Origin of the sequence: Streptomyces angustmyceticus (assembly GCF_019933235.1) — a bacterium.
GTDB lineage: Bacteria > Actinomycetota > Actinomycetes > Streptomycetales > Streptomycetaceae > Streptomyces > Streptomyces angustmyceticus.
Map to the genome: position 1 here is coordinate 4,377,501 of NZ_CP082945.1, position 55,791 is coordinate 4,433,291.

Below are 55,791 nucleotides of genomic sequence, written 5' to 3' on the forward strand. Positions count from 1 at the left end.
GTGGTAACTATAACCATCCTAAGGTAGCGAAATTCCTTGTCGGGTAAGTTCCGACCTGCACGAATGGCGTAACGACTTCTCGACTGTCTCAACCATAGGCCCGGTGAAATTGCATTACGAGTAAAGATGCTCGTTTCGCGCAGCAGGACGGAAAGACCCCGGGACCTTTACTATAGCTTGATATTGGTGTTCGGTTCGGCTTGTGTAGGATAGGTGGGAGACTTTGAAGCAATCACGCCAGTGGTTGTGGAGTCATTGTTGAAATACCACTCTGGTCGTGCTGGATGTCTAACCTGGGTCCGTGATCCGGATCAGGGACAGTGTCTGGTGGGTAGTTTAACTGGGGCGGTTGCCTCCTAAAGGGTAACGGAGGCGCCCAAAGGTTCCCTCAGCCTGGTTGGCAATCAGGTGTTGAGTGTAAGTGCACAAGGGAGCTTGACTGTGAGACTGACGGGTCGAGCAGGTACGAAAGTAGGGACTAGTGATCCGGCGGTGGCTTGTGGAAGCGCCGTCGCTCAACGGATAAAAGGTACCCCGGGGATAACAGGCTGATCTTCCCCAAGAGTCCATATCGACGGGATGGTTTGGCACCTCGATGTCGGCTCGTCGCATCCTGGGGCTGGAGTCGGTCCCAAGGGTTGGGCTGTTCGCCCATTAAAGCGGTACGCGAGCTGGGTTTAGAACGTCGTGAGACAGTTCGGTCCCTATCCGCTGTGCGCGTAGGAGTCTTGAGAAGGGCTGTCCCTAGTACGAGAGGACCGGGACGGACGAACCTCTGGTGTGCCAGTTGTCCTGCCAAGGGCATGGCTGGTTGGCTACGTTCGGAAAGGATAACCGCTGAAAGCATCTAAGCGGGAAGCCTGCTTCGAGATGAGGGCTCCCACCCCCTTGAGGGGTTAAGGCTCCCAGTAGACGACTGGGTTGATAGGCCAGATATGGAAGCCCGGTAACGGGTGGAGTTGACTGGTACTAATAGGCCGAGGGCTTGTCCTCAGTTGCTCGCGTCCACTGTGTAGGTTCTGAAGTAACGACCTGTGTCATGTCCGGGTTGATATCTTCATAGTGTTTCGGTGGTCATTGCGTTAGGGAAACGCCCGGTTACATTCCGAACCCGGAAGCTAAGCCTTTCAGCGCCGATGGTACTGCAGGGGGGACCCTGTGGGAGAGTAGGACGCCGCCGAACAATCATTGTGGGGAGGCCCCGCACCGTATGGTGCGGGGCCTTTCTGCGTTTACGGACCGGAATACGGACCGGAAAGCGGAAGAGCGGCCGGTCGGTACGCTCGTGACCATGCGCTATGACTTGGTCATCTTTGATAACGATGGCGTCCTGGTGGACAGCGAGCCGATTTCCAATCGGATACTTGCCGCCTACCTCACCGAGCTGGGCCATCCGACCACCTATGAGGAGTCGCTGCGCGACTACATGGGCGGTGCGATGCACCGTGTTCACGAGGCGGTGCTGGAGCGGTCCGGCGAGCGGCTGCCGGCCGGGTTCGACGAGACCTTCCACGGGCGGGTCTTCGAGGAGTTCCGCAGGCGGCTGGAGCCCGTGCCGGACGTGGTCGAGGTGCTGGAGAAGCTGGCCGCCGACGGGGTGCCGTACTGCGTCGGGTCGTCGGGGAGCCATGAGCGGATCCGGGTGGCGCTGACGAAGACCGGGCTGATCGCGCGGTTCGACGAGGAGCGCGACGGGGGCGGTACGCGGATCTTCTCCTCGCAGGACGTGGGGCGGGGGAAGCCGGCGCCGGACCTCTTTCTGCACGCGGCACGGGAGATGGGCGTGGCGCCGGAGCGGTGTGCGGTGGTCGAGGACAGCCCGCTGGGGGTGCGGGCCGCGGTCGCCGCGGGGATGGACGTCTACGGCTTCACGGCGATGACGCCGGCGGCGAAGCTGACGGAGGCCGGGGCCACCGCGCTGTTCGGCCGGATGGCCGAGCTGCCGGCCCTGCTGCAGTAGCGGCGCCGCCGGCGGACACGCCGTACGCCGGAATTGGCGGTGAGATCCATCTACCCAGCGGTAGTGGGGAGTTCTAGGCTCAGCGGCCATGACGGCCCCTCGGGTACCAGGAGCGCAGCTACGGCACGGCCGGGTCGCGCTCGCCCTCAGCTTCTTCGTCCAGGGAGCGGTCTTCGCGCTCCTCGTGACCCGAATACCGGCGATCCAGGAGCGCTACGGGATCTCGGACGGGCTGCTGCCGGTCTTCCTCGCGGCGGTGCCCGTCCTGGCGGGGGCCGGCAGCGTCGGGACCGAGCAGCTGGTGAAACGGGCGCGGGCCGGTCTGGTGCTGCGGTGTGCGCAGCCCGTGGTGTGCCTGGCGCTGCTGGCGGTGGGATCCGTCGGGTCGATGGCGCAGGCCGCCGTGGCGCTGGGGGTCTTCGGGCTGTCGGTGGGGGCCCTGGATGCCTCGATGAACATGCTCGGGGTGAGTCTGCAGCGGGCGTACGGGCGGAGCATCATGCTCGGGTTCCACGCGGCGTACAGCCTGGGCGGCATCGTGGGCGCCTCGCTGGCCTGGGCGGGTGCGCACTGGCAGCTGCCGCTCGCGCTGCTGTACGGGCCGGTGGTGGCGGTCCTGGCGCCGTCGGCGCTGATCGCGAGCCGCTGGTTCGTGGACCGGGACCGGGCGGAGCCGGGGGAGGGCGCGGCGGGGCCGGAGGCGGCCGCCGCGGCCCTGGCGATGCGGCTGCTGTTGCCGCTGTGTCTGGTGATGGCCTGTGCGTACATCGGGGACTCGACGGTCTCCAACTGGAGCGCCAAGTACCTGCAGGACGTCCTGGGGAGCTCGGAGCAGCTCGCCACCGTCCCGTACAACGTCTACATGGTGACCACGCTGCTCGGGCGGGCGGTCGGCGACCTGGGCGTGCGGCGGTTCGGAGCGGTCGCGGTGGTGCGGACCGGGACGGTGGTCGCGGCGGGCGGGTTCGCCGTGGTGGCGGCGGCCCCGGGCGCCTGGGCGGGCATGGCGGGCTTCACGCTGCTGGGGCTCGGGCTGTGTGTGATCGTGCCGCAGACGTTCGCGGCGGCGGGGCGGTTCGCCTACGAGCGGCACGGACCCGGGGCCTCGGACCTGGCCGTCGCCCGGCTGAACATCTTCAACTATGTGGGCTTCCTGATCGGCTCCCCGCTGGTCGGCGCGCTCGGCGATGCCTGGAGCTATCGGGGTGCGATGCTCGTACCGATGGGCCTGGTGCTGGTGACGTTGGTGTACGCCCGATCGTTCGGGGCGCCGAAGGCCCGATACGGTGACGGACATGAGCGGCCGCGCACAGCTGATGTGGGATGAGGCAGTAACGGGCTACGACTTCGGGTCCGGGCACCCGATGGACCCGGTCCGGCTCGCGCTGACCATGCGTTTGGTGGAGGCGTACGAGCTGGACCGCGGGCCGCTGGAGGTGGTCGCGGCCAAGCCGGCCGGGGACTCCACCCTGCGGCTGGTGCACCGCGAGGACTACATCGGCGCGGTCCGCAGGGCCTCGGCGGACCCCGCCGCCGCGGACCTCTCGTACGGGCTGGGGACGGCGGACGACCCGGCGTTCGCGGGGATGCACGAGGCGTCCGCGCTGATCGCCGGGCAGTCGGTGGGCGCGGCGGAGGCCGTCTGGCGCGGCGACGCGGCGCATGCGGTGAACTTCGCCGGCGGGCTGCACCACGCGATGCCGGGCGGGGCGGCCGGGTTCTGCATCTACAACGACGCGGCGCTGGCCGTCGCCCGGCTGCTGGAGCTGGGGGCCGAGCGGGTCGCGTACGTGGATGTGGACGTGCACCACGGCGACGGGGTGCAGGTGGCGTTCTGGGACGACCCGCGGGTACTGACGATCTCGCTGCACGAGCATCCGCGGACGCTCTTCCCGCAGACCGGCTGGCCGGAGGAGACCGGCGGCGAGGGCGCGGAGGGCAGCGCGGTGAACGTGGCGCTGCCGGCCGGGACCGGGGACGAGGGGTGGCTGCGGGCCTTCCACGCGGTGGTCCCGGAGCTGCTGGGCGCCTTCGGGCCGCAGGTGATCGTGACGCAGCACGGCGCGGACACCCACTTCGAGGACCCGCTGGCGCACCTCGCGGTGAGCCTCGACGCGCAGCGCGCGGTGGCGGCAGCCTGCCACGACCTGGCGCACCGGTACGCCGACGGGCGCTGGGTCGCCCTCGGCGGTGGCGGCTACGCGGTGGTGGACGTGGTCCCGCGCAGCTGGACGCATCTGGCCGCGATCGCGGCGGACCGGCCCATCGATCCGGCCTCCATGGTGCCGGAGTCCTGGCGGCACGAAGTGTTCCGCCGGACGCGGCAGTTGGCGCCGCAGCGGATGACGGACGGCCGTACGCCGCAGTGGCGGGACTTCGTCGAGGACGGCTACGACCCGGCCGACCGGCTGGACCAGGCGGTGCTGGCCACCCGCCGGGCGGTGTTCCCGGCGCACGGGCTGCTGCCGTAGGTCCGGGTGGGGCGGGGGCCGCAGCGGTGCGTGTGAGGCCCCGGACTGCCCCATGGTCCGGCACCGCGGGCCGTCTCCGGTGCCGTGCCCCGAAGGTGTGACTACCCGTCGGTCAGGGCACTCGCAGGCCGACCAACCGGACAGTATGGGACACGTGTTGGGCACCGGGGCGCTGCGGGCGCACCTGATCGAGGCGCGGCTCGCGGGGACGATCGCGACGACGCGGGAGAAGAGCCTGGCGCGCTACCGCCTCTTCGCGGCGCGTGATCCCCGGGCGCTGCTGGGGCTGGAGCCCGACGGGGACTGGCGGATCGGTGACGTACTGCGACTGATGGGGCAGGAGTGCGGCGTTTCGGCCGATCCCGCACATGTTTCCGGCCTGGATGAGATCGACCCCGACCGCACCCTCGCGGCGCTGGACCGGTTCGCCGAACGGCTCGGAGAAGCGGCGGGACGCCGGGCGCCGGTACTGCTCGGCACCGGCCATCCGCACCGGCTGGCGGCGTTCTACGCCGCGCTGGCAGACGCTCTCTCGTCGGCCGGCTGCCTCGTCCTCACCCCCGCGTATGGCGCCCGTGTCGACATAGCGACCCGGTTCGGAGTACGTCCCCGCACACTCGCCTACGTACGGGGAGTCGCGCTGATGCGAGAAACGGGCGTGCGGGGCGCGCCGGGGACGGGGGGCGTACACACCCATTCGCCGCTGCCGGTACGTACCGCTCTGGCCGCCGCGGGGGACGGTGCGGGGCCGCTGCCGGAGCTGGTGATCGGGGACCACGGATGGGTCTGCGGGGCAGGTCAGCTGGGCATCGAGGCGATCGGGCTGGCGGATACGGACGACCCGGCGCTGTTCGTCGGCCAGGCCGAGGGGCGGGTGTCGGTGGCGGTGCCGCTCGACGACGGCGTGCCGAGCGCGTCTTACCAGCCGCTGGCCCGCTATGTGCTCAATCGGGCATGTCTGTACCGATAGGAGGCTGTTCGCTGCTCCTCTTCCCCACTCGCATCACCCGCCCCTAATCTGGGGAGTGAGCGCATAGCGACGAAGAGTCACCGGAGGGGAAGCCGGTGACCGTCATATGCGGAAGGTGCAGGTGTGGCATGGCTGCAGACCAGAGGCCTCTGAACGAGGTCGTGTTCCTGACAGTGGCGGAGGTCGCCACGGTGATGCGAGTGTCGAAGATGACCGTGTACCGCCTGGTGCACAGCGGTCATCTGCCCGCGATCCGCGTGGGGAGGTCCTTCCGGGTCCCGGAGCAAGCGGTTCACGACTATCTCCGGGAGTCCTTTGTGGGGGTGGAATCAGCATGACGGGGATTCGCCGACCCTCGGATTACGCCGTTCGCCCGTCGCCGGGTAGGCTGGCCCGATGTAGGTAGTGTGGGCTCGGACGCCCCGCACCGAGTGATTCGAAGTGAGCGAGGGTAGTCGTGGGCTCTGTTATCAAGAAGCGGCGCAAGCGGATGGCGAAGAAGAAGCACCGCAAGCTGCTCAAGCGCACCCGTGTTCAGCGTCGCAACAAGAAGTAAGCGACGCTGATCGCGAATTCGCAGCCCCCCATCGCCTCGTGCGATCGGGGGCTGCGGTGCGTTGTGGGCCGTATGGACGGTGGTCGGACGGAAATGCGTCCTTGGGCATCCTGCGGTCATCACCGCGCAACACCTACCCGATAGCGTGGTCGGGACAGCTCGGCCACGGCGGTCGCGGCGGGAAGGAAGGGCTGATCTTGGGCAAGGTCGTGCTCGTCACGGGAGTCGCTCGGCAGCTGGGCGGCCGGTTCGTCCGCCGTATCCAGCGCGATCCCGACGTCGACCGGGTGATCGGGGTCGACGCGGTCGCGCCGGAACACCATCTGGGCGGCGCCGAATTCCTCAAGGCCGATATCCGGCATCCGGCGATCGCCAGGGTCCTGGCCGAGACGGGCGTCGACACCGTCGTCCACATGGACATCAACGGCACACCGCTGGGCAAGCGGGGCGGCCGCGCCGGGGTGAAGGAAACCAACGTCATCGGGACGATGCAACTGCTCGGCGCCTGCCAGAAGGCCCCGAACGTGCAGCGCCTGGTCATCAAGTCCAGCACCAGCGTCTACGGCTCCGCGCCCCGGGACCCCGCCGTCTTCACCGAGACCACCACCCCGAAGTCACTGCCCAGCGGCGGCTTCGCCAAGGACGTCGTCGAGGTCGAGGGGTACGTACGCGGCTTCGCCCGGCGCCGGCCCGATGTGGCGGTGTGCGTGCTGCGCTTCGCCAACATCCTCGGGCCGTGTGCGGACTCCCCGCTCGCCGAGTACTTCTCGCTGCCGGTGTGGCCCACCGTCCTCGGCTACGACCCGCGGCTGCAGTTCGTCCACGAGGGCGACGCCATCGAGGTGCTGCGGATCGCCGCCGCCGCGCCGCGCCGCGGCACGCTCAACAGCGGCACCTTCAACATCGCCGGGGACGGCGTCCTGCTGCTGTCGCAGACCTCCCGGCGGCTGGGACGGCCCACCGTGCCGCTCCTGCTGCCGACCGTGACCTGGGCCGGTACGGCGCTGCGGTCCATCGGCATCACGGACTTCTCGCCGGAACAGATCCGGCTGCTCACGCACGGCAGGGTCGTGGAAACGACGCAGATGCGCGAGACACTGGGGTTCCACCCGAAGTACACGACGGCGGAGACCTTCGAGGAATTCGCCCGCAGCCGCGGACCCGGGCTGCTGCCGCCCGAGTCCCTCGCCCGCACCGTCGACCGGCTCGCCGGCGTGCTGCCCGCACGCGGCGGCCCGACCCAGTGAGGAGTTCACCCACGATGGCGGACGCCAAGGTCATCCCCTTCGGCGAGGAGCCCAGGGCGCGCAGGAAGGCCAGGAGGGCCGGGCGCGCGGGGCGCGGTACGCCCCTGGCGCCCGTGCCCGAGGCCCGGACCGAGCATCCGCCGGCGGTGCCCCCGCGGGAGGGCTCCGGGCGGAGCCTGGACGAGCGGATCGCGGGCGGGCTGGCGTTCCTGCGCCGGCGGATCACCGGTGACTACGAGGTCGACGACTTCGGGTACGACGAGGAACTCACCGACCAGGTCCTGATGTCGCTGCTGCGGCCCTTCTACGAGAAGTACTTCCGGGTGGAGGTGAAGGGCGTCGAGAACATCCCCTCCGAAGGCGGGGCGCTGATCGTCGCCAACCACTCCGGGACGCTGCCGCTGGACGGCCTGATGCTGCAGGTCGGGGTGCACGACAACCACCCGGCGCAGCGTCATCTGCGGCTGCTGGCGGCCGACTTGGTGTTCGTCCTGCCGGTGATAAACGAGCTGGCGCGCAAGGCCGGGCACACCCTCGCCTGCGCGGAGGACGCCCAGCGGCTACTGGAGCGCGGTGAGATCGTCGGGGTGATGCCGGAGGGCTTCAAGGGCATCGGAAAGCCCTTCGCGGACCGCTACAAGCTCCAGCGCTTCGGGCGCGGCGGTTTCGTCTCGACGGCGCTGAAGGCCGGGGTGCCGATCGTGCCGTGCTCGATCGTGGGCGCCGAGGAGATCTACCCGATGATCGGGAACGCCAAGACGCTGGCGCGGGTGCTGGGGCTGCCGTACTTCCCCCTGACGCCGACCTTCCCGTGGCTGGGGCCGCTGGGGGCGCTGCCGCTGCCGACGAAGTGGACGATCCAGTTCGGCGAGCCGATCCCGACGGCCGGCTATCCGCCGGAGGCGGCGGACGACCCGATGCTGATGTTCAACCTGACCGACCAGGTGCGGGAAACGATTCAGCACACCCTCTACAAGCTGCTGGTACAGCGGCGCTCGGTGTTCTTCTGAGGGAAGGACCGGAAGAACACCGAGCGCCGGCGGACCGCTTCGCTACTTCGGGAGATCCTCGCCGTCGATGCCGAGACCGGGAAGCAGCCCCGGGATCAGCGGCGGGAGGGTGACGTCGGGCTGGCCGCCGGTGTCCCGGCCGCCGTGGTGGCCGCCGCGGTCGTGCGGCGACGGGCTGCCGCCCTTGGACGGCGGGTCGAGCAGGCCGCCCGTGCTGCCGCCGAGCAGGCCGTCCTCCTGGGAGGGCGAGGCCGACGGGCGCGGGGCGTGCGAACCGGGGGCGTGCTTGCCGGAGGCGGACTTGCTGCCGGACGGCGCGGGGTGCCCGGCGGACCCGGAGCCGGTGCCCGCGGAGGCGGGCGTGTGCCGGTGGTGGCCGCGGCCCTCCGGCGGGCGCGGCAGCAGCGGGCGGAGCGGACCGACCTCTTTGTCTATGGCGTCGAAGACCGAACTGACCTGGTCACGGACGTCCATGAGCTGTACCGGCAGCTTGTCGCGCAACTGCGACCAGGTACGGCGGTGGGATCTGGTGAAGGAGTTCAGCGCCTGGATGGGGTCGAGCGAGCCGTCGCGCTCGTACGCCTGGTGCAGGAGGCGGTGGCCCTCGCCCGCGTCGTGGGTGACGCCGGCGAGCGCCTTGCGGACCTCGCCGAGCGCTTCGTGGTCGAGGTCGGCGACCCGGCCGCGCTCCATCAGGCGGCGCGCCTCCATCATGCGGATGGCGGCCTGGTCGAGATAGAGCCGGCCGCGGTCGGAGTCGTCGTCGGCCATGCCGAGCCGCAGGTCCTCCATGCCGCGCTTGAGGCCGTAGAGGGAGTCGCCGGGCAGGGCGTCGGAGCTGGCCGCGGCGACGCCGGTGAACGCGCCGGCGGCGACGCCGACCGTCAGCCCGCCCGCTGCCAGCCCCTTGGTGAGGCGGGAGCGCGGGCGGAGTTTGCCGATCGATTTCGTGGCGCGGTGCGCGCCCCTGTGTTCGCGCTGCTCGGGCACCCTGGCACCGTCCGACGGAGCGCCTTCGGCGAAGGCGGCCTCCATCGCGGCGATGAGCTGGGCGCGCTGGACAGTCTTGACCTCGGCTGCCATCTCCGGCCTCGGGAGTTTCCCGAGGCCGTCGGCGACCGCCAACAGCCGTGCTTCGCCCGGCTCTTGCGCCGGATCGACCTGTTCCTCGGCCGCCGTGCCGTCGAGGACCTGCTCCTCAAGGGCCTGGGCGAAGGCGTTGGCCCGCCGGTGCACCGAGACATTCGCGATCACGGGCGGCACCTCCTCTCGTCATCCGCTCGACTCCCCGGGCTGGCTTTGACTGTCCAGACGGACCGGACGGTTGCACGCCGTCGTCCGCGACCACTCGATCGAGTGAGAGGTGGCGGGCAAGGCATGACCGTATGGAGCCTGCATCCCGCACAACGAGCGGCGCGGCACTCGGGTTACGCACTCACGATGATCTGACCGACCGGGTAGGGAAGGTCACCAGGAGTGAGCGGATGCGGCATGCGGCCGGTCATCGGAATCCGTGGACAGGGGGGTGGTCGGGTCAGCGGGCGTCTTCGGGCAGCAGCCGCGCCAGGGTGCGTACGGCGCGGTACTGGAGGGTCTTGATCGCGCCCTCGTTCTTGCCCATGACGCGGGCGGTCTCGGCGACCGAGAGGCCCTGCAGGAACCGCAGCGTGACGCACTCCTGCTGCTGGGGGTTGAGCTTGCGCACCGCCTCCAGCAGGGCGGCGTTGGAGAGGGATTCGAGGACCGAGTCCTCGGGGCTGCGCTCGACCTCGTTGGCGTCGAGCATCTCTCCGGTGGTGACTTCCAGGCGGAAGCGCGAGGACTTGAAGTGGTCGGCGACCAGGTTGCGGGCGATGGTCACGAGCCAGGCGCCGAAGTCGCGGCCCTGCCAGGTGAAGGTGCCGATGCGGCGCAGGGCGCGCAGAAAGGTCTCGCTGGTGAGGTCCTCGGCCGTGGCGCGGCCGCCCACGCGGTAGTAGATGTACCGGTAGACGGTGTCGGCGTACTGGTCGTAGAGCCGGCCGAAGGCGTCGGCCTCGCCCGCCTGGGCTCGTTCGACGAGGTCCATCATGCGACGGCTGTCGCTGTCGGCGGGGCGACGGGCGGTGGTCGTGCCGGTGCCGGAGCGGCGGGTTCTGCCGGCGGTGGCCTTGCCGACCGCAGCGCTCCCGTCGGCCAGGGCGTAGCAGGGTCCGGCGGCGGGGACGGCTGAGGCGAATGCGGGGACGGCGTACGCGGTGGGGACAAAACTGCGCAGGTGGTCGACGAGTGTCGTACGCAGCGTAGCCAGGCCCGAGGCGTCAACCCCGACGTGTGGGTACACGGGACTCCCAGAGGCAGAGCTTCCATCACGTGCAGTGCGGGACCGTTCACTCGTCGTAGGGACGTGTGGGTTCCGGATTGCGTCTGAGGAGAATAACGCTTCGTACAGGCAGCGCTACACCCAGTTGCTCAAATCATCGATTAGTTACGGTCCGTGCCGGGTTCGTGGCAGATTCAGTATCGATTACTGAGCAACTTTTGATCGGAAGGAAACGCAATCTGCCTGGTTGGAGGGCGTGTTGTGGCTGACCGGCAGCAACGGGACTGAGCGGACGGCTCAGGGGGTAGGGAGTGGGGATGGCCCGCCGTCCCGTACGGCTATCGGGCCTGGTCAGCGGCGTCGGCGCTGCAGTGCGACCGCGGCCGCGGCGCCGCCCGCGAGGGCGCCCACGCCGGCCGCCGCGGGGATGCCGATCTTGGCGGCCTTGCGGCCGGTCCGGTAGTCGCGCAGCCGCCACCCCTGCTCCCGGGCGTGCTTGCGCAGCCGGCTGTCAGGGTTGATCGCATAGGGGTGCCCGACGAGCGAGAGCATCGGGATGTCGTTGGCGGAGTCGCTGTAGGCGGCGCAGTGCGAGAGGTCCAGGCCCTCCGCGGAGGCCAGGGCGCGGACCGCCTCGGCCTTGGCCGGGCCGTGCAGCGGCTCGCCGACCAGCTTGCCCGTGTAGACCCCGCCGACGGACTCGGCGACGGTGCCCAGCGCGCCGGTCAGGCCGAGCCGGCGGGCGATGATCGTCGCCGTCTCGACCGGGGCCGCGGTCACCAGCCACACCTTCTGGCCCGCGTCGAGGTGCGCCTGGGCGAGGGCCCGGGTGCCGGGCCAGACCCGCTCGGCCATGTACTCGTCGTAGATCTCCTCGCCGATGGACATCAGCTCGGCGACGCGGTGGCCCTGGACGATGGACAGCGCGCTGTTGCGGACGTCCGCCATGTGCTCGGGGTTCTCCGAGCCGGCCAGCCGGAAGTAGATCTGCTGCCAGGCGAAGCGGGCGAGGTCGCGCTTGTGGAAGAAGTGCCGCTTGTACAGGCCGCGGCCGAAGTGGAACAGCGCGGCGCCCTGCATGACGGTGTTGTCCAGGTCGAAGAAGGCGGCGGCCGCCGTGTCCCCGACGACCGGGAAGTCCGGCTCCGCCGGGGTCTCGGTCTCCTCGGCGGGCGGTGCCTCCTGGGAGGACTTCCGGGCGGCCTCGGCCGCGGCCTCGCCGGCCAGCACGCTACGGGCCGTGGCGGGGCGTCTGCGGCGGGGGAACCAGCCCAGGGACAGCAGCGCCGCGGTGGGGCTGCGGCGGGGGCGGTGAGCGGGCGACGGGCGGGCCATGGCGCTAGCGTAGCCAGTTTGTTCGGTGCAGCCGGTTACGGGCGCGTGTCCGGACGGCCCGCGCCGGTGGACGGTCGCGTTACGGCCATCCGCGGCGGCGTGTGCCGGGGCGCCTCGCGCGGCCCGGTGGAGCGGGAAGTGTGGATCATGCGCCCAGCGCTGTGCGCAGGCGTTTCGGGTCGACGCGCCAGAAATCGTGCTGGGCGCCGTCGACGAGGATGACCGGAATCTGCTCCCAGTACTTGCGGTGCAGCTCCGCGTCCTCGGTGATGTCCTTCTTCTCCCAGGACGCGCCGGTCTCCGCGCACACCTTCTCGATCACGGCCTGGGCGTCGTCGCAGAGGTGGCAGCCCGGCTTGCCGACGAGGGTGACCATCCGGTCGGCGGGGTTCTTGCGGGGGCTGCGGCTGAACAAGGGGGCCATGGGGCCATTGTGCCGGGTCGCCGCGGCGGGCGGGCGCGGCGTACCGGCGCGGCGTACGGGCCGGATCCGGGGCCGCCGGGCGGGGCGGCGGGGCGCGTTCGCGGTCGCCAGGTTCGATTACCATCGGTGGGCGATTTGTAGGTTTCCGGGGGTATAGCGGTGAGGAGTGAGGGCCCGTGCTCCCGTGGGTGCTGCCGCGTTTCGCGGGCGGCGCGAGCGAACGGCGCGACGTGGGAGTTGGTTCCGCGGCGGCCTGTAATAGGCGCGTGACCCCCATCACTTTGGGCGGACAAACCGGACACCATCTTTGTGCACGCGTTCACAAAGACATAGCCTGCAGAAGACAGGGCGGTCGGGTTCCATGCGGTCGCCCGCAGCCCCGCTCTACCCGCAGGAGCACCGTGGCAACTGGCCGAACTCACCGACCGGCGACCCGCAGCCGAGGCATTCCCGAGGCCACCGTCGCCCGGCTTCCGCTGTATCTGCGTGCACTGACCGCGCTCTCCGAGCGCTCGGTCCCCACGGTCTCCTCCGAGGAACTCGCCGCCGCTGCCGGGGTCAATTCCGCCAAGCTGCGCAAGGACTTCTCCTACCTCGGCTCGTACGGGACCCGCGGGGTCGGCTACGACGTGGAGTATCTCGTCTACCAGATCTCGCGCGAGCTGGGGCTGACGCAGGACTGGCCGGTTGTGATCGTCGGTATCGGTAACCTCGGCGCCGCGCTCGCCAACTACGGCGGCTTCGCCTCCCGCGGCTTCCGGGTCGCCGCGCTGATCGACGCCGACCCGGCCATGGCCGGCAAGCCCGTCGCGGGCATCGGCGTCCAGCACACGGACGAGCTGGAGCACATCATCGAGAGCAACGGCGTCTCGATCGGCGTCATCGCGACGCCGGCCGGGGCCGCCCAGCAGGTCTGCGACCGCCTGGTCGCCGCCGGTGTCACCTCGATCCTCAACTTCGCGCCGACCGTGCTGACCGTCCCCGACGGGGTGGACGTGCGCAAGGTCGACCTGTCGATAGAGCTGCAGATCCTCGCCTTCCACGAGCAGCGCAAGGCGGGTGAGGAGGCCGGGCCCGACGGGAGCGCCGCGGCCACCGCAGCCCGTGCCGCCGCCGCCGTGGCCGGCGACCGCAAGGGACCTGACGGGGACATGCCCGCCGTGATGCCGGCATGACTCTCCTCGTCGTCGGACTGAGCCACCGCAGCGCGCCGGTGAGCGTGCTGGAGCGGGCCGCACTCGCCCCCGAGGCGCGCGGCAAGCTGCTGCAGGACGCGGTGTCGGCCGAGCCGGTCACCGAGTCCGCGGTGCTCTCCACCTGCAACCGCATCGAGCTCTACGCCGACGTGGACAAGTTCCACGCCGGTGTCGCCGAACTCTCCACCCTCCTGGCCCGCCACAGCGGCGCCGGCCTGGAGGAGCTCACCCCTTATCTCTACGTCCACTACGAGGACCGCGCCGTCCACCACCTCTTCTCGGTGGCCTGCGGCCTGGACTCGATGGTCGTCGGCGAGGGCCAGATCCTCGGGCAGATCAAGGACGCGCTGGCCGTCGCCCAGGAACTGCACACCGCGGGACGGCTGCTGAACGACCTGTTCCAGCAGGCGCTGCGGGTCGGCAAGCGCGCCCACAGCGAGACCGGTATCGACAAGGCCGGGCAGTCGCTCGTCACCTTCGGGCTGGAGCAGCTCGCGGGCGGCCGGGACGTCGAGGACTGGGCGCGCGGCAAGCGGGCGCTGGTCATCGGCGCCGGTTCGATGTCGTCGCTGGCCGCCACCACCCTCGTCCGGGCCGGTGTCGGCGAGCTGGCCGTCGCCAACCGCACCGTCGAGCGCGCCGAGCGGCTCGTGCGGATCCTCACCGAGCCGGGCGGCCCCGGCGCCGCGAACGGGCTCGCCGCCCGCGCGGCCGCCATGACCTCCGTCCCGGCCGAGCTGGCGCTGGCCGACATCGTCGTCTCCTGTACCGGCGCGACCGGCCTGGTCCTGGCCGGCGAGATGGTCGCGGCCGCGCGCGAGGGGACCGCGGCGCCGCTGGCGCTGCTGGACCTCGCGATGCCGCGGGACATAGACGCCGCGGTCCACCGGATCGAGGGCGCGCACCTCGTCGACATCGAATCGCTGGCCGACGCGTCCGCGGACGCGCCGATGGCGGCCGACGTGGACAAGGTGCGCGGCATCGTCTCCGACGAGGTGGCCGCGTTCGGCGCCGCCCAGCGGGCCGCGCACATCACCCCCACCGTGGTCGCCCTGCGCACCATGGCCGCCGATGTCGTCGCCGGTGAGATCGCCCGGCTCGACGGCAGGCTCCCCGACCTGGACGACAAGCAGCGCGCCGAGATCACCCAGACCGTGCGCCGCGTCGTCGACAAGCTCCTGCACGCGCCCACCGTCCGGGTCAAGCAGCTGGCCAGCGAGCCCGGCGGCGCCGGGTACGCGGACGCCCTGCGGGAACTCTTCGACCTCGACCCCCAGACGGTCGCCGCCGTCAGCCGGGCCGACACGCGCGCCGACAGGCACGATGCACGGGAGCGGGCATGACCGACAGCACGACGAGAGCACTGCGGCTGGGCACGCGGCGCAGCAAGCTCGCCATGGCCCAGTCCGGGCAGGTCGCCGAGGCGGTGCGCGCGCTGACGGGCCGCGCCGTCGAACTGGTGGAGATCACCACCTACGGCGACACCTCCCGTGAGCACCTCGCGCAGATCGGCGGCACCGGCGTCTTCGTCTCCGCGCTGCGCGACGCACTGCTCGCCGGGGAGATCGACTTCGCCGTCCACTCCCTCAAGGACCTGCCCACCACGCAGCCCGACGACCTGACGCTGGCCGCGATACCCGTACGGGAGGACCCCCGGGACGCGCTGATCGCCAGGGACGGGCTCCGGTTCGAGCAGCTGCCGGACGGCGCGCGGGTGGGGACGGGGTCCCCCCGGAGGATGGCGCAGCTCAACGCCTGGGCCAGGTCGCTGGGCCGGCGTGTGGAGACCGTGCCGATACGCGGGAACATCGACACCCGCATCGGCTTCGTCGAGAAGGGGGAACTGGACGCGGTCGTACTGGCCGCCGCCGGACTCACCCGGATCGGCCGGATCGACGAGGCGACGCAGCTGCTGTCGCCCGACGTGGTTTTGCCCGCCCCCGGCCAGGGGGCACTGGCGATCGAGTGTGCCGCGGTCAACGTGGACCTCGTCGCCCGGCTCGCCGAGCTCGACGACCCGGACACCCGGGCCGCCGTGACCGCCGAGCGTTCCCTGCTCGCCGCCCTGGAGGCCGGCTGTTCCGCACCCGTCGGGGCGCTGGCCGACCTTTCCCCCGGCTCTCGACTTCGTTCGAGCGGGGCAGGCCCCACGGCCGGCGAGCAGGTTGTCACCGAATTGCATCTGCGCGGTGTCGTCGGCACGACCGACGGCAGCACGCTGGTGCAACTGTCCACCACCGGGCACGTACCCGCCTCTCCCGACGACGTGTCGGCCCCGCTCATGCTGGGCCGTGAACTCGCCGCCGAGATGCTCGCAAAGGGTGCGGCCGGTCTTATGGGGGAGCGAGCACTTTGAACCCCACCGCCCCAAACCACTCCGCCTCCGGTCAGGTCACCTTCCTGGGTGCCGGGCCGGGAGACCCGGGTCTGCTGACGCTGCGTGCCGTGGAGGCGCTGGCCTCCGCGGACGTACTGATCGCCGACCCGCAGGTGCTGGACGTCGTGCGCGTGCATGCCCGCGCACAGGTGGACACACCACTGCAGGCGTCAGCTGACGAGGCGTCAATCCCCGTCACCCCCAATGGCGTTTCCGCCCTTCGGGACACCGCCAATCTTGTCATGGCGGCGGCCCGTGCGGGCAAGCGGGTCGTCCGTGCCGTCACCGGGGATCCCGGTCTCGACGGCTACGTCGCCGAGGAGATGCTGGCCTGCGCCGCCGAGGGCATCGTCTTCGAGGTCGTGCCGGGCATCGCCGCGGCCGTCGGCGTGCCCGCGTACGCCGGTGTCCCGCTGCGGGACGCCGAGGGCACCGACGTCCGCTTCATCGATGCCCGCACCGCCGACGCGCGCTGCTGGTCCGAGGTGGGTGCCAGTGACGCCACCGCCGTCGTCTCCACCTCCCTCGACTCGGTGGCCGCGGCCGCCGGGGAGCTGGTGTCGGCCGGCCGCAAGCCGGACACCCCGCTGACCGTCACCGTCGCCGGCACCACCACCCGCCAGCGCACCTGGACCGCCACCCTCGGGTCGGTCGCCCAGGTCCTCAAGGCCGCCAAGGTGCTGCCCTCGCCGGACGGCGGCCAGCCGGTCATAGCCGTGGTCGGTGAGCGCAGTGCCGCGGCCCAGCGCGACCGTCTGTCGTGGTTCGAGTCCAAGCCGCTCTTCGGCTGGCGGGTGCTCGTGCCGCGGACGAAGGAGCAGGCCGCGTCGCTCTCCGACCAGCTGGTGTCGTACGGCGCGGTGCCGCACGAGGTCCCGACCATCGCAGTGGAGCCGCCGCGCACCCCGCAGCAGATGGAGCGCGCGGTCAAGGGCCTGGTCACCGGGCGCTACGAGTGGATCGCCTTCACCTCGGTCAACGCCGTCAAGGCCGTCCGGGAGAAGTTCGAGGAGTACGGCCTGGACGCCCGCGCCTTCGCCGGGATCAAGGTCGCCGCGGTCGGCGAGCAGACCGCCAAGGCGCTGGTCGCCTTCGGCGTGAAGCCCGACCTGGTGCCGAGCGGCGAGCAGTCGGCCGCCGGCCTGCTGGAGGACTGGCCGCCCTACGACCCGGTCTTCGACCCGATCGACCGCGTCTTCCTGCCGCGCGCCGACATCGCCACCGAGACCCTGGTCGCCGGGCTGATCGAGCTGGGCTGGGAGGTCGACGACGTCACGGCCTACCGGACCGTGCGTGCCTCGCCGCCGCCGGCCGAGACCCGCGAGGCGATCAAGGGCGGCGGGTTCGACGCCGTGCTGTTCACCTCGTCGAGCACCGTGCGGAACCTCGTCGGCATCGCCGGCAAGCCGCACAACGTGACCGTGATCGCCTGTATCGGTCCGGCCACCGCCAAGACCGCGGAGGAGCACGGGCTGCGGGTCGATGTCATGTCGCCCGAGCCGTCGGTGCACAAGCTGGCCGAGGCGCTGGCGGACTTCGGTGCGGCGCGGCGCGACGCCGCCGTCGAGGCCGGGGACCCGGTCACCCGGCCGAGCGAGCGGCGTCCCGGGTCGCGCAGACGCGCTCGCAGCTGAGCGGAGCGGCAGCAGCGGGAACGGCTTGAAGGGCGCCCTTTTGGGGGCGCCCTTCGCGCGTGGGCGGGCGGCCGCCGCCCTCGCCGAGCGGGACTACGCCGTCACCCGCTGCCCCTCACCCGCGGCGGCCCGGAGCAGCACGTCGGCGAGCCGGTCCGGGACGGAGAGCATCGGCCAGTGCCCGGTGGCGAGTTCGAAGAAGCCCACATGGGGCTCGGCGAGCACCTGGAAGCGCGGATCCCCCGACCGCACCAGGGACTCGACCACGGCGATGTCCATCCCCGTGCCGGTGCAGAAGACGCCGGTGCTGGGCAGTTCGGCGGTGGCACCCGACAGCCGGAGCGGCTGGGTGAGCGCGCCCAGCGGCTGCGGCGAGGCCAGGCGGGCGAGCCGGGCCAGCGCGTCTGCGCTGACGCCTGCGGTGTTGTTCCAGCCCTGCACGGCGTCGAGTGAAAGCGGGGGGATCCGCCAGCCGTCCTCGGCCCCTTCGGCCCGTTGCCGCCACCCGTCGCGGACCGCGGGATCGGGCTCGAACGCGTCCACCAGGCTGTGCACCGAGAAACCGTCCATCGGCAGGGGCGCCGACACGTACACGATCCGGGACACCCGGTCCGGGCGCCGGTCGGCGGCGCCCAGCGCCGGGAAGCTGCCGTGACAGTGCGCGACGAGTACCACCTCGGGCGCGTCCACATGATCGATGAGCTGTACCAGATCCTCGATATGGGTCTCCAAGTCCGTTTCCGGGCCCGCCAGATGGCGGCGGTCGCCCAGGCCCGTGAGCGTGGCCGCGTGGGCCTCGGCGCCCCGCTCCCGCAGCCGCTCCACCACGTCCCGCCACAGCCAGCCGCCCATATGACCGCCCGCCACCAGCACATACGCCGTCATCAACGCCTCCTCGTACAGCTCGGCCGCGCGGCCGGACCCCCGTTGACCCGGCCGCGCATGCCGTTACGGTAGGAACTCCCCCTGAGGGAGGTTCAAGGCATGACCGGGTCCGCGTCCCCCGACGGCATGTGGAGCATCGGCGAACTCGCCGAGCAGGCAGGCGTCACCGTCAAGACCGTCCGCTTCTACTCGGACCGCGGCCTGCTGCCCGAGGCCGGCCGCAGCGCCGGGGGCCACCGCCGGTACGGCCCCGGGGCCCTGGACCGGCTCCGCCTGATCCGTTCGCTGCGCACCCTCGACCTGCCGCTGCCGGAGGTGCGGCGGATCCTTGCCCAGGAGGACGCGCCGGGCGCGGCGGACGCCCTGGAGGACGCCGTCGCGGGGCAGCTCCGGGACCTCGGCACGCAACTGGCCGCCCTGCGCTGGCGGGAGGCCGCCCTGCACCTTCTCCGCGACTGCACGCCCGAGGAACGCGCCGACCGCCTGCGCCTGATCGGTGCGGTGAGCATCCCGCCGAGCACGGACGTCCTGGCCCGCTTCTGGCGTCATGTCCTCCCCCCGCGGCTCCCGGCCCGCCTGCTCTCCACGCTGCTCGAAGCGGCCGTGCCGCAGCCCCCGGCCGACCCGACCCCGTCCCAGGTGCTGGTCTTCGCCCGGCTGCACGCCGTCGCCACCGACCGCCGTGTCGTCGACATCGACGTCCGCCGCCTCGCCCCCCGAACCCCCGACGAGTCCTGCCGCCCGGCCGTCCTCTACGAGGGGCTGGTCGAGGCGTGCGCGCTCGCCTCGGCGGACGTACGAGACCGGCGGCCCCCGTACGCGGGCGAAGCCCTCGACTGCTTCGTCGCCGCCCACGCCGGCCTGCGCGGCACGCGGGACACCCCTGCCTTCCGCCGCCAACTCAGCGCCCAGCTGGGCCGGATCGCGCATCCGCTCCTGGACCGCTACTGGCAACTCGTCGGCGAACTTCCCTCCGCTTCCCGCCAGCCGACCATCGGCGCCATGGACGACTGGCTCCGCGCCGCGCTGGACGCACAGGTCGCTTAGGGGGTGCCGGGGGCGGGCCGCCGCCGGACCCGGCCCCTCCGACGGGCCGTCGGCAAAGGCACGGGCGGAGCGGGCGTAGCGTGGGCGGTATGACGAAGTACGGAAGCTTTCCCGGTGCGCGGCCGCGGCGGCTGCGTACCACGCCCGCGATGCGGCGGATGGTGGCCGAACACCGGCTGGACCCCGCCGACCTGATCCTTCCCGCGTTCGTGCGGGAGGGCATCGGCGAGCCGGTGCCGATCTCCGCGATGCCGGGCGTCGTCCAGCACACCCGCGACACGCTGCGCAAGGCCGCCGTGGAGGCGGTCGAGGCGGGGGTCGCCGGGATCATGCTGTTCGGGGTGCCGGAGGACGCCAAGAAGGACGGCGTGGGCACGGCGGGCACCGATCCGGACGGCATCCTGCAGGTCGCCCTCCGTGACGTGCGGGACGAGGTCGGCGACGACCTCATCATCATGTCGGACCTGTGCCTGGACGAGTTCACCGACCACGGCCACTGCGGCGTCCTGGACGCCGAGGGGCGGGTCGACAACGACGCGACGCTGGAGCGCTACGCCGAGATGGCGCAGGTGCAGGCCGACGCGGGCGCCCATGTCGTGGCGCCCAGCGGGATGATGGACGGGCAGGTCGGCGTCATCCGTGACGCGCTCGACCAGACCTCCCACGAGGACGTCTCGATCCTGGCCTACACGGTGAAGTACTCCTCCGCCTTCTACGGGCCCTTCCGGGAGGCCGTCGGCTCGTCGCTCCAGGGCGACCGCAAGACCTACCAGCAGGACCCGGCCAACCTCCGCGAGTCGCTGCGCGAGCTGGCGCTCGACCTGGCGGAGGGCGCCGACATGGTCATGGTCAAGCCGGCGCTGCCGTACCTCGACGTGCTGGCGAAGGTCGCGGAGACGGCGGACGTGCCCGTCGCCGCGTACCAGATCTCCGGTGAGTACGCGATGATCGAGGCGGCCGCCGAGAAGGGCTGGATCGACCGGGACAAGGCGATCCTGGAGGCGCTGACCGGCATCAAGCGGGCCGGCGCCGACATGATCCTCACGTACTGGGCGACGGAGGTCGCGCGGGGGCTGTGAGCCGCCCCGGCCGCCGGCCGCGCCGTGACACAGGCTCCCGTCCCGGGTCCGGGGCGGGAGCTTCGTCGTGGGGAGCGGGTTTTGTCCGCCGCACGCCGGGCACGGACCGGTTGTCAAGGAAGACCCCGACCGACCGAGGAGCGGGTAACCATGACCGCCAAGCGCAAGATGCAGGCCAAGGGCGCGCAGGTGATCGGCGCCATGAAGGAAGTCGTCGGCCGGGCCACGCACAACCGCAAGCTGGAGGCCGAGGGCAAGGCCGAGAAGCACGCAGGTCAGGGGCTGGACGCGGCCGAGAAGACCAAGGACGCGGTACGCAGGCCCTGGCAGCACTGACGCGCCGGTCCCCCACCGCGCCCTGCGATTCCGGGCCCCGGCCCGCTCGGCCGCTCAGTCCGCGACGGCCCGGACGAGCACCCGCGTCACGCTCGCGATCAGCGCATCGTCGGCGTCCGCGGCCTGCTCCGGCTTGCTCGTGAGCACGGCCAGCACGATCGGGGTGCCGTCCGGCGTCCAGGCCACGCCCACGTCGTTGCCGGTGCCGTAGGAGCCGGTGCCCGTCTTGTCGGCGACGGTCCAGTCCTCGTCCAGGGCGGCGCGGAAGCGGTGCGCGCTGGTCTCGTTGCCCTTCATCCAGGCCGTCAGCCGGCCCCGGTCCGACGGTGCGAGCGCGTCGCCGACCAGCAGCCGGGCGTAGGCGGTGCCGATGGCGGCGGGGCTGGTGGTGTCCGTCGTCCGCCACGGCTCGGCCGAGTTGAGGTCCGGCTCCCAGCGGTCGAGGCGGGTGGTCCGGTCGCCCAGGGAGCGGGCGAAGGCGGTGACGGCGGCCGGGCCGCCGAGTTCGCGCAGCAGCAGGTTGGCGGCCGTGTTGTCGCTGCGCCGGAGGGCGGCGGCGCACAGGTCGGCGATGGTCAGGCCGGTGGCGACGTGCCGCTCGGTGACGGGCGAGTTGTCGACGAGGTCGGCGGCGGTGTAGCGGATGCGGCGGGCCAGGGTCTCCCCGTCGCGGTCGAGGTCGCGCAGCACCGCGGCGACGGCAAGGGTCTTGAAGACCGAGCAGAGGGGGACCCGGGCGTGGGCGCGGTAGGCGGCCGTCGCGCCGGTGACCGTGTTGTGGGCGAAGGCGCCGACCCGTGCCCGGTGCGCGTGCTCCAGCCGGCGCAGCGCCGCGTACGGCGTGCGGGCGGTACGGGGCCGCGCGGCCGCGGGCGGGGTGGCGGACGCCAGGAGGCCCGCCGCCAGGAGTCCGGCTCCGGTGCCCAGCGCGGCGCGCCGGGGCGGACCGCCGGCGGGCGTGGCCGGCCGGCCGTTCCGGTGTGCTGCTCGCTGCATCGCTGCCCCTCCCGTGAGACCTGAGCGGCCCCGTACAACACCTGTGGAGTACGGGGCCGTTGCGGCAGGAGCGTAGGCGACGGCGGGACGCGGCGGCGGCCGGACGACGCGCGCGGGTCAGAGCCGCTCGGGCGTCCGGATGCCGAGCAGCGCCATGCCCTGGTGGAGGGTGCGGGCGGTCAGCTCGCACAGGAACAGCCGGTTCGCGATCTGGTCCGCGCCGCCCTCGGCCTTCAGGACCGGGCACTGGTCGTAGAAGGTCGTGAACAGCGAGGCCAGGCCGTAGAGGTACGCGGCGAGCTTGTGCGGCTCGTAGCCCGCGGCGGCCTCGGCGACGGTCTCGCCGAACTGGTCGAGGTGCAGGCCCAGGGCCCGCTCGGCCGGGGCCAGCGGCAGCTCCGGGTGCGCCGCGGGGGCCGCGTCACCGGCCTTGCGGAAGATCGACCGGATCCGGGCGTAGGCGTACTGGAGGTACACCGACGTGTCGCCGTTCAGCGACACCATCTGGTCCAGGTCGAACTTGTAGTCCCGGCTCGGCGACGTCGACAGGTCCGCGTACTTCACCGCGCCGATGCCGACCTGCGCGCCGTTCTCGGTGATCTCCTGCTCGGTCAGGCCGACCGCCGCGCCCTTCTCGCGCACCACCGCGGTCGCCCGCTCGGCGGCCTCGTCGAGCAGGTCCTCCAGGCGTACGGTCTCGCCCGCCCGGGTCTTGAACGGCTTGCCGTCGGCGCCGAGGACCGTGCCGTAGCCCATGTTGTGCGCGGTGACGTCGTCGGTCAGCCAGCCCGCCCGGCGGGCCGTCTCGAAGACCATCCGGAAGTGCAGCGACTGGCGGACGTCGACGACGTACAGGAGCGTCGTCGCCTTCAGGCCGAAGACGCGGTCGCGGATCGCGGAGAGGTCGGAGGCCGCGTAGCCGAAGCCGCCGTCCGCCTTCTGCACGATCAGCGGCACCGGCTGGTCGTCCTTGCCGCGGATCTCGTCGAAGAAGACCACCAGCGCGCCCTCGGAGCGGACCGCGACGCCCGACTCCTCCAGCAGCCGCGCCGTCTCGGCCATCATGTCGTTGTACGCGGACTCGCCGACGATCTCGTCGTCGCGGACCTCCATGTCCAGCTTCTCGAAGACCGAGTAGAAGTAGACCTTCGACTCGTCCACGAACCGCTGCCACAGGTCGAGGGTCTCCGCGTCGCCGGACTGGAGCGCCACGACCCGCTTGCGGGCCCGCTCCTTGAAGTCGTCGTCGGAGTCGAAGACGGCCCGCGAGGCCTTGTAGACGCGGTTGAGGTTGCTCATCGCCTGCTCGCCGTCGACGTCGGCCGCCGGGGCCAGCTCGCCGGGGTTCTCGATCAGGTACTGGATGAGCATGCCGAACTGGGTGCCCCAGTCGCCGATGTGGTGCCGGCCGATGGTCCGCTCGCCGGTGAAGTCCAGGATGTGGCGCAGGGCGTCGCCGATGACCGCCGAGCGCAGGTGCCCGACGTGCATCTCCTTGGCGACGTTCGGCTGGGCGTAGTCGATGACCGTGACGCCGGGCTGCTCCTTGAGCGGTACGCCGAGCCGGTCGTCGGCGGCGCGCGCGGCCAGCGTCTCGGTGATCGCCCGGTCGGCGACGGTGATGTTGAGGAAGCCGGGGCCGGAGACCTCGATCTCCTGGAGGAGGTCGCTCTCGCCGATCTCCGCGACGACCTTGGTCGCCAGCTCCCGCGGGTTGCCCTTGAGCTTCTTGGCGAGCGCCAGCATGCCGTTGGCCTGGAAATCCGCCCGGTCGCTTCGGCGCAGCAGCGGGTCCGCGGCGCCGGCCTCCGGCAGGGCTGCCGAGAGGGCGTCCGCGACGCGCTGGTGGACCGAAGCTGCGAGAGAAGTGACCGAGGCCATGAAGATGAGCTCTCTTCCGGAGGGAGGTGTCGTCGGAGTGGAAAGGGTTTGCCAATGAGTATCCCACGGCACTACCACTGATTTTTCGTCTGGGAGAATGGGCACCGTCAGGCATTTGGGCGCCCGCGCGCAAGACGGCGCATTTCAGGAAGCACCAGGAAGAGGAAGGGCCGATCGTGGCTCAGCAGAGCACCGAGACCGACTGGGTCTCCAGGTTCGCGGACGAGGTCATTGCCGAGGCGGAGCGCCGCGCCCCGGGCAAACCAGTCGTCTGCGCCTCGGGCCTGAGCCCGTCCGGCCCGATCCACCTCGGCAACCTCCGCGAGGTCATGACCCCGCACCTGGTGGCCGACGAGATCCGCCGCCGCGGGTACGAGGTCCGCCACCTCATCTCGTGGGACGACTACGACCGCTACCGCAAGGTCCCCAACGGCGTGCCGGGCGTCGACGACTCCTGGGCCGAGCACATCGGCAAGCCGCTGACCGCGGTGCCGGCCCCGGCCGGCTCGGCGTACCCGAACTGGGCGGAGCACTTCAAGGCCGCCATGTCCGAGGCGCTGGCCGAGCTGGGCGTCGAGTACGACGGCATCAGCCAGACCGCGCAGTACACCGCCGGCGTCTACCGCGAGCAGATCCTGCACGCGATGAAGCACCGCGCGGACATCGACGCGATCCTCGGCCAGTACCGCACCAAGAAGGCGCCGGCCAAGAAGTCGCAGAAGCCGGTCGACGAGGCCGAGCTGGAGGCCGCCGAGGGCTCGGGCGCGGCCGCCGAGGACGACGGCAGCGGCGGCTCGGCCGGCTACTTCCCGTACAAGCCCTACTGCGGGCAGTGCGAGAAGGACCTGACCACGGTCACCTCCTACGACGACGAGACCACCGAGCTCGCCTACACCTGCACCGAGTGCGGCTTCGGCGAAACGGTCCGGCTGAGCGAGTTCAACCGCGGCAAGCTGGTCTGGAAGGTCGACTGGCCGATGCGGTGGGCCTACGAGGGCGTGATCTTCGAGCCGTCCGGCGTCGACCACTCCTCGCCCGGCTCGTCCTTCGTCGTCGGCGGCCAGATCGTCCGGCAGATCTTCGACGGCGCGCAGCCCATCGGGCCGATGTACGCCTTCGTCGGCATCAGCGGCATGGCCAAGATGTCGTCGTCGCGCGGCGGGGTGCCGACCCCCGGCGACGCGCTGAAGATCATGGAGGCGCCGCTGCTGCGCTGGCTGTACGCCCGCCGCAAGCCCAACCAGTCCTTCAAGATCGCCTTCGACCAGGAGATCCAGCGGCTCTACGACGAGTGGGACAAGCTGGAGGCCAAGGTCGCCGACGGCACCGCGCTGCCGGCCGACGCCGCGGCGTACTCCCGCGCGGCCCGCACCGCCGCCGGCGAGCTGCCCCGCACCCCGCGCCCGCTGCCGTACCGCACGCTCGCCTCGGTCGCCGACATCACCGCGGGCCACGACGAGCAGACGCTCCGGATCCTCGGCGAACTCGACCCGGACAACCCGGTCACCTCGCTCGACGAGACCCGGCCGCGGCTGGCCAAGGCCGAGTACTGGATCAACACCCAGGTCCCGGCCGAGCAGCGCACCATCGTCCGTGACGAGCCCGACGCGAAGCTGCTCGGCACGCTCGACGAGCAGTCCCGGGGCTCGCTGCGGCTGCTGCTCGACGGCCTCGACGAGCACTGGTCGCTGGACGGCCTGACGACCCTGGTCTACGGCGTCCCGAAGGTCCAGGCGGGTCTGGAGCCGGACGCCAAGCCGACCCCGGAGCTGAAGGTCGCCCAGCGTGCCTTCTTCGCCCTGCTCTACCAGCTGCTGGTCGGCCGGGACACCGGGCCGCGGCTGCCCACCCTGCTGCTGGCCGTCGGCGCCGGCCGGGTGCGCGAGCTGCTCGGCGGCTGACGGGCCCGCCGGAGCGCCGCCGGGGAGTCGTAGACACCCCGCGCGGCCTCCGACCGAGGGAGGAGAAGGGTTCGGCCCCCGGGACGAGGATTCCCGGGGCCGGACCCTTCACGCTGGAGCCATGAGGGGATTCTTAGGCTTCATCGTCATGATCCAGGGCGTCATGGGATTCATCGGGCAGGTCTTCTTCGACCATGCCTGGGGGCTGCTGCCCCACTGGTTCGACCTCCCGTCGGTCGCCTACGCCGGCCTCTTCGCGGCGGGCGCGGCACTGGCCGTGTGGGGCGACCTGGACAAGAAGCGCAAGGACAAGCAGCGGGGGGAGACGGGAGCGGGGGCGCTGTAGCGGGGCGGGCCGTCGTACGGCAACCGGCGGGCGCGTCAGGCGATGTGTTCGTCCATCAGCTCCGCGTTGAGGCGGTCGCTGAACCGGTCCACGTAGCGGTTCACGTCCCGCGGCTGCAGGCGGACGCCGTACTGCGCCTCCAGGTTCGCGGCGAACGCGCCCGGTGTGGGCATGCCTTCGCCCTCTATCGAGTGCCGGAAGACCTGGTACAGGTCCTCTTCGGTGGGGGCCGCGGCCGGTGCCTGCGCGGGCTGCGGTTCCGCCTCCGGGGCGCCCTTGCCGAGCGGCCGCGTCCCGCCCGCGCCGTTGGGCACCGGGACCTGCCGGCCGGACTCCGCCGCGCGCGGCGCGGGTACCGGGGCCTGCGCGCCGGCCGGCACCTGGTGTTCGTCGGGCGCGGCCCCGTGCTCCTGCCCGGGGACGAACGCCGGGTCGTAGTTCCCCCGGTACGTCACCTGCTGCGGGGCCGCGAACCACTGGCTCGGCAGCTCCTCGGCCTCGGTGCCGGCACCGGCCTCGGCTCCGGCTCCTGCGTCGGGGACCGCGGCCCCGGCCGGCTCCTGCGCCGTCGGCTCCAGGGCGGGGGTGGCGGCGGACGGCCGGGGCGCCGGCAGCAGCTGCGGTTCGATGCCCGCGGCGGCCAGGCCCGCGGGAGCGGTCTCCGCCAGCGGCACGCCGTAGCGGGCGAGCCGCAGCGGCATCAGGGACTCCACGGGAGCCTTGCGGCGCCAGGCCCGGCCGAAGCGCGAACGCAGCCGCGCCTGGTACACCAGCCGTTCCTGCTCCAGCTTGATCACCGCGTCGTAGGACCGCAGCTCCCACAGCTTCATCCGCCGCCACAGCAGGAACGTCGGGACGGGCGCCAGCAGCCAGCGCGTGATCCGCACGCCTTCCATGTGCTTGTCCGCCGTGATGTCGGCGATCCGCCCGACGGCGTGCCGGGCGGCCTCGACGGTGACGACGAACAGCACCGGAATGACGGCGTGCATGCCCATGCCCAGCGGATCGGTCGCCGCCGCGGCGTTGAACGCCACCGTCGCGACCGTCAGCAGCCACGCCGTCTGCCGCAGCAGCGGGAAGGGCATCCGGATCCAGGTCAGCAGCAGATCCAGGGCGAGCAGCACACAGATGCCCGCGTCGATGCCGATGGGGAAGAAGTAGGCGAAGGTGCCGAAGCCCTTCTTCAGGGCGAGTTCGCGCACGGCCGCGTAGGAGCCGGCGAAGCCGATGGCGGCGATGGCCACCGCGCCGGTGATCACCACGCCGATGAGTATCCGGTGCGTGCGTGTCAGCTTCAGTGGCGCGGCCACCCGAGGACCCCTCCCAGTCGGTCTGTTGCGAGCGACAGCCTGGCACATGCCCGCGGAAGGACGTGTGCCGGTACGGGCGGAGCCCGGTGAAGGCCCCTGGGAGGTGACCGGCGCCCGGGTCCGGGACCGGGCCCGGGCGCTGTGCGTCCGGTCAGCCGTTGGCCTTGGTGGCGGCGGTGACCGCCTCCTTGGCGGCGGCCTGGGTCTGCTTGAGCAGGTCGGCGCTCTTGGGGGCGTCCGCGCCGGCCAGGCCCGCGCCGTTGTAGTTGACCGTCACGACGATGTTGGCGGTCCGGGCGACGACGGTGGTGTTCTTGAAGTTGGTGCCGTCGCGCTTCACGTCGTAGGTGATCGCGGTCGCCTCGTCGCCGGTGCCGGAGGTTTGGACGGTCGAGACCTTCTTGGCGTCCTTGGTGGCCTTCGCGTCGGCTATCTGCTTGGTGGCGAAGTCCGTGGCGCGCTTGTCTCCGCTGCCGACGCCCGGGTCGGAGTCGTAGCGCTGGTAGCCGACGTCCAGCCAGCGCCACTGGGTGCCGTCGACGCCCTTCTCGTCCGAGCTGGTCCACGAGCAGGTGCCGTGGGAGGCGTTGTCGGTGGACTTGCCGCGGTCCCCGGAGGTGTCCTTCGCCTTGGGCAGCATCTTCTTGACGGTGTCCTTGGAGAACGCCTCGCACGGGTTCGGCAGCGTCTTGAACTTCGCGGGCGCGACGGTCGGCGACGGCTTGGCGCTGCCGGGGGCGGCGGAGGAGGAGGCGTCACCGGAGCTGTCGCTGTCCGAGCCGGAGCAGCCGGCGACGAGCAGCACCGGTACTGCTGCGCAGGTGAGAAGGCTGGCGAGGCGCTTGGCTGAACGGTGCATGGTTCCTTCGCTGTTCGTCGTCGTCTGGTCGGCGGGCACGGCCGGGGGTGATGGCCGTGGAGCCCGCCCCGCCTCGCGTACGGGGCAGGGCTAGACGGCACGGTACGCGGCGTGGCGAGGTGGGTGACCGATTCATGTCGATGAGCACACCGGGGAAATCGGGCGTTTCCCGCAGGTGACCGGCAAAGCGGTCAAGGCGCTGGAAACGGACTATTCGCTGAGGCTGTCGGAGAGCTCGGTGGCCAGCGAACGGGCCTTGTCCTGCAGTTCCTGGCTGTCCGGCAACATCGACTTGTCCGTGGACCACTGGTCGTAGGTGAGCTGCACGATGACGTTCGACGTGCGAAAGACCACAGTGACGTCGCGGTGCACGCCGGAGTCCGCTGTGACCAATTTGTCATTGAGGAAGGCCGCGTCGCCGAGGTCGTCCAGGACGCGCGGGGCGGTGGAGCCGCCGGGGTCCGTGCTCGGGCCGGACGCCTGCGAGGGGCTCCCGGAGGGGGCCTTGCCCACGCCGTCCGAGGAGCTCTTGCCTGTCGTGCTGTCCTTCGCGTCCTTGTCCTTCGAGCCGTTCGCGACGGCTCCTTCGCCCTTGTCCTTGCTCTTGGAGGCGGACGGGGACGGGGCGGCGGGCGTGGGGGAGCCGGCGCCGCCGGACGGTATCTGTGCGGCCAGCGCCTTCTTGTCGTAGATCCCCTGCGCCTTGTCGTCGTCGCTGACGGCGGAGTCGTAGGAGACCACGCGCTGGATGTCCAGGCTCAGGTGGCGGGTGCCCGCGGTCGTCTCGCGGGTCCAGTGGCAGCCGACGCGGCGGTCGGTGTCATAGGTGATGTCGGCCTGGCCGCCGTAGATCTTCTTGGCGTCGGCGCTCGACAGCGATTGGCCGTCGCCGGGCAGCATGCCGCGGATGATGCGGCGCGAGGGCAGCCCGCAGGCTTCCGGGAGGGTCTGGTAGCGGCCCGGCTCGGCCGCCTGGCTCGACGAGGTGGTGCTGCCGTCCTTGGCGTCGGCGGCGCCGCCGTCGGGGCCGGAGTCGTCGCTGCAGCCGGCGAGACCGGCGGCCAGCGCCACGGCCACGACCAGCGCGGCACCGGGTACGAACGGCTTCCGTGGCATCGTTCGCGGCTCCTTCCCCTGCGAAATGCGGTTGCCGCCGGTCGGCGGCCGATGGACACAATGTCTATCGCACGTCTTGCCGCAAACGCCGGTTCGCCGTCCAAGATCGGATAAATTGTCCGGCTTTTGCGTTTTTTACAAATTCGGGGGAATGAGGAACTCATGTCGTACGTCGAGGTGCCCGGCGCGCAGGTGCCGATCCGGATGTGGACGGATCCGGCCACGGTCGAGGGCGTCGCGATGCAGCAGCTGCGCAATGTCGCCACCCTGCCGTGGATCAAGGGCCTGGCCGTGATGCCGGACGTCCACTACGGCAAGGGCGCCACGGTCGGCTCGGTCATCGCCATGCACGGCGCGGTCTGCCCGGCGGCGGTCGGTGTGGACATCGGCTGCGGGATGAGCGCGGTCAAGACCTCGCTCACCGCGGACGACCTGCCCGGCGACCTCTCCCGGCTCCGCTCGAAGATCGAGCAGGCGATTCCGGTGGGGCGCGGGATGCACGACGATCCCGTCGACCCCGGACGGCTGCACGGCTACCCGACCGCGGGATGGGGCGACTTCTGGTCGCGGTTCGACGGGGTGGCCGACGCCGTCAAGTTCCGCCAGGAGCGCGCCACGAAGCAGATGGGTTCGCTGGGCAGCGGCAACCACTTCATCGAGTTCTGCCTCGACGACGCCGGCGCGGTGTGGCTGATGCTGCACTCCGGTTCCCGGAACATCGGCAAGGAGCTGGCCGAGTTCCACATGGGGCAGGCGCAGAAGCTGCCGCACAACCAGGGCCTGGTCGACCGCGACCTCGCCGTCTTCATCGCGGACACCCCGCCGATGGCGGCGTACCGCAACGACCTGTTCTGGGCGCAGGAGTACGCCAAGCACAACCGGGCCGTGATGATGGCGCTCTTCCAGGACGTCGTCCGCAAGGAGTTCAGCAAGGCCAGGCCGACGTTCGAGCCGGTGATCTCCTGCCACCACAACTATGTGGCGGAGGAGCGGTACGACGGCATGGACCTGCTGGTGACCCGTAAGGGCGCGATCCGGGCGGGCAGCGGCGAGTACGGCATCATCCCGGGCTCGATGGGCACCGGCTCGTACATCGTCAGGGGACTGGGCAACGCCGCGTCCTTCAACTCCGCCTCCCACGGCGCCGGCCGGAAGATGAGCCGGAACGCCGCGAAGAAGCGGTTCTCCACGCGGGATCTGGAGGACCAGACGCGGGGTGTGGAGTGTCGTAAGGACTCCGGTGTGGTGGACGAGATCCCCGGCGCCTACAAGCCGATCGAGAAGGTCATCGACCAGCAGCGGGACCTGGTCGAGGTCGTGGCCAAGCTCAAGCAGGTGGTGTGTGTGAAGGGCTGAGCGGGGTTCGGTGGGCCCGGGCCCGGGGCGGTCCCGCGCGGTGTGCGCCGGACCGCCCTTTTGCGCGTGGGCCGGGGTGCGGGGCGCCCGGAGCCGGAGCCGGGCCGCGTGTCCGGGGGGCTCAGGCGGTGCGGTGGACCTTGGAGTTGGAGGCCTGGGCGCGGGGGCGGACCACCAGCAGGTCGACGTTGACGTGGGAGGGGCGGGTGATCGCCCAGGTGATGGTGTCGGCGACGTCCTCCGCGCTCAGCGGCTGGTCGACGCCCTCGTAGACCTTGGCCGCCTTGGCGGCGTCGCCACGGAAGCGGGTGGTGGCGAACTCGTCGGTCTTGACCATGCCCGGGGCGACCTCGATGACGCGCACCGGCTCGCCGCACAGCTCCAGGCGGAGCGTCTCGGCGATGACATGGGCACCGTGCTTGGCGGCGACGTAGCCGCCGCCGCCCTCGTAGGTGCCATGGCCGGCGGTGGAGGAGAGCACGACGACCGTGCCGTCGCCGCTGGCGGTGAGCGCGGGCAGCAGCGCCTGGGTCATGTGGAGCACGCCCAGCACATTGACCTCGTACATGGCGCGCCAGTCGGCGGGGTCGCCGGTGGCGACGGGCTCCGCGCCGTAGGCGCCGCCGGCGTTGTTGACCAGGACGTCGATGGAGGGGTAGCGGCCGAGCGCGGCCGCGAAGGCGTCGACGGCGGCGCGGTCGGTGACGTCGAGCGCGTGGGCCTCGGCGTTCGGCAGCTCGGCGGCGAGCGCCTCGATGCGGTCCTTGCGGCGGGCGGTGAGCACCACGCGGTAGCCGGCCGCGGCCAGTGCGCGCGCGGTGGCGGCGCCGATGCCGCTGCTCGCTCCGGTGACGACGGCGGTACGGGCCTCGGCGGTCATGGCACTCCTCAGGGCGGTGGGGGTCCCCCTGCTCCGCGAGGGCCGGGGGAGGGTGGTCCCCGGCCAGGATATGCAGGCGCGGTCAGCGGCCCCTGGGGGCGTACATGATCACGGCCATTCCGGCCAGGCAGATCAGGGCCCCGGTCACGTCCCAGCGGTCGGGGCGGTAGCCGTCGGCGACCGCGCCCCAGGCCAGCGAGCCGGCGACGAAGACACCGCCGTACGCGGCGAGGATCCGGCCGAAGGCGGCGTCCGGCTGGAGGGTGGCGACCCAGCCGTAGACCCCGAGCGCGATCACTCCGGCGCCGATCCAGACCCAGCCCTTGTGCTCGCGGACGCCCTGCCAGACGAGCCAGGCACCGCCGATCTCGAAGAGGCCGGCGAGGACGAAGAGGGCGGCGGAGCGGGCGAACAGCATGGGGGAAGCCTACGGAAACCGGGTGCCTCCACGCCCCCGGCTGGGGCAGGGCGGCCGGCGGGGAGTGCTGCAGGGGGCCGGGGCGTGGAGGGCGGGGCGGCTGTCAGTGGGGTGTGGCAGGTTCGGGGCATGCTGATCGAACGGGCTTACGTGGACGTTCCGCCGGGGGAGGGGACGGCCGGGAGCGGCTGGCCCTGGACGGTGCCGTGTGTGCGCCAACTGGCAGAGGAGGGGCTGACCTTCCCCGCCCCGGTGACTTTTCTGGTGGGGGAGAACGGGTCGGGCAAATCGACGCTGGCCGAGGCGCTGGCGGAAGGCTTCGGACTGGATTCGTACGGCGGCTCGGCGGGCTACAAGTACGCGAGTTCGCGGGAGGCCTCGCTGCTCGGCGGTCTGATGCGGTTCGATCCGACGCGGGAGGGCCGGCAGATGGTGCGCGGCCCGCGGGTCCGCCGGCGGGGGTTCTTCCTGCGGGCCGAGACGGCGCTGGAGGCGTTGAGCGGGGAGCGGAGGTCGAACCGGCTGTCCCGGTCCCCGGAGGAGCTGAGCCATGGGGAGGGCTTTCTGCTGGCCTTCCGGGAGCGGTTCCTGCAGCGGGGCCTGTATGTGCTGGACGAGCCGGAGGCGGCACTGTCCTTCTCCTCCTGTCTGGAACTGGTCGGGTTGATGGACGAGTTGGGGCGCAGTGGGGCACAGATCGTCTGCGCCACCCACTCGCCGCTGCTGACGGCGCTGCCCGGTGCGGCGATCGTGGAGGTCGGCGAGCACGGGATGCGGCGCGTGGAGTGGGCGGAGCTGGGGCTCGTCGACCACTGGCGGCGCTATCTCAACGACCCCCGGAAGTATCTGCGGCACGTGCTGGAGGGGTGAGGGCGGCGGGCCGGGCGGCGTCTGTGGAGCCGTCGTCCTCGGGCGCGGCGCCGGTCCACTGCTGGAGGGCGCACCGCAGCGCCGTGGCGCGCTCGGCCGGGGCCGTGGCATCGGTGGCCCAGGCGATATAGCCGTCGGGGCGGACGAGGAGTGCCGTGCGGCGGTCGCTGCGCCAGGACGCGGTCACCACACGGTCGGCGGCGGGCCGCAGTCCGCCGGGCTCGTCGGCGGGAGTGATCAGGACGAATCTGCCCTGGCGGAGGAGTGCGTAGAGGCGGCTGCCGTCGGCGAGGCGGATGTCGGGGGCGCGCCGGCCGGCGAGGGGGTGGGTGCCGGGCCCGGCCGCGTAGGCGATGCCGATGCCGGAGACGGTGCGCATCGCGCGGCGGGCCAGCGGCCCCAGGTGGTTGAAGAGCCGGGCGCCGAGCGTGCGGACGGCGCGCCAGGGGCCGGTGCGCAGGATGGCGACCCGGATGAGCGCGCCGCTGCTGCGCAGCACCTGCTTGCCCACCGGGTGGCGCTCGGCCTGATAGCTGTCCAGCAGGCTGTCGGGGGAGTGGCCCCGGAGCACCGCGGCGAGTTTCCAGCTGAGGTTGGCGGCGTCCTGGAGGCCGGTGTTCATGCCCTGCCCGCCGGCGGGGGAGTGCACATGCGCGGCGTCGCCGGCGAGGAAGACGCGGCCCACGCGGTATTCGGGGGCCTGGCGCTCGTCGCTGTGGAAGCGGGAGACCCAGCGGGCGTCGTACATGCCGTAGTCCCTGCCGAGGGCGAGCCGGGCGCACTCGCGGACCTCGTCGAGGCCGGCGGGCGCGGCGTCGTCGGCCTGGCGGTGGCGGTTCCAGCCGATGACGCGGTACCAGCCGTTGCCGAACGAGCCGATCAGGGCGAAGGCGTCGTCGTTGGCGTCGACGGTGAAGGGGGACTCGGGCTCCTGGGCCAGCCGGACGTCGGCGAGCATCAGCGAGCGGATCACGGACTTGCCGGGGAACGGCAGGCCGACGGCCTCGCGGATGGTGCTGTGGACGCCGTCGGTGCCGACGGCGTACGCGGCACGGAGGCTGCCGAGGCCCTCGCCGGTACGGAAACGCACCGTCACGCCGTCGGCGTCCTGGTCCAGGCCGAGCACCTCGGCCTCGTAGCGGAAGGCGACCCCGGCCCGGCGGGCCCGCCGCTCCAGCAGCCGCTCGACCTCGAACTGCGGGGTGATCAGCACGAACGGGAAGCGGGAGCGGAGCCGGGTCGCGTCGAAGGCGGCGTCCCCGAAGAGGCGGAGGGCGGCGAGCCGATGGCCGCCGGCGACCAGCTCGTCGGCGAGACCGCGGGCGTCCAGTTGCTCCAGGGTGCGGGCGTGGACGGCCAGGGCGCGGGTGAGGTTGCTGATCGTGGCGGGACGGCGCTCCAGGAGCGTGACGCCGAGTCCCGCCTCGGCGAGGTCCCCGGCGAGCAGCAGGCCGGTGGGGCCGGCGCCGACGACGATGACGTCCGTATCGCGGGCCGCGGGCACCTTGCCCTTCTCGGGGCCGTCGTGACCGGTCCGGTGCTTCATGTCATCCATGCTGTCCGCCTCCTGCGCCTGTTCGTGCCGTGCCGTGCCGTGCCTTGCCTCTGCCTTGCCTCTGCTTGTCTCTGAGCCTGCGCCCGGGCCCGCGTCGGTGTGCGTGCCAACGCATGTGGGTCAACGCTTGTTGGCAAGCGTAAGGCGCTCGGCTCTGGCGTGTCAACGGCTGTTGGCCTACAGTTGTTGGCATGGTCGAACATGCTCCCTCCGCCGCCGGTACCGATGCCGATATCGACGCCGATCCCGGTACCGCTATCGATGCCGCGGCCGCCGGTCCGGCGGATCCCGCCCGCCCCCGTCGCTCGGCCGCGACCCGCGCCGCGATCCTGGCCGCGGCCCGGGACCGCTTCGCCGCGGACGGCTACGAGCGCGCCACCATCCGCGCCATCGCCAGGGACGCGGAGATCGACCCGTCGATGGTGATGCGCTACTACGGCAACAAGGCCGGTCTCTTCGCGGCCGCCTCCGAGATCGAGGTGCACGCCCCGGACCTCTCCCACGTCCCGCGCGAGGAGGCCGGCGCCCGGCTCGTACGTCACTTCCTGGAGCGCTGGGAGTGCGACGAGACGCTGACCGGCATGATGCGCGTCGGCGTCACCAACGAGGCGGGCGCGCAGCGGATGCGCGGCGTGTTCGCGGAGCAGATCAAGCCGGTGCTGGCGGCGGTCTGCCCGGTGCCCGAGGAGGCGCCGACCCGGGCCGCGCTGATCGCCTCCCAGATACTCGGCATGGCGCTGTGCCGCTATGTGCTGCACATCCCGCCGGCCGTGGACCTCGGCCACGACGAACTCGTCGCCTGGCTGGCCCCCACCGTCCAGCGGTATCTGACGGCGGAACAGCCCTGACGGCGGAACGGCCCTGACGGTGGAACAGTCCGGGAGGCGGAGCGGCTCGGAGGATCGGAGCGGTCCTGAGGGCTGCGGGCCCCGGCGCGCGGGTCAGCGTACGTAGGCGGTCGGCGGCACCCCGACCGTGGCGGTGACCGCGCGGATCAGATGGGCCTGATCGCTGTAGCCCAGCTCGGCGGCGAGCGCGGCCCAGTCGACGTCCGCGTCGGCCGCGGCACGCTCCAGGGCCTCGTGCACCGGTAGCGCAGCAGCATCCACTTGGGGCTGACCCCGACGTACCCGGCGAACAGCCGCTGCAGGGCCCGTACGGACAGGCCCTCGGCCGCCGCGAAGTCCGCGACCCGGCGGATCGTGCGGTCCGTGCGGATCCGGTCGGCCAGCGCCATGGCGAGGCCGGCCTGGGCGAGGGTGTGGGGCCCGGCCCGCAGGCGGGGGACCAGGAAGGCGTCGAGCGCGGCCACCCGGGCGTCCTCGTCCTCGGGCTCCAGCACGGCGGCCGCGGCATCCGGCGGCTCCGATGCGGCGGCAACGGCATCCGTCTCCACTGCCGGGGCAGCGGCCTCCGGCTCCGCTCCCGGGACAGCGGCCTCCGGCCCCGGTACCGCGCCCGCCGTCTCACCGGTCCCGAACACCGTCGCCAGCGGCAGTCTGCGGTCGGTCCAGTCCGTGGCGGGCCGCTCCGGGGTGAACGGCCGGAACCCGCCCGGCCGGAACTGCACCCCGCACACCCGCCCGCGCCCCGTCAGCTTCTGGGCGAACAGCTGCCGCCCGGCGCCCGTGACCTCGCCGAAGCCGGGGCGGTCGGCGTACCGCTGGAAGACGAGGTTCACGCAGGGGTGCGGGACGACATGCGTGGCGTACGGCTCGGAGAGGTCCCAGTCGATCAGCCAGTAGTGCTCGACATAGGGGCGCAGCGGTACGGCGGGGGTGCGGCGGCGGAACTGCACCCGCGCGAAGAGTCCGGAGGCGTCGACGATGCCCCGGGTGTCGCGCCGTGGAGCGGCCATGCCGAAATTTTAGGGGCGCGGGGCGGGCGGGGCCTGTCGCGTTTTTTCAAGCCACCCCCGGCACCGGCCCGTAGCGTCATCGCCATGACCGACAAGCACGACATTACGCATGAAAACCTCCCGAATGGACCCGCCGGCGCGACCGGACCGGACGCTGCTGCCGCGACCGGGCCGGACACTGCCGCCGCCCCCGACCCCGCCGGTCCGGCCCGTGTGCCCCCGCCGATCAGCGCGCTGCTCGACTCGGCGGCCGCCGCGGCGCTCCCCGTGCTGCGCGGGGTGCGCGACGACCAGCTGGGGCTGCCGACGCCGTGCGCCGAGTACGACGTACGGGCGCTGCTCAACCACCTCTTCCAAGTGGTCGTCGCCTTCCAGGAGCTGGCCGCCAAGAAGGACGTCGACTTCGGCACCACCCCCGACCGGCTCGGGGCGTACGGGCCGCGGTGGCCGGACCGGTTCGCCGAGGAGACCGCGCGGCTGGTCGCGGCGTGGGCGGCGCCGGGCGCGGAGGAGGGCCTGACCGGCAGGATGAGGCTGCCGGCCCGGACCGTCGGCGCGATGGTGCTGCTGGATCTGACGGTGCACGCCTGGGACCTGGCGCGGGCGACCGGCCTGCCGTACGCGCCGGCCCCCGGCTGTGTGGCCGAGCTGCGGGCGCTGGTCGCCCAGATGGCCCCGACCGCCCGGAGGATGAACGTCTTCGCCGACCCGCTGCCCCTCCCGCCCGGCGCCTCGGGCCTCGACGCCCTGCTGGCGGAGACCGGCCGCGACCCGCACTGGACGGGCGCCTGACGGGCCGTCGGCCGCCCGCTCCGACAGATGGCCTGATGCCGCCCGCGCCACGCCGCCATCGCCCCTAGGCTCGGTCACGGCCACGGCCACGGCCGCGATCACGGCCGCGATCGCCACGGCGCACGGGACCGGCTACGGCGCACGAGACCGGCCCGGCCCCGGCCCCGGCACCACCCAGGACCGGCACACGGCACACAGCGGGAAGACGGCACACGGCACACGACGGGAAGGCGGCCCGCGGATGGACGAGCATCGGATGCCCCGCGACCGAGGGCTGCCCCGCGACCGGCTCCCCGAGGCCCTGATCGACTTCTACGGGCTGGCGCCGCTGCCGCGTGAGGGCGGGCGGTTCCGGCGTACCTGGGCGGGCCCGACGCGCCCCGACGGGCGGCCCGAGGGCTCGGCGATCGTGATGCTGCTGACCGCCGAACCGGGCGACTTCTCCGCCCTGCACCGGCTGCCCACCGACGAGATCTGGCACTACTACCGCGGCGACCCGCTCACCTTGCTCCTCCTCTCCGAAGAGGCCGACGCCCCGGACGCGGGTCCCCCAGCCATCGACACCCCACACGCCGGCCCCCCGACCCCCGGCGCCCCCGGGACCACAGCCACCCCCGCCGTCACCCCGGCCCCCGCAACGCCCTCACCCCCCACCCGCACCGTCCTCCTCGGCCCCGACATCCTCGCCGGCCAGCACGTCCAGTTCACGGTGCCGGCCGGCACCTGGATGGCCGCCGAGGTCGCCGACGGCGGCTCCTGGACGCTGTTCGGCTGCACGATGGCGCCCGGTTTCACCTTCGAGGACTACGAGCACGGGGACGCCGCCGAGCTGGCCGCGCGCTTTCCCCAGGAGGCGGCGCGGATCGCCGTGCTGAGCCGCCCATGACCGACAACGGGCCCGGCCCCGCCCGCCGCTCCGCGCTGCCCGACCTCGGCGGGCAGGTCGCCCTCGTCACCGGCGCCGCCGGCGGCCTCGGCCGGGGCATCGCCCTGCGGTTCGCCGCCGCGGGGGCCGCCGTCGTGGCGCACTACCGCACGGGCGCCGGGGCGGCGCGGGCGCTGGTCGAGCGGATCGAGGCGGAGGGCGGGAGCGCGCTGGCGCTGGCCGCGGATCTGGCCGTCGAGGAGGAGTGCCACCGCCTGGTGGCCGAGGCGGCCGGCTGGCGCGGGCGGCTGACCGCGCTGGTGAACAACGCGGGGGTGCAGCCGACGCAGGAGCTGGCGGGGATGTCGCTCGCCGACTGGCGGGCGGTGGCGGACGTGAACGTGCACAGCGTCTTCGCCTGCACCCAGGCCGCGGCGGCCGTGATGCGGGCGGGCTCGGGGGGTTCGGTGACGCATATCGCCTCGATCGAGGCGGACCGGCCCGCGCCGCGGCACGCCCACTACTGCGCGTCGAAGGCGGCGGTGGTGATGCACGCGCGCGCGGCGGCGCTGGAGTACGGCGCGGACGGCATCCGCGTCAACAGCGTCTCGCCGGGCCTGATCGACCGTCCCGGCCTGGCCGGGGACTGGCCGGAGGGGGTGCGCCGCTGGCAAGCCGCGGCGCCCGCGGGGCGGTTGGGCAGGCCAGAGGACGTGGGCGATGCCTGTGTCTTCCTCGCCTCGCCGATGGCGTCCTGGATCACCGGGCACGAGCTGGTGGTGGACGGCGGGGTCTCGGCCCGGCCGACGTGGTGACCCGAGGGGTCCGTCGCGCCGGGGCGCGGCCGCCCACCGCGCCCCGGGGCTCCGCTGAACCGTTACGGCCAGACCAGGCAGTACGCCTGGTGCCCCGCCTCGTGCAGCCGGTGGCTGAAGTCCTGCCACTCGTGCAGCAGCTGGTAGACGGTGAAGGCGTCGCGCGGACCGCCGCGGTCGGGGACCGTGGACCAGATGAAGGCGGCCGCGCCGACCGACTCCTCACCGACCCCGCGCAGCGGGTCGACCACCGTCATGGGGAGCTTGACGACGGCGTAGTCGGGGTGGAGCACGACGAGTTCGAGCGGCGGAACCTTGTGGAGCGGTATGCCCTCTATACCGGTGAGGACCATGGCGGCCATCGTCTCCGGCTTGATCTTGCTGAACATGCCGCCCATGCCGAGCTCGTCACCGCCGAGCTCCTCGGGACGCATGGAGACCGGGACCCGGGCCGCGGTCGCGCCGTTCGGCGCGCCGAAGTACCTGTACGTCACCCCCATGCGGCCGCCTCTGATTTCCCCGCCTGTGCTCTCGTGGCCCGTGGTTTCCTCGCGCGTGGTCCGGTCACCCGTGGTTTCCTCGCGCCGGTGACGGCCGCGCTGGGCGCGCTCGGGACCCCGGTCATTGGTTCCCTCGCCCAGTTCGCCACCGCGATGCATATCTCCACCCGACCACTCGCAGCCCCAGCCGCGCAACCCGATCATCGTCTCAGAGACCTCCCCCGTCACCGGCGCGTGAAACGCCCGGCCGCACGCCCCCGTGCGCCTCTGAGACCATTGCTTGCGTGACTTACTCGTACGTCGGCCCAGTTTCGCAGACGAGTGGGGGCTGACGCCCGGTCGAGAGCGAGAGGAATCAAAAAAGGAGCGAGAGTGAACCGTGCGGCGCCCGCGGGCGTATCGCGCGGGAGATTCCCGCACCCGTCGTCAGCCGGGCCGCGTCCCCGCGCCGCCCGCCCGCCGTTTATGCAGGTCAGGATCCCAGTGTCTTTTCCCTATGAAGCCCCTGTTTCGCAGTCGCTGTTCGACCGTGCGTCCGCCGTGACGCCGGGCGGCGTCAATTCTCCGGTGCGGGCCTTCCGGGCCGTGGGCGGTACGCCCCGGTTCATGGTGTCCGGCACCGGTCCGTACCTCACCGACGCCGACGGCCGCGAGTACGTCGACCTCGTGTGCTCCTGGGGGCCGATGATCCTCGGGCACGCGCACCCCGAGGTGATCGCCGCCGTCCAGGAGGCGGTCGCCCGCGGCACGTCCTTCGGCACGCCGGGCGCGGGCGAGGTCGAGCTGGCCGAGGAGATCGTGGCCCGGATCGAGCCGGTCGAGCAGGTGCGGCTGGTCTCCAGCGGTACCGAGGCGACGATGTCGGCGATCCGGCTGGCGCGCGGGTTCACCGGCCGGCCGAAGGTGATCAAGTTCGCGGGCTGCTACCACGGGCACGTGGACGCGCTGCTGGCCGCGGCCGGTTCGGGCGTGGCGACCCTCGGGCTGCCCGACACGCCGGGCGTGACGGGCGCGCAGGCCGGCGACACGATCGTGCTGCCGTACAACGACCTGGAGGCGGTGCGGGCCGCGTTCGCCGCGCACCCGGGCGAGATCGCCTGTGTGATCACGGAGGCGGCGCCGGGCAACATGGGTGTGGTGCCGCCGCTGCCGGGCTTCAACCAGGGCCTGAAGGACCTGTGCGCCGGCGACGGGGCGCTCTACATCTCCGACGAGGTGATGACCGGCTTCCGCGTCAGCAAGGCCGGTTGGTACGGCATTGACGGGGTTCGTCCGGATCTGATGACGTTCGGCAAGGTCATGGGCGGCGGCTTCCCGGCCGCGGCCTTCGGCGGCCGCGCGGACGTCATGGCGCACCTCGCCCCGGCCGGCCCGGTCTACCAGGCGGGCACCCTGTCCGGGAACCCGATCGCCACCGCCGCGGGCGTCACGCAGCTGCGGCTGCTGGACGACGCCGCGTACGAGAAGGTCGACGCGGTCTCCGCTCAGGTGCGGGGCCTGGTCACCGACGCGCTGGCGAAGGAGGGCGTGGCGCACCGGGTCCAGGCCGCGGGGAACATGTTCACGGTCTTCTTCACGGACGCCGAGGTCACCGACTACGACGCCGCCAAGGCGCAGGAGTCCTTCCGCTTCACCGCCTTCTTCCACTCGATGCTGTCGCAGGGCGTCTACCTCCCGCCGTCCGCCTTCGAGTCGTGGTTCCTGTCCACCGCGCACGACGCGGCGGCCGTCGAGCGCATCGCCGCCGCCCTGCCGGCCGCCGCGCGTGCCGCCGCCGCGGCGACGGCCTGAGGACCGGCGCACGGACCGGCGACCGCTTGCCGACGACTGAATGAATGGGTGACATGAGCAGCGAAGACATCACCGTGGTGCATCTGATGCGGCACGGCGAGGTGCACAACCCCGACGGCGTCCTCTACGGCCGCCGGCCCGGCTACCACCTCTCCGACCTGGGGCGGAAGATGGCCGACCGGGTGGCGGAGCACCTCACGGGGCGGGACATCACGCATGTCGTCGCCTCGCCCCTGGAGCGTGCGCAGGAGACCGCGACGCCGATCGCCGGTGCGCACGGCCTGGAGCTGGCCACCGACGAGCGCCTGATCGAGGCGGGCAACGTCTTCGAGGGGAAGACCTTCGGGGTCGGTGACGGCGCGCTGAAGAAGCCGGGGAACTGGAAGTACCTGACGAATCCGTTCCGGCCCTCCTGGGGCGAGCCGTACCTCGAACAGGTCGTCCGGATGATGGCGGCGCTCGGCGCGGCGCGGGACGCGGCGCGCGGGCACGAGGCGGTGGCGGTCAGCCACCAGCTGCCGATCTGGATCGTGCGCAGCTTCGCGGAGCGCCGACGGCTGTGGCACGACCCGCGGAAGCGGCAGTGCACGCTGGCCTCGCTGACGTCCTTCACCTTCCACGGCGACAAGATCGTTTCGGTGGGGTACAGCGAGCCCGCGCGCGACCTGGTTCCCTCCCATCTTCTGGCGGGCGCCAAACCCGTCAAGGGAAAGGCCAAGGCTTTCGGGGCCTGACGGCGTGTCACGTGGCGGAACGTCAGTTCCGCCCCCGACGGCACCGTCGGACGGGCCGGCCGCTACCCCCGATGCTCGACATGCCCTCGTCTCCAATGTCCGTTTATATGGATATTGAGTTCGGCGAGCACGGATGGGGTCGAGGGTATGCGCGCGATCAGTCGGCGAGACCTGCTGGGCATGGGAGCCGGTGCCGCCACGGCACTGGGCATCGCCGGCTGCTCGTCGTCGAACCCGCGCGCCGCGGTGGACGCCCCGCGCGTACGGAGTTCGGTACAGGCCCGCCCCAAGCTCATCGGTGACGGTTCGACAGCGCACTACGGCGCGCAGCCCGGACAGCCGAAAGCACCCGGACGGCTGGAGCCCGGACAGACCCCTCCGCAGTTCGTGGTCTTCTCCTGGGACGGGGCCGGAGAGGTCGGAAACGGCCTCTTCCCCCGTTTCCTGAAGCTCGCCAAGGACCACGGCGCCGCGATGACCTTCTTCCTGTCCGGGCTCTACCTCCTGCCCGAATCGCGAAAGCACCTCTACGAGCCGCCGAACAACCCCGCCGGCGCCTCCGCCATCGGCTACCTCAGCGACGAGCACATCAAGGAGACGCTGGCGAACGTCCGCGCGGCCTGGCTCGACGGCCACGAGATCGGCACCCACTTCAACGGGCACTTCTGCACCGGCCCGGGCACCGTCAGGCGCTGGACCCCCCTCCAGTGGCAGTCCGAGATCGACCAGGCGATGGAATTCGTCACGACCTGGCGCACGAACACCGGGTTCACGGACCTCGACCCGCTGCCCTTCGACTACCGGCAGGAACTGGTCGGTGGCCGTACGCCCTGTCTCCTGGGACAGCGGAACCTGCTGCCCACCGCGAGGGAACTCGGCTGGCGCTACGACGCCAGCTCGCCCGGCGGCCTGCAGCGCTGGCCGCGGAAGAAACTGGGCCTCTGGGACTATCCGCTCCAGCAGATCCCGTTCCCGGGCCACTCTTTCGAGGTGCTCTCGATGGACTACAACATCCTCGCCAACCAGTCCAAGCACTCGACACACGCCCCGCCGGTCAACTATCCGGGCTGGCGGCAGCAGGCCGCCGACGCCTATATCTCCGGATTCCGCCGCGCCTACGAGACCAACCGGGCGCCCCTCTTCATCGGCAACCACTTCGAGGAGTGGAACGGCGGCATCTACATGGACGCCGTCGAGGACGCCCTGAAACACATCGCCAACGAGCAGAACCGGGACGTCCACCTGGTGTCGTTCCGGCAGCTCACCGACTGGCTGGACGCCCAGGACCCGGAGACGGTGCGCCGACTCCAGGCGCTCCCCGTCGGCCGCCGGCCCGCGGCGGGCTGGCGGGCCTATCTGTCGGTGGCCTGACACGCCGCGCCGCACGGGCCCCAGGGGGGCGCGGAAGATCCGGAAATGGCCCATGCGAAACTTTTCACATGAGTGCCTGCCGCGCCCCACGCCGCCTCACGAGCCGCCGCCGCATCACCCTGCTCGCCGCAGGGGCGGCGGCCGCGTCGCTGACGCTCAGTGCCTGCGGCGACGGCGCCTCCGGCGGCTCGTCCCAGACCCGGTTCGTCCAGGGCAAGAACGGCGTCGCCACCGTCAAGAAGGATGACCGGCAGCCGGTGCCCGAGCTGTCCGGCGAGACCATCGACGGCAAGAAGCTGGACATCGCCGACTTCAAGGGCAAGGTCGTCGTCCTCAACGTCTGGGGATCATGGTGCGGCCCCTGCATCGCCGAGGCCCCGAACTTCGCCAAGGTCGCGAACGAGACCAAGGGCAAGGGCGTCCAGTTCGTCGGGATCAACACCCGCGACTCCGAGAAGTCGCAGGCCGCGGCCTTCGAGGAAGAGCACAAGGTGCCCTACCCGAGCCTCTTCGACCCGACCGGCCGGCTGATGCTGCGCTTCCCCAAGGGCAGCCTCAACCCGCAGTCCATCCCCTCCACCCTCGCCATCGACCGGCACGGCAGGATCGCCGCCCGCTCGATCGGCCCGCTCGCCGAGGACGAGCTGCGCAAGATGATCACCCCGCTGATCGCCGAGAAGTGATCACGTGATCGCGCTCGCCGCCGCCACCGAGAACCAGACCGTCCTCAACGGCACCCTCTTCGCCGCCGTCCCCCTCGCGCTCCTCGCCGGCCTCGTCTCCTTCTTCTCGCCCTGCGTCCTGCCCCTGGTGCCCGGCTACATGTCGTACGTCACCGGCGTCACCGGCACCGACCTCGGCGAGGCCCGGCGCGGCCGGATGCTGGCCGGCGCCACCCTCTTCGTCCTCGGCTTCACCGCCGTCTTCGTCTCCGGCGGCGCGCTCTTCGGGTTCTTCGGCCGGGACCTGCAGGAGTACAAGGACGTCATCTCCCGGGTCCTCGGCGTGCTGATGATCCTGCTCGGGCTGGCCTTCGCCGGGGTCCTCAAGCGCTTCGGGCAGCGCGAACTGCGCTTCCACATGAAGCCCGCCATGGGACTGGCCGGCGCGCCGGTGCTCGGGGTGCTCTTCGGCGTCGGCTGGACGCCGTGCCTGGGCCCCACCTTCGCCGCCGTCAACGCCCTCGCCTACTACGACGCCAGCGCCGGCCGCGGCGCCCTGCTCACCGTGGCGTACTGCCTGGGCCTGGGCGTTCCGTTCATCGCCGTCGCCCTGGCCTTCCGCCGGGCGCTCGGCGCGTTCGGCTGGGTCAAGCGGCACTACCTGTGGGTGATGCGGATCGGCGGCGGGATGATGGTCGCCCTCGGCCTCCTCCTCGTCACCGGCATCTGGGACAGCCTGATGTCCGAGCTCCAGAGCTGGACGCAAAGCTCCACCGTTGGGATCTGATTGATGTCCACCAAGACCGACACCCCCCGCGACCCGGGCTCCGCCGACGCGGGCAGCGATCTCGGCGCGGCCGGATCCCAGCTCTCCACCGCGCCCCAGGAAGACGTCACCTTCCCCTCGCTCGGCCCCCTCGGCTGGGCACGCTGGTTCTGGCGGCAGCTGACCTCGATGCGGGTCGCGCTGCTGCTGCTCTTCCTGCTGTCGATCGGCGCGATCCCCGGCTCGCTGATCCCGCAGACCAGCGTCGACCCCGTCAAGGTCGACCAGTTCAAGGCCGACCACTCCACCCTCGCGGGCATCTACGACAAGCTCGGGATGTTCCACGTCTACAGCTCGGTGTGGTTCTCCGCGATCTACCTGCTGCTGTTCATCTCGCTGATCGGCTGCATCGTGCCGCGCAGCTGGCAGTTCGTCGGACAGCTCCGCGGCCGCCCGCCGGCCGCCCCCCGCCGCCTGACCCGGCTGCCCGCCTACACCACCTGGCGCACCGACGCCGCGCCCGACGACGTCCTCGGCGCGGCCGGCCGGCTGCTGAAGAAGCGGCGCTTCCGCGCCCACCGGGACGCCACCGCCCTCGCCGCCGAGAAGGGCTACCTCCGCGAGGTCGGCAACCTCGTCTTCCACGTCGCGCTGATCCTGATGCTGGTGGCGTTCGCCGTCGGCGGCCTGTGGAAGGCCGAGGGCAACAAGCTCGTCACCGAGGGCGACGGCTTCGCCAACAGCCTCACCCAGTACGACGAGTTCAAGTCGGGACCGTTCTACGACACCGACGACATGGAGCCCTTCGGCTTCAAGCTCGACCGCTTCGACGCGACCTACGAGCGCACCGGCCCCCAGCGCGGCACCCCGCGCACCTACCGCGCGCAGATCTCCTACTTCCTGGGCGCGGACGGCAAACAGCACCACACCGCCATCGAGGTCAACAAGCCCCTCGACATCGCGGGCAACAAGGTCTACCTGCTCTCGCACGGCTACTCGCCCGTCGTCACCGTCAAGGACGGCCGCGGCAAGACCGTCTACCACGGCGCGACGGCCTTCCTGCCCGCCGACCCCAAGAACCTCACCTCGACCGGGGTGGTGAAGGTGCCCGGCGCGCAGACCGAGGACGGCAAGCGCAACCAGCTCGGCTTCCAGGCCATGTTCGTGCCGACCTTCGGCGGCCGCGGCACCGGCTCGATGTTCTCGCAGTTCCCCGCGCTGGACTTCCCCGTGCTGTCGGTCAACGCCTACCACGGCGACCTCGGCCTCGACTCCGGCCTGCCGCAGAGCGTCTACAAGCTCGATACCAAGCGCCTCAAGAAGTACCAGGACGGCAAGGGCGGCATCCTGAAGAAGATGCTGCTGCCCAAGGACCGCGTGGACCGGCACGCCGGCTCCAAGAACAAGGCCGCCGTCCGCGCCGCCGAGGCCCAGACCACGATGAAGCTGCCGAACGGCGAGGGCTCCATCACCTTCGAGGGCGTCAAGAGCTGGGCCAGCTTCAAGGTCTCCCACCAGCCCGGCAACGGCCTGGCGTTGACCGGCGCCGTCGCCGCCCTGCTGGGCCTGGCCGCGTCGCTGTTCATCCAGCGCCGCCGGGTGTGGGTCCGCGCCGAGAAGGGCGCCGACGGCGTCACCGTCGTCGAGATGGCCGCCCTCGGCCGCAGCGAGTCCGCCCGGCTGCCGGAGGAACTCGCCCAGCTCGCCGGGGAGCTGTGGCCCGACGCCCCGCCCGCCCCGGAACCCGCCCCCGACACCGAAGACCCCGCGGAGCCCACTGACTCTGACGGACCTGCTGACCCCTCCGAAGGAGCGCGCGCGTGAACATCGCTGCCGCAGCCAACGAGACACTGGCGCACAACAGCAACCTGCTGGTCTATTCCGCGATGGCGGTCTATACGCTCGCCTTCCTCGCGCACATGGCCGAGTGGGTGTTCGGCAGCCGCAGCAAGGTCGGCCGCACCGCCGCCGCCCTGACCGCACGGTCCACGGCGCCCGCGACGGTCCCCGTGCAGACCTCCTCCGCCGCCGGCGGCACCGCCGTCCTGGAGCGGCCCGCGGTCGTCACCAAGTCCGTCCCCGGCAGCCGCGACGTCCCCGACGGCCCCGGCGCCGCCGGCGACACCGAGAAGGGCGACCTCTACGGGCGGATCGCCATCTCGCTGACCGTCCTGGCCTGGGCGCTGCACGTCGGCGGCGTCCTCACCCGCGCCCTGTCCGTACAGCGTGCCCCCTGGGGCAACATGTACGAGTTCTCCACGACCTTCGCCGCCGTCGCCGTGGGCCTCTACCTGCTGCTGCTCGCGCTCAAGAAGAAGGTCCGCTGGATCGGGCTCCCCCTGGTCACCACCGTGCTGCTCGACCTCGGGCTGGCCGTCTCGGTGCTCTACACCGCCAGCGACCAGCTGGTGCCCGCGCTGCACTCGTACTGGCTGTGGATCCACGTCAGCTGCGCGATCATCTCCGGCGCGGCGCTCTACCTCGGCGCCGTCTCCACCCTGCTCTTCCTCTTCCGCGACTCCTACGAGAGCAAGCTCGCCGACCCCGCGGGCAAGCAGCCCGGCGCCTTCGCCTCGTCCGTGCTGGAGCGGCTGCCCTCCGCCGCCTCGCTCGACAAGTTCGCCTACCGCGTCAACGCCACCGTCTTCCCGCTGTGGACGTTCACCATCATCGCGGGCGCCATCTGGGCCGAGGCCGCATGGGGCCGCTACTGGGGCTGGGACCCCAAGGAGGTCTGGGCCTTCATCACCTGGGTCGCCTACGCCTGCTACCTGCACGCCCGCGCCACCGCGGGCTGGAAGGGCCGCAAGGCCGCCTACCTGGGCCTGATCGGCTTCGCCTGCTACCTGTTCAACTACTACGGCGTGAACATCTTCGTGACGGGCCTGCACTCCTACGCCGGAGTCTGACCCGCACGCCCCCGGTGCCGTACGAGCCGCCCGCACACGAGGCCGGCCCGTACGGCACCGTCGTTTCCCCGGGAGAGAGGGACCTGGGGCCGGCTACCGCCGCCTGCGCCGCCCGCGCTCCTGGCGCGGCTCCCGCTGCCCGGCCCCCGGCAGCGTCGGCTTCGGCAGATGCGCCACGTCCCACTGCGCCTGTGCCAGCCGCTCGGCGGTGTCGTGCGGCAGCCGCGGCGGCCGGTGCGCCCGGTGCCGGAAGCCGAACGCCGACGTCAGATCGCCGAACGCCGAGCGCCGCCAGTCGCTGATGTTGGGCTCCGCCACCCCCGTCCAGCGCTCCAGGAACTGCAGCACCGAGGTGTGGTCGAACGGGTCGCCCGCCGCCCAGCCGCCCACCGTCCACGGCGAGATGATCAGGCACGGCACCCGGAAGCCGCCGCCGATCGGCAGGCCCCGCACGAACTCGTCCTTCGTCCCCGCGGGCGGCACCGGCGGCGGCACATGATCGAAGAGCCCGTCGTTCTCGTCGTAGTTCAGGATGAAGACGGTCTTGGCCCACACCTTCGGGTTGGACGCGATCGCCTCGATCTTCTGCGCCACATAGTCGGCGCCCGCGGCCGGCAGGTAGTCCGGGTGCTCGGACTGGTGACTGGTGGGGATCAGCCACGACACCGCCGGCAGCCGGTCGGCCCGCGCGTCGTCCTCGAACGTCCCGGCCGGCTGCGCCCGCATCCCGCGCTCGTACAGCGGCTCCCCGGGCTGTGAGTCCCGGAACGTCTGGAACTGCTCCAGGAGGTTGCAGCCGTAGTCGTCCTCCTCCTGGTAGACCTTCCAGCTGATGCCCGCCGCCTGCAGCCGCTCGGCATACGTCGTCCAGCGGTACGGCTTGGGCGCGGTGTTGTTCAGCACCGGACCGCCCAGGGTGCCGCCCGGGTCGAGGGTTCCGGTCATCCAGTACAGCCGGTTGGGCCAGGTCGGCCCGAACACCGAGCAGAAGTAGTTGTCGCACAGCGTGAACGCCTCGGCCAGCGCGAACTGGAACGGGATGTCCGCCCGCGTGTGATAACCCATCACATAAGGCCCGTTGACCCCGTCCGCTTTCCGGTGTGCCGGCAGCCAGCGGTCCATCTTCCCGCCGTTCCACGCCTCGTGCTGCACCGACCAGGCATGACTGGTGGAGGGGATGGCCTGGGCACTGCTGGTGTGCGTGTTCAGGCGGAACGGCAGCAGATAGCCGTCCGGGTTCTCCGCGTCCGGCTGATGGAACACCGACCGGCCGTCCGGCAGCGTCAGCGCGTCCGGGTCGGCGAAGCCGCGGACCCCGCGCAGGGTGCCGAAGTAGTGGTCGAACGACCGGTTCTCCTGCATCAGCATCACGACGTGCTCGACGTCGTGCAGCGAGCCGTGACGCGCCGGTCCGGCGGCGACGGCCTTCTGCACGCTGGGCGGCAGCAGCGACAGCGCGGCGGCGCCGCCGACCGCGCCGGCCGCCGAGCCGAGGAGTCTGCGTCGGGTCATGTCGGGCATATGTGCCACTCTCCCTGAGTCGCGTGAGCCCTCAGTGGGCCGACATGACTGTGGCGGCGGCCGAGTTTCCCGGGCAGGGGGAGGTTGCTGAACGATGCATCAATTGGCTGTGAACGACCGTCAGATGGCCGGTCACCCCTACGTCCCGTACGTCACACGAAGCAGACCCCGGCGGACCGCGCGGGGCCGGGATCTACGCGTTTGAACAGGCCCCCCGGGACACGCGGCCGAGCCCCGGAGTTCCCCCGGGTGCCGGGTACGGACGCTCCCGCGGCAGCAGCGCGGCGGCCCCCGCGAGGTCCCCGGAACGCACCCGCGCACGGACCTCGTGGGCCAGCGGCGTGACATCCGTGACCGACACCGTCCACTCGTCCGCGTACCGCCGCGACGCCTCCCCCGCCAGCCCCAGCTGCAACGACCGGTACGGCAGCGCCCGCAACAACAGATCCCGCTCCGGATCCCACTGCACCCGCGCCGGCGCCCCCTTCAACTCCCGCCGCCAGACCTCCCGGTCGCCATGCTCGTCCGGGTCATAGTGCGACAGACAGGCCCGCCCCAACGCCCAGTCGAACCCTTCCCGCTCGACCTCGATGGCCAACACGGTCTCCTGATCCTTCTTCTCCCCCCACCCGCAGCGATACATCATCCACAGAAACGACGGCTTCACCCACGTCAAGCGGTGTTCGTAGTCCTTTCTGGTTCCGGTGCGCACTGCGAGTGACCTTGGCTCGTCCTGCGTGTCCACAGTGAAATGTCGCTGCTCGTTGCGACGGCGATGGTCTGCCCGGAGGGGGAGAAGCCGGCTGCCCGGAATTCGGAGTAGTTCGAGTGGAAGATGTGCCACCACCGCTCGCCGTGGGGACCGGAGTGAGGCAGCCCGCCGTCACGGGAGAGCAGGACGCGGTCATTCGGCCACGCCGGGGTGACGACCTCCAGATACCAACCGTCTGCGGTGGTGGTGTGGAGTCCTCCGCCGAAGAGCCCCGCTACGTGTACCCGGCTTCCGGTGATCGGTCCCAGGCCGGGGCAGGACAGGTCCGGCGTGCTGTCGGGAGTCTCGTCCTCGGGGTCGGGTTCGCGGTCCCTGGCGATCTTCTCCCCGGTGACGGCGTCGAAGAGGCCGTGACCGTCGTTTGAGACGACCATCACCAGATCGCGGCGGTCCTCGGGATGCGACGCGAAGCCGATTCCGAGGAGCCCGCCGACAGGGACAAGGGCAACGGATCGCCAGGGTCCGGGTGCCGGCACCACGGGGGCTGCAAGGAGCCGTTCCCGCATCGCCTGTTGGTAGGCGGAGAGCTTTGGCTCAAGATCTGGCATCTCGACCGGGGTCATCTTCTCCGTTGACTTCGTCACGGCCTCATGATCCACGCTTCGGCGCGCTTGCCCAGAGGGGTGCCCCAAGAGCGGTCGCTCGACATGCCCCGCCCCCGTCTGCCGTCACTGCCCGCGGGTACGGTCGCCTTGATGTCTGTTGCCGGCCGCTGCCTGCCTCGGCGGTCTGCGCTAACGGGTTGGCGGTGTTGAGGGAGTGGATACGGACATGCCGTCTGATGCTGAGCGGAGCACAGGAGAGGGGTTCACGTCGGGCGCCGCTGCACAGGTGTTGGCCGCGGCGTGTCGACGGGCGGGGCTCGACGGCGACGGAGCGCGCCTGATCCGCTTGGGAGAGAACGCGCTGTTCCGGCTGGCTGCCCACCCGGTGGTGGTGCGGATCGCCCGGTCGGCCGAATATCTGGACTCGGCCCGGGGTGAGGTTCAGGTGTCGCGCTGGCTGTCGCGCGAGGGTTTCCCCGTGACACGCGTGGTTGAGGACCTGGAGCAGCCCATGGTCGTCGACGGCCATCCGGTGACGTTCTGGCACCTGATCGAGGAGGGGGACCGCAAGGCAACGTACGGAGAGCTGGGCGCGGTCCTCCGGGATCTGCACTCGCTCAGCCTGCCGGACACGCTGAACCTGCCTCCGTACCCCGTCCTGGACCGGACCGACCGACGGATCAATGCGGCAGTCGGCATACCGGAGGACGACCGTGCGTTCCTGCGGAAGCGCGCGCGTGAGTTGCGGGACCGTGTGGCGGACCTTCGGTTCGAGTCCGAGAAGGGGCCCGTACACGGGGACGCTCATGTGCAGAACCTGATGGTGGACCGGAACGATCAGGTGATCCTGATCGATCTGGAGCGGTTCAGCTTCGACCACCCCGAGTGGGACCTGATGGTCACCGCCACGGAGCATCACAGCCTGGGATGGCAGACCAAGGAACAGTACGGCGCCTTCGTCGGTGCCTATGGGCGGGATCTCCGTACGTGGTCGGGCTTCTCCACTCTCCGGGCAGTGCAGGAGTTCAACATGACGACATGGCTCATGCAGAACGTGTCCGAGAGCGACGAGACGGCTGCGGAGTACGCCCGTCGGATCTCCTCGCTCCGGAACGAGGATGCACCGCGCGACTGGACCCCAGGGTGACCTCGGCTACTCGTCGTCCAGCCGGTTCATCGCGTCCCGCACCTGCCCGCTGAACTGCTGGACGGCAGGGTGCGTCCCGTACGCGGACACCTCACGTTGGAAGTCGCCCACATACCGCTGGAACCGAGCCGACTCCAGGGCATCCCCGGCTTCGACAGCGAGGCCGGCGGTCGTCACGGCGGCGTCAAGGTCGCCGTTCAGCAGTTGGCTCTGCGCGAGCACCATGCGGCAGAACCCGAGCGTACGGGCGTATTTGGGGTTGGTGAGTTCGACAGCGCGTTCGGCGAAGCGGACGGCTTCGGCGCCCTGTCCGAGATCACGGAAGCAGTGGCAGAACTCCCCGATTAGCTCGGCTTCGTCCATGTACGAGAGCCATTCGGGATCGTCTGCGCTGTCGGCACGCTCGAAGAACCTCTCGGCCTCGCTCATCGCGCGGGCAGCGCCCTTGTGGTCCTGGGCCGTGGACAGGGCACGTGCCTCATGGGCAGAGAACAAGGCCATCGCGCGGGGCGTGGAGCCGGCCTTCCCCCCTTCCACCGACGCGCGGGCTAGCATCAGGGCTCGTGGCGCCTGGCCCAGGTAATTGGCCTGGTGGCTCATATTGGCCAGGATGCGCGCGCCCATCATGCGGTCGCCCGCCACCTGGGTCAGCCGCAGCGTCGAGAGCATGTAGCGGTCGGCAAGGGCATGGTTTCCGCTGTCGTACGCGGTCCAGGCGAGAAGCTGTGACATCTCCGTTGCGGCCTGGAACAGCGCCTCGCCCACCTTGGCGCTGTAGCTGCATCCCAGCAAAGGCAGCACGTCTTCCCGGAAGTAGTGCCGGAACGCCTTGTGCGCGTGTCCGCCGCCGAACTGGAAGTCCAGCTGCATGAAGAACCCGGCTGCGGTCCAGATCGCGGCGACGTCACGCATGCCGACCCGACGAGCGGCGGGAACATCGGTCGGCACACCTTCCGGGCGGGCGACAAGCCAGGAGAGGACGGCGGCGTGCACATCGACGTTCGGTAGCTGTGGCTCGTCCGACGGCCCGTCTTCCGGACGCTGGTGCGTAAGGCCGTCCAGAGCGCTCAGCGTCTCGGCGAGCGAACCGGCGTAGCCCATGCCGACCGCGGGAGTGGGGGCCGGCGCAGCACCGGGAAATCCTAGATCTTGCGGCGCGACCCTCCGCCGTAACTTGGCGCTCAGCGCCTCGGCGACGAACACGGCTGTCTGCCGCTGGATACCGCTCCCGTCCAGCCATCGCTGAACGGCCACGTGCGTCGTACCGAGATGTTCGCCGTGCCGCTGCGCGACCTCACGGACCCGTTTGGCCAGTCCCTTGTTCGAGGCTCCGGCCTCCGCCATGACTGCGGCCAACTTGCGGTTCGGTTCTTTGCTCACGTTCTGAGCACACCCCCTGGGCGTCACGTCAAGTGTTCATCGTGTCACACCAGATGCGGCCGAGGGGGTTCATCGCGAACCCCCTTGAGCGATACCGCGAACCCCTCGTGTGCACGTGAACCCCCTTATGAACACTGCCTCTTGGCCAAAGACGGTCGTTGACTGTCGAGACAGGACCCCGGCGGTGCGTGACGGCACCCCGGGGCATGGCCAACCTGATGGAAGCAGGTCGACATGCGGAACCATATCGGCAGGTTTTTCGAGTTGCTGCTGAAAGTCCTACTGCCCGCTCCCGGGCACCATCGCGCGACGGGGACGAGCCCAGTGGTGGGCTGCGTGGACACGCCGACGATGAGCCTCAGCGTGCCGCGGGCCGCTGACCCGTACGTCTGGGGCCCGATCCGTGGTGAGGACGTTCAGCTCGTCCGCCCCTACCTCGTTGCCCACGAGCAGCAGATGCAGCGCCAGGCGGACGCTGGCCGCTGTGCCGGCTCGCTGTGCGACTCGCCATGGATGGCGGTGGCATCGTGAGCGCCAACCTGCGTCTCCTTCCCTGGCCCGGTCCGGCCGGCCAGCGCTCGTACCTGTCGACCGACGACGGAGACAGCTCTCTCTCGCGGCTCGCCGACGAAATAGAAGAGGTCCAGCTCGAAACGGGAGCCGAGCTGCTCGACCACGCGGCAATGATGCTCGAAAACCAGAAGGTCAACGCCGTGGAACTCCGCTTCCTGAGTGCCCGGTTGTGCGAGGCACTTCGGGACGCGCTGAGGGTCGCTGAGAGCAGAGGCGGACGGCTGCCCGAACCCGAGGGCGACGATGCCGAGCGGGACAAGCTACCGACATCTGCCAGCGGGACAAGCGGATGAGTCGGACTGCGCGCGAGACACCAGGATGGGAGATCGCACCGGTAGCGAGCAAGTCCGTGAACCGTGGGCCAGACGGAGACATGGCGCTGACGCTCCAGATCACCCGCCATGGGGACCTGGTCGCAACTGCTCCGCTGCGGCTGACCGTAGCTGAGGCGGAGCGGGTCCACGCTGCGCTCTGCCATGCGCTCGACCAAGAGCCCGTGCCCGACGATGCGCCGGAGTGCCGCAAAGCGATCCAGTACCCCGGCGGCCGACAACGCTTCTGACGCCTTCCGGCCTGTGACCGGCAAGAGGCACTACGCGCAACAACCGCAGACATGACGCCGGACCACCCCTCAAACCCTGGCAGGCGCGGGGTGGTCCGGCAGGGGATCGCTCCCAAAAGATCACGAACTCCGGTGCCGATGGTACCGGGGCCCTCGTCGTGTCCTCCTGCGGCGTGGCCCGGCAGGGACAGTGTTCAGCCAGCTTGCGGGGAAAGGGACTTGAGGAATGGACGGCATCGGGAACGACGGATTCGACGGTGAGGACCTGGACCCTGACGCGGTCCTTTGGGTACGCGGGGTGGACTACCTGGCCGGCTGGCGAGATGCGACACAGGCGGTGGCACAGCTAGGTGACGCGCTGACCACGGCGGGTGTGGACACGACGGAATCGAAGCTGCGCGCTATCGCGGCCTCGGACGGATCGGGGGGCGTGCGCCTGGAGCTATCGGCAGCGGTAGCGCGCGACGTTGCTATGCGGGTCCGTGCGATGACCGACCAATGGCGAGAGGTGGGGTGAGGGCCACCTGCTGTTACGTGCTCCAGTTGGCGTGCTTCTGTGTGGCTGTTGGGCACTGAAGTGTGGGGGATCGGCCGCTCCAGTGGGCCCGAGTGAGGTCTGCCAGGATGCTCCGGCAATGACTGATATCTCCCGCTTTCGTGCGCTGCGTGTCGTTGCTAGCGCCCTGTTGCTGACCGGGTGCGGCAAGGAGCCAACACCTACGTCCAAGCTGGCCCAGTCACCCACTCCTTCGGACGCACACCCTGGGGCCCGGCGGTACAGGGCATGCATCCGGTCGAAGGAAAGTGACTGCACCTTAATCATGCGGAAATTCAACAAGATGGTGTGCTGAAATTTGTGATGGACGTTCACTGTGTGCGACGGCATGCTCCCTGCATGGCGTTACAGCAAAGCACGTCCTGCGTCAGGTGCACCGACTGTGGCTGGCCTCTGGCCGAGCCCGCCTACGTGGTGTCACGGCACCCGACCACCCAAGGCGTCATCGTCTACACACGCTGCGCTTGTGGCCGGCTGCGGGTGTGGCTAGACAGAGACAGCGAGGTGGCTCCGCGCCTGCTCATCGCGAACGACGAGGGGAATGGGGCGTGAGGAAGAGCTGTGCTTCCCGCCCAAATTCACGCTCAGACTCTGGCCGCGGGGAGGTCTTGCACACCGTTCGCAGCTTGGGTGTGGTGCGGAGGGTAAGTGTGACAGCCGTGTGACGGCATTGCTGGCCGCCCCGGGGCGTCAGTGGCTTCGCGTGCCACTCGACTCCCTGTGGGCCCAATAAGCGCAGTAAGCACCCGTGTTGAACGCGGCTGGGATAGACGAAGACGCTAGCGATGTCCCAGGACCAGCGATCGCAGTGCGATAAGACCTCGGCGGATGCTGATTCAGCGCTTGATCCGGCCGCCGACCGTGACGCGAGCGACGTGGCCGGTTGCCGGGAGGGTCTGCGCAAGGGCGAGGCTGTGTCGACCAGTGATGACTGGCGCAGGCCAGCGACATCGGGGATCGGAGTCCAGGCACCCTCGGCGATTTCACCGTCTCCGGGATGGCGTGCCGGATGCCCCGTCGGCGCAGGTGCTCGTGGATGGGGCCGTTGCTGTACGCCTTGTCCGCTGCAAGACTGTCGGGCTTCTTGCGGGGTCGGCCCGGATCAGGGCTTCGGGACACGGATCTTGTCCAAGACGGCTTGAACTTGGTGCAGTCCGCCCGTTGGCCCGGTGTGACGATCAGAGACAGCGGGCCGCAGTGACCGTTCGCGCTCAGGTGGACCTTGCTGGTGAACCTGCCCCGCGAGCGGCCCAGGCCCTCACACCTCCAGCACCACCTGGCGCCAACGGCATCCGAACAGCGCACTGACGTGCTTGATGCCCGTCTTCCCTCAACAGGGAGCGGTCCCACACAAG

Annotated in this window: 54 protein-coding genes, 2 rRNA genes and 1 pseudogene (2 of these 57 running past the window's edge); 37 read left to right on the plus strand and 20 right to left on the minus strand. The window is 71.2% G+C overall.

Annotated features, from left to right (window positions below):
- The 10 genes from K7396_RS19600 to K7396_RS19645 all read left to right on the plus strand — a co-directional run.
- Positions 1-993, plus strand: a 23S ribosomal RNA gene (locus K7396_RS19600); it begins 2,127 nt to the left of the window's first position.
- 73 nt (positions 994-1,066) lie between these two features.
- Positions 1,067-1,183, plus strand: a 5S ribosomal RNA gene (rrf, locus tag K7396_RS19605).
- A 108-nt stretch (positions 1,184-1,291) separates the two neighbouring features.
- Positions 1,292-1,960, plus strand: coding sequence for an HAD family hydrolase (locus tag K7396_RS19610; protein ID WP_086720233.1), 669 nt, complete (start codon positions 1,292-1,294; stop codon positions 1,958-1,960).
- 88 nt (positions 1,961-2,048) lie between these two features.
- A complete protein-coding gene (locus tag K7396_RS19615; RefSeq protein ID WP_086720232.1) occupies positions 2,049-3,287 on the plus strand; it encodes an MFS transporter in 1,239 nt (412 codons plus the stop codon).
- Positions 3,256-4,431 carry an acetoin utilization protein AcuC gene (locus K7396_RS19620; RefSeq protein ID WP_086720231.1) on the plus strand — a complete coding sequence of 392 codons (1,176 nt, stop codon included), beginning with the start codon at positions 3,256-3,258 and terminating at the stop codon, positions 4,429-4,431. The genes K7396_RS19615 and K7396_RS19620 overlap by 32 nt, the downstream gene beginning before the upstream one ends.
- Before the next feature lie 154 nt (positions 4,432-4,585).
- Complete coding sequence (locus K7396_RS19625; protein ID WP_086720237.1) at positions 4,586-5,401, plus strand: phosphatase; 816 nt, start codon at positions 4,586-4,588, stop codon at positions 5,399-5,401.
- 128 nt (positions 5,402-5,529) lie between these two features.
- Complete coding sequence (locus K7396_RS19630) at positions 5,530-5,739, plus strand: helix-turn-helix domain-containing protein (protein WP_006604741.1); 210 nt, start codon at positions 5,530-5,532, stop codon at positions 5,737-5,739.
- A gap of 119 nt (positions 5,740-5,858) precedes the next feature.
- Positions 5,859-5,957: a 30S ribosomal protein bS22 gene (locus K7396_RS19635; RefSeq protein WP_003948845.1), complete on the plus strand. Its 99-nt coding sequence runs from the start codon at positions 5,859-5,861 to the stop codon at positions 5,955-5,957.
- A gap of 197 nt (positions 5,958-6,154) precedes the next feature.
- Positions 6,155-7,204 (plus strand): NAD-dependent epimerase/dehydratase family protein, encoded by a 1,050-nt coding sequence (locus K7396_RS19640; protein ID WP_086720229.1) that lies wholly within the window; start codon positions 6,155-6,157, stop codon positions 7,202-7,204.
- A gap of 14 nt (positions 7,205-7,218) precedes the next feature.
- On the plus strand, positions 7,219-8,214 hold the full coding sequence (locus tag K7396_RS19645; protein WP_086720228.1) for a lysophospholipid acyltransferase family protein: 996 nt from the start codon (positions 7,219-7,221) through the stop codon (positions 8,212-8,214).
- Positions 8,215-8,256: 42 nt separating this feature from the next.
- On the opposite strand, the gene K7396_RS19650 is transcribed toward K7396_RS19645, so the two are convergent.
- From K7396_RS19650 to K7396_RS19665, 4 genes are all read right to left on the minus strand, one after another.
- Positions 8,257-9,468: a DUF5667 domain-containing protein gene (locus K7396_RS19650; RefSeq protein ID WP_086720227.1), complete on the minus strand. Its 1,212-nt coding sequence runs from the start codon at positions 9,466-9,468 to the stop codon at positions 8,257-8,259.
- 280 nt (positions 9,469-9,748) lie between these two features.
- Positions 9,749-10,537, minus strand: coding sequence for an ECF subfamily RNA polymerase sigma factor, BldN family (locus K7396_RS19655; RefSeq protein ID WP_086720226.1), 789 nt, complete (start codon positions 10,535-10,537; stop codon positions 9,749-9,751).
- Positions 10,538-10,867: 330 nt separating this feature from the next.
- Entirely contained in the window at positions 10,868-11,851 is a 984-nt protein-coding gene (locus K7396_RS19660) for an HAD family hydrolase (RefSeq protein ID WP_223660110.1), read from the minus strand.
- Positions 11,852-11,996: 145 nt separating this feature from the next.
- Positions 11,997-12,275: a glutaredoxin family protein gene (locus tag K7396_RS19665; protein ID WP_086720225.1), complete on the minus strand. Its 279-nt coding sequence runs from the start codon at positions 12,273-12,275 to the stop codon at positions 11,997-11,999.
- 401 nt (positions 12,276-12,676) lie between these two features.
- Between K7396_RS19665 and K7396_RS19670 the strand changes: the two genes are divergently transcribed.
- Genes K7396_RS19670 through K7396_RS19685 form a run of 4 tightly spaced genes read left to right on the plus strand, consistent with a single transcriptional unit; the run spans position 12,677 to position 17,482 of the window.
- Positions 12,677-13,450: a redox-sensing transcriptional repressor Rex gene (locus tag K7396_RS19670; protein ID WP_086720224.1), complete on the plus strand. Its 774-nt coding sequence runs from the start codon at positions 12,677-12,679 to the stop codon at positions 13,448-13,450.
- Positions 13,447-14,814, plus strand: coding sequence for a glutamyl-tRNA reductase (locus K7396_RS19675; RefSeq protein ID WP_086720223.1), 1,368 nt, complete (start codon positions 13,447-13,449; stop codon positions 14,812-14,814). Before K7396_RS19670 ends, K7396_RS19675 begins: the two co-directional genes overlap by 4 nt.
- The gene (hemC, locus tag K7396_RS19680) at positions 14,811-15,827 is read left to right on the plus strand and encodes a hydroxymethylbilane synthase (RefSeq protein ID WP_086720222.1); all 1,017 of its coding nucleotides are present in this window, start codon (positions 14,811-14,813) and stop codon (positions 15,825-15,827) included. The genes K7396_RS19675 and hemC overlap by 4 nt, the downstream gene beginning before the upstream one ends.
- On the plus strand, positions 15,824-17,482 hold the full coding sequence (locus K7396_RS19685) for a bifunctional uroporphyrinogen-III C-methyltransferase/uroporphyrinogen-III synthase (protein WP_086720221.1): 1,659 nt from the start codon (positions 15,824-15,826) through the stop codon (positions 17,480-17,482). The genes hemC and K7396_RS19685 overlap by 4 nt, the downstream gene beginning before the upstream one ends.
- 93 nt (positions 17,483-17,575) lie before the next feature.
- On the opposite strand, the gene K7396_RS19690 is transcribed toward K7396_RS19685, so the two are convergent.
- Positions 17,576-18,367 (minus strand): alpha/beta fold hydrolase, encoded by a 792-nt coding sequence (locus K7396_RS19690; protein WP_086720220.1) that lies wholly within the window; start codon positions 18,365-18,367, stop codon positions 17,576-17,578.
- A gap of 99 nt (positions 18,368-18,466) precedes the next feature.
- On the opposite strand from K7396_RS19690, the gene K7396_RS19695 reads away from it, so the two are divergent.
- The 3 genes from K7396_RS19695 (at position 18,467) to K7396_RS19705 (ending at position 20,829) form a co-directional block, all read left to right on the plus strand.
- Complete coding sequence (locus K7396_RS19695) at positions 18,467-19,414, plus strand: MerR family transcriptional regulator (RefSeq protein ID WP_223660116.1); 948 nt, start codon at positions 18,467-18,469, stop codon at positions 19,412-19,414.
- Between the two features lie 89 nt (positions 19,415-19,503).
- Positions 19,504-20,493, plus strand: coding sequence for a porphobilinogen synthase (hemB, locus tag K7396_RS19700; protein ID WP_086720219.1), 990 nt, complete (start codon positions 19,504-19,506; stop codon positions 20,491-20,493).
- Positions 20,494-20,643: 150 nt separating this feature from the next.
- Positions 20,644-20,829 carry a CsbD family protein gene (locus K7396_RS19705; RefSeq protein ID WP_086720218.1) on the plus strand — a complete coding sequence of 62 codons (186 nt, stop codon included), beginning with the start codon at positions 20,644-20,646 and terminating at the stop codon, positions 20,827-20,829.
- Between the two features lie 54 nt (positions 20,830-20,883).
- On the opposite strand, the gene bla is transcribed toward K7396_RS19705, so the two are convergent.
- The gene (gene bla / locus K7396_RS19710) at positions 20,884-21,825 is read right to left on the minus strand and encodes a class A beta-lactamase (RefSeq protein WP_086720217.1); all 942 of its coding nucleotides are present in this window, start codon (positions 21,823-21,825) and stop codon (positions 20,884-20,886) included.
- Positions 21,826-21,942: 117 nt separating this feature from the next.
- A complete protein-coding gene (gene argS / locus K7396_RS19715) occupies positions 21,943-23,706 on the minus strand; it encodes an arginine--tRNA ligase (protein WP_086720216.1) in 1,764 nt (587 codons plus the stop codon).
- 176 nt (positions 23,707-23,882) lie between these two features.
- On the opposite strand from argS, the gene lysS reads away from it, so the two are divergent.
- The gene (lysS, locus tag K7396_RS19720; RefSeq protein ID WP_086720215.1) at positions 23,883-25,607 is read left to right on the plus strand and encodes a lysine--tRNA ligase; all 1,725 of its coding nucleotides are present in this window, start codon (positions 23,883-23,885) and stop codon (positions 25,605-25,607) included.
- Positions 25,608-25,728: 121 nt separating this feature from the next.
- Positions 25,729-25,953 carry a hypothetical protein gene (locus K7396_RS19725; RefSeq protein ID WP_086720214.1) on the plus strand — a complete coding sequence of 75 codons (225 nt, stop codon included), beginning with the start codon at positions 25,729-25,731 and terminating at the stop codon, positions 25,951-25,953.
- A 35-nt stretch (positions 25,954-25,988) separates the two neighbouring features.
- Here the strand turns inward: K7396_RS19725 and K7396_RS19730 are convergent, their stop codons facing one another.
- The 3 genes from K7396_RS19730 to K7396_RS19740 form a co-directional block, all read right to left on the minus strand.
- Complete coding sequence (locus tag K7396_RS19730; protein WP_086720213.1) at positions 25,989-27,263, minus strand: DUF2637 domain-containing protein; 1,275 nt, start codon at positions 27,261-27,263, stop codon at positions 25,989-25,991.
- Between the two features lie 151 nt (positions 27,264-27,414).
- The gene (locus tag K7396_RS19735) at positions 27,415-28,122 is read right to left on the minus strand and encodes a DUF3558 domain-containing protein (RefSeq protein WP_086720212.1); all 708 of its coding nucleotides are present in this window, start codon (positions 28,120-28,122) and stop codon (positions 27,415-27,417) included.
- A gap of 210 nt (positions 28,123-28,332) precedes the next feature.
- Positions 28,333-29,238, minus strand: coding sequence for a hypothetical protein (locus tag K7396_RS19740; protein WP_086720211.1), 906 nt, complete (start codon positions 29,236-29,238; stop codon positions 28,333-28,335).
- A gap of 162 nt (positions 29,239-29,400) precedes the next feature.
- On the opposite strand from K7396_RS19740, the gene K7396_RS19745 reads away from it, so the two are divergent.
- A complete protein-coding gene (locus K7396_RS19745; protein WP_086720210.1) occupies positions 29,401-30,594 on the plus strand; it encodes an RtcB family protein in 1,194 nt (397 codons plus the stop codon).
- Positions 30,595-30,715: 121 nt separating this feature from the next.
- Here the strand turns inward: K7396_RS19745 and K7396_RS19750 are convergent, their stop codons facing one another.
- Positions 30,716-31,474 (minus strand): SDR family oxidoreductase, encoded by a 759-nt coding sequence (locus tag K7396_RS19750; protein ID WP_152105012.1) that lies wholly within the window; start codon positions 31,472-31,474, stop codon positions 30,716-30,718.
- Between the two features lie 82 nt (positions 31,475-31,556).
- Positions 31,557-31,892, minus strand: a complete 336-nt coding sequence (locus tag K7396_RS19755; RefSeq protein ID WP_152105011.1) for a YnfA family protein — start codon at positions 31,890-31,892, stop codon at positions 31,557-31,559.
- 129 nt (positions 31,893-32,021) lie between these two features.
- Between K7396_RS19755 and K7396_RS19760 the strand changes: the two genes are divergently transcribed.
- Positions 32,022-32,762 carry an AAA family ATPase gene (locus K7396_RS19760; protein ID WP_152105010.1) on the plus strand — a complete coding sequence of 247 codons (741 nt, stop codon included), beginning with the start codon at positions 32,022-32,024 and terminating at the stop codon, positions 32,760-32,762.
- Here the strand turns inward: K7396_RS19760 and K7396_RS19765 are convergent.
- The gene (locus K7396_RS19765; protein ID WP_086721186.1) at positions 32,719-34,308 is read right to left on the minus strand and encodes an FAD-dependent monooxygenase; all 1,590 of its coding nucleotides are present in this window, start codon (positions 34,306-34,308) and stop codon (positions 32,719-32,721) included. The two genes, K7396_RS19760 and K7396_RS19765, sit on opposite strands and share 44 nt — an antisense overlap.
- A 200-nt stretch (positions 34,309-34,508) precedes the next feature.
- On the opposite strand from K7396_RS19765, the gene K7396_RS19770 reads away from it, so the two are divergent.
- Positions 34,509-35,165, plus strand: coding sequence for a TetR/AcrR family transcriptional regulator (locus K7396_RS19770; RefSeq protein WP_223660117.1), 657 nt, complete (start codon positions 34,509-34,511; stop codon positions 35,163-35,165).
- A gap of 93 nt (positions 35,166-35,258) precedes the next feature.
- Here K7396_RS19770 and K7396_RS19775 read toward each other — a convergent pair.
- Positions 35,259-36,175 (minus strand): annotated as a pseudogene (locus K7396_RS19775) (AraC family transcriptional regulator).
- 213 nt (positions 36,176-36,388) lie between these two features.
- On the opposite strand from K7396_RS19775, the gene K7396_RS19780 reads away from it, so the two are divergent.
- The 3 genes from K7396_RS19780 (at position 36,389) to K7396_RS19790 (ending at position 38,647) form a co-directional block, all read left to right on the plus strand.
- Positions 36,389-36,967: a TIGR03086 family metal-binding protein gene (locus K7396_RS19780; RefSeq protein WP_223660404.1), complete on the plus strand. Its 579-nt coding sequence runs from the start codon at positions 36,389-36,391 to the stop codon at positions 36,965-36,967.
- 241 nt (positions 36,968-37,208) lie between these two features.
- Positions 37,209-37,853, plus strand: a complete 645-nt coding sequence (locus K7396_RS19785; RefSeq protein WP_223660118.1) for a cupin domain-containing protein — start codon at positions 37,209-37,211, stop codon at positions 37,851-37,853.
- On the plus strand, positions 37,850-38,647 hold the full coding sequence (locus K7396_RS19790; protein ID WP_086715790.1) for an SDR family NAD(P)-dependent oxidoreductase: 798 nt from the start codon (positions 37,850-37,852) through the stop codon (positions 38,645-38,647). The genes K7396_RS19785 and K7396_RS19790 overlap by 4 nt, the downstream gene beginning before the upstream one ends.
- A gap of 62 nt (positions 38,648-38,709) precedes the next feature.
- On the opposite strand, the gene K7396_RS19795 is transcribed toward K7396_RS19790, so the two are convergent.
- A complete protein-coding gene (locus K7396_RS19795; RefSeq protein WP_086715792.1) occupies positions 38,710-39,306 on the minus strand; it encodes a hypothetical protein in 597 nt (198 codons plus the stop codon).
- 324 nt (positions 39,307-39,630) lie between these two features.
- On the opposite strand from K7396_RS19795, the gene hemL reads away from it, so the two are divergent.
- From hemL to ccsB, 7 genes are all read left to right on the plus strand, one after another.
- Positions 39,631-40,938, plus strand: a complete 1,308-nt coding sequence (gene hemL / locus K7396_RS19800) for a glutamate-1-semialdehyde 2,1-aminomutase (protein ID WP_086715794.1) — start codon at positions 39,631-39,633, stop codon at positions 40,936-40,938.
- A 53-nt stretch (positions 40,939-40,991) separates the two neighbouring features.
- A complete protein-coding gene (locus K7396_RS19805; protein ID WP_086715796.1) occupies positions 40,992-41,672 on the plus strand; it encodes a histidine phosphatase family protein in 681 nt (226 codons plus the stop codon).
- A 147-nt stretch (positions 41,673-41,819) separates the two neighbouring features.
- On the plus strand, positions 41,820-43,043 hold the full coding sequence (locus tag K7396_RS19810; protein WP_086715798.1) for a polysaccharide deacetylase family protein: 1,224 nt from the start codon (positions 41,820-41,822) through the stop codon (positions 43,041-43,043).
- Between the two features lie 68 nt (positions 43,044-43,111).
- A complete protein-coding gene (locus K7396_RS19815) occupies positions 43,112-43,726 on the plus strand; it encodes a TlpA family protein disulfide reductase (RefSeq protein ID WP_086715800.1) in 615 nt (204 codons plus the stop codon).
- A gap of 4 nt (positions 43,727-43,730) precedes the next feature.
- Entirely contained in the window at positions 43,731-44,492 is a 762-nt protein-coding gene (locus K7396_RS19820) for a cytochrome c biogenesis CcdA family protein (RefSeq protein WP_086715802.1), read from the plus strand.
- Positions 44,493-44,495: 3 nt separating this feature from the next.
- Positions 44,496-46,295 (plus strand): cytochrome c biogenesis protein ResB, encoded by a 1,800-nt coding sequence (resB, locus tag K7396_RS19825; protein WP_152105009.1) that lies wholly within the window; start codon positions 44,496-44,498, stop codon positions 46,293-46,295.
- Positions 46,292-47,380, plus strand: coding sequence for a c-type cytochrome biogenesis protein CcsB (ccsB, locus tag K7396_RS19830; protein WP_152105008.1), 1,089 nt, complete (start codon positions 46,292-46,294; stop codon positions 47,378-47,380). Before resB ends, ccsB begins: the two co-directional genes overlap by 4 nt.
- Before the next feature lie 93 nt (positions 47,381-47,473).
- On the opposite strand, the gene K7396_RS19835 is transcribed toward ccsB, so the two are convergent.
- The 3 genes from K7396_RS19835 to K7396_RS19845 form a co-directional block, all read right to left on the minus strand.
- Complete coding sequence (locus tag K7396_RS19835; protein ID WP_086716041.1) at positions 47,474-48,901, minus strand: alkaline phosphatase family protein; 1,428 nt, start codon at positions 48,899-48,901, stop codon at positions 47,474-47,476.
- Positions 48,902-49,094: 193 nt separating this feature from the next.
- Entirely contained in the window at positions 49,095-49,646 is a 552-nt protein-coding gene (locus K7396_RS19840) for a DUF4291 domain-containing protein (protein ID WP_373866961.1), read from the minus strand.
- Positions 49,574-50,257, minus strand: coding sequence for a hypothetical protein (locus tag K7396_RS19845; protein ID WP_373866960.1), 684 nt, complete (start codon positions 50,255-50,257; stop codon positions 49,574-49,576). The genes K7396_RS19840 and K7396_RS19845 overlap by 73 nt, the downstream gene beginning before the upstream one ends.
- A 187-nt stretch (positions 50,258-50,444) precedes the next feature.
- On the opposite strand from K7396_RS19845, the gene K7396_RS19850 reads away from it, so the two are divergent.
- Positions 50,445-51,365, plus strand: a complete 921-nt coding sequence (locus tag K7396_RS19850) for a phosphotransferase enzyme family protein (protein ID WP_086716050.1) — start codon at positions 50,445-50,447, stop codon at positions 51,363-51,365.
- A 6-nt stretch (positions 51,366-51,371) separates the two neighbouring features.
- Here the strand turns inward: K7396_RS19850 and K7396_RS19855 are convergent, their stop codons facing one another.
- The gene (locus K7396_RS19855; RefSeq protein ID WP_086716048.1) at positions 51,372-52,745 is read right to left on the minus strand and encodes a sporulation protein; all 1,374 of its coding nucleotides are present in this window, start codon (positions 52,743-52,745) and stop codon (positions 51,372-51,374) included.
- 351 nt (positions 52,746-53,096) lie between these two features.
- Between K7396_RS19855 and K7396_RS19860 the strand changes: the two genes are divergently transcribed.
- The 4 genes from K7396_RS19860 (at position 53,097) to K7396_RS19875 (ending at position 54,397) form a co-directional block, all read left to right on the plus strand.
- Positions 53,097-53,276 (plus strand): hypothetical protein, encoded by a 180-nt coding sequence (locus K7396_RS19860; protein ID WP_152105007.1) that lies wholly within the window; start codon positions 53,097-53,099, stop codon positions 53,274-53,276.
- Positions 53,255-53,611: a hypothetical protein gene (locus tag K7396_RS19865; RefSeq protein ID WP_167392705.1), complete on the plus strand. Its 357-nt coding sequence runs from the start codon at positions 53,255-53,257 to the stop codon at positions 53,609-53,611. The genes K7396_RS19860 and K7396_RS19865 overlap by 22 nt, the downstream gene beginning before the upstream one ends.
- Before the next feature lie 80 nt (positions 53,612-53,691).
- On the plus strand, positions 53,692-53,880 hold the full coding sequence (locus K7396_RS19870; RefSeq protein ID WP_223660119.1) for a hypothetical protein: 189 nt from the start codon (positions 53,692-53,694) through the stop codon (positions 53,878-53,880).
- A 226-nt stretch (positions 53,881-54,106) separates the two neighbouring features.
- On the plus strand, positions 54,107-54,397 hold the full coding sequence (locus tag K7396_RS19875; protein WP_086716037.1) for a hypothetical protein: 291 nt from the start codon (positions 54,107-54,109) through the stop codon (positions 54,395-54,397).
- Between the two features lie 729 nt (positions 54,398-55,126).
- On the opposite strand, the gene K7396_RS35985 is transcribed toward K7396_RS19875, so the two are convergent.
- Positions 55,127-55,791: the 3' portion of a transposase gene (locus K7396_RS35985; RefSeq protein WP_223660405.1), read on the minus strand. It continues 304 nt past the right edge of the window; only the last 665 of its 969 coding nucleotides appear in the window; its start codon lies off the right edge, out of view; it ends in the stop codon at positions 55,127-55,129.

What these genes read in the sequence shown, in the direction of transcription:
- K7396_RS19785 (WP_223660118.1), top strand. Translation starts at nt 37,209, where the DNA reads ATGGACGAGCATCGGATGCCCCGCGACCGAGGGCTGCCCCGCGACCGG.
- K7396_RS19810 (WP_086715798.1), top strand. Translation starts at nt 41,820, where the DNA reads ATGCGCGCGATCAGTCGGCGAGACCTGCTGGGCATGGGAGCCGGTGCC.
- K7396_RS19740 (WP_086720211.1), bottom strand. Translation starts at nt 29,238, where the DNA reads ATGCCACGGAAGCCGTTCGTACCCGGTGCCGCGCTGGTCGTGGCCGTG.
- K7396_RS19695 (WP_223660116.1), top strand. Translation starts at nt 18,467, where the DNA reads ATGACCGGGTCCGCGTCCCCCGACGGCATGTGGAGCATCGGCGAACTC.
- K7396_RS19790 (WP_086715790.1), top strand. Translation starts at nt 37,850, where the DNA reads ATGACCGACAACGGGCCCGGCCCCGCCCGCCGCTCCGCGCTGCCCGAC.
- K7396_RS19865 (WP_167392705.1), top strand. Translation starts at nt 53,255, where the DNA reads ATGGATGGCGGTGGCATCGTGAGCGCCAACCTGCGTCTCCTTCCCTGG.
- K7396_RS19860 (WP_152105007.1), top strand. Translation starts at nt 53,097, where the DNA reads ATGAGCCTCAGCGTGCCGCGGGCCGCTGACCCGTACGTCTGGGGCCCG.
- K7396_RS19815 (WP_086715800.1), top strand. Translation starts at nt 43,112, where the DNA reads ATGAGTGCCTGCCGCGCCCCACGCCGCCTCACGAGCCGCCGCCGCATC.
- K7396_RS19675 (WP_086720223.1), top strand. Translation starts at nt 13,447, where the DNA reads ATGACTCTCCTCGTCGTCGGACTGAGCCACCGCAGCGCGCCGGTGAGC.
- K7396_RS19755 (WP_152105011.1), bottom strand. Translation starts at nt 31,892, where the DNA reads ATGCTGTTCGCCCGCTCCGCCGCCCTCTTCGTCCTCGCCGGCCTCTTC.
- K7396_RS19630 (WP_006604741.1), top strand. Translation starts at nt 5,530, where the DNA reads ATGGCTGCAGACCAGAGGCCTCTGAACGAGGTCGTGTTCCTGACAGTG.
- K7396_RS19795 (WP_086715792.1), bottom strand. Translation starts at nt 39,306, where the DNA reads ATGCATCGCGGTGGCGAACTGGGCGAGGGAACCAATGACCGGGGTCCC.
- K7396_RS19770 (WP_223660117.1), top strand. Translation starts at nt 34,509, where the DNA reads ATGGTCGAACATGCTCCCTCCGCCGCCGGTACCGATGCCGATATCGAC.
- K7396_RS19850 (WP_086716050.1), top strand. Translation starts at nt 50,445, where the DNA reads ATGCCGTCTGATGCTGAGCGGAGCACAGGAGAGGGGTTCACGTCGGGC.
- K7396_RS19705 (WP_086720218.1), top strand. Translation starts at nt 20,644, where the DNA reads ATGACCGCCAAGCGCAAGATGCAGGCCAAGGGCGCGCAGGTGATCGGC.
- K7396_RS19615 (WP_086720232.1), top strand. Translation starts at nt 2,049, where the DNA reads ATGACGGCCCCTCGGGTACCAGGAGCGCAGCTACGGCACGGCCGGGTC.
- K7396_RS19870 (WP_223660119.1), top strand. Translation starts at nt 53,692, where the DNA reads ATGGCGCTGACGCTCCAGATCACCCGCCATGGGGACCTGGTCGCAACT.
- argS (WP_086720216.1), bottom strand. Translation starts at nt 23,706, where the DNA reads ATGGCCTCGGTCACTTCTCTCGCAGCTTCGGTCCACCAGCGCGTCGCG.
- K7396_RS19690 (WP_086720220.1), bottom strand. Translation starts at nt 18,367, where the DNA reads ATGACGGCGTATGTGCTGGTGGCGGGCGGTCATATGGGCGGCTGGCTG.
- K7396_RS19610 (WP_086720233.1), top strand. Translation starts at nt 1,292, where the DNA reads ATGCGCTATGACTTGGTCATCTTTGATAACGATGGCGTCCTGGTGGAC.
- hemB (WP_086720219.1), top strand. Translation starts at nt 19,504, where the DNA reads ATGACGAAGTACGGAAGCTTTCCCGGTGCGCGGCCGCGGCGGCTGCGT.
- K7396_RS19835 (WP_086716041.1), bottom strand. Translation starts at nt 48,901, where the DNA reads ATGCCCGACATGACCCGACGCAGACTCCTCGGCTCGGCGGCCGGCGCG.
- K7396_RS19735 (WP_086720212.1), bottom strand. Translation starts at nt 28,122, where the DNA reads ATGCACCGTTCAGCCAAGCGCCTCGCCAGCCTTCTCACCTGCGCAGCA.
- bla (WP_086720217.1), bottom strand. Translation starts at nt 21,825, where the DNA reads ATGCAGCGAGCAGCACACCGGAACGGCCGGCCGGCCACGCCCGCCGGC.
- K7396_RS19660 (WP_223660110.1), bottom strand. Translation starts at nt 11,851, where the DNA reads ATGGCCCGCCCGTCGCCCGCTCACCGCCCCCGCCGCAGCCCCACCGCG.
- K7396_RS19805 (WP_086715796.1), top strand. Translation starts at nt 40,992, where the DNA reads ATGAGCAGCGAAGACATCACCGTGGTGCATCTGATGCGGCACGGCGAG.
- K7396_RS19665 (WP_086720225.1), bottom strand. Translation starts at nt 12,275, where the DNA reads ATGGCCCCCTTGTTCAGCCGCAGCCCCCGCAAGAACCCCGCCGACCGG.
- K7396_RS19645 (WP_086720228.1), top strand. Translation starts at nt 7,219, where the DNA reads ATGGCGGACGCCAAGGTCATCCCCTTCGGCGAGGAGCCCAGGGCGCGC.
- resB (WP_152105009.1), top strand. Translation starts at nt 44,496, where the DNA reads ATGTCCACCAAGACCGACACCCCCCGCGACCCGGGCTCCGCCGACGCG.
- K7396_RS19620 (WP_086720231.1), top strand. Translation starts at nt 3,256, where the DNA reads ATGAGCGGCCGCGCACAGCTGATGTGGGATGAGGCAGTAACGGGCTAC.
- K7396_RS19725 (WP_086720214.1), top strand. Translation starts at nt 25,729, where the DNA reads ATGAGGGGATTCTTAGGCTTCATCGTCATGATCCAGGGCGTCATGGGA.
- K7396_RS19750 (WP_152105012.1), bottom strand. Translation starts at nt 31,474, where the DNA reads ATGACCGCCGAGGCCCGTACCGCCGTCGTCACCGGAGCGAGCAGCGGC.
- K7396_RS19745 (WP_086720210.1), top strand. Translation starts at nt 29,401, where the DNA reads ATGTCGTACGTCGAGGTGCCCGGCGCGCAGGTGCCGATCCGGATGTGG.
- K7396_RS19760 (WP_152105010.1), top strand. Translation starts at nt 32,022, where the DNA reads ATGCTGATCGAACGGGCTTACGTGGACGTTCCGCCGGGGGAGGGGACG.
- hemC (WP_086720222.1), top strand. Translation starts at nt 14,811, where the DNA reads ATGACCGACAGCACGACGAGAGCACTGCGGCTGGGCACGCGGCGCAGC.
- K7396_RS19765 (WP_086721186.1), bottom strand. Translation starts at nt 34,308, where the DNA reads ATGAAGCACCGGACCGGTCACGACGGCCCCGAGAAGGGCAAGGTGCCC.
- K7396_RS19875 (WP_086716037.1), top strand. Translation starts at nt 54,107, where the DNA reads ATGGACGGCATCGGGAACGACGGATTCGACGGTGAGGACCTGGACCCT.